The following is a 57,671-nucleotide window of genomic DNA, read 5'->3' on the forward strand; positions in this document are numbered from 1 at the left end:
GTACGGTCCGACCGAAACCACGGTAGATGCGACTGCTTATACGATTGAAGATGTAGAGTCCCTGAACGCACTGCTGGAAAAAGGGGAGCACACGGTATCCATCGGAACGCCGATCGCGAACCAATCTGTGTACATCCTGAACAGCCAGCAGCAGCTGGTGCCGATCGGTATCGCAGGTGAGCTTTATATCGGGGGTGCAGGCGTGGGACGAGGATACCTGAACCTGCCGGAGCTGACGGCAGAGAAGTTTGTCCCGAATCCGTTCGCTGATGCGGCAGCAGCCGATCAAGCGGACAGCACTCACGCACACCGGATGTACCGAACGGGCGACTTGGCACGGTGGATGCCAGACGGCAGCATTGAGTATTTGGGCCGGATCGACCACCAGGTGAAAATCCGGGGCTACCGGATCGAGCTGGGCGAGGTGGAAGCGCAGTTGCTGACCGTGGACGGCATTCAGAAAGCCGTGGTCACAGCATGGGAAAACGAAGACGGACACAAGGACCTGTGTGCCTATATCATAGCTTCAGAGTCCCTGAGTTTGCCGGAGCTGCGGAATGCGCTGCAGCCGAAGCTGCCGGATTACATGATCCCGACGTATGTGGTACAACTGGATCGGTTCCCGCTGACACCGAACGGGAAAATCGACCGCAAGGCGTTGCCAGCACCAGAAGCACGCCTCGAAGGAGGCCTGGAGTACGTTGCACCGCGGACGTCGCTGGAAGCCAAGCTAGCCCAAATCTGGCAGGATGTTTTGAAGCTGTCCAGCGTAGGAGTCACCGACTCATTCTTTGACGTGGGTGGGCACTCCCTGCGGGCAACGACGCTGGTGGCCAAAATCCATCAGGAACTGGACAGCCGAATTACGCTGCGTGAGGTGTTCCAACACTTTACGATTGAGCAGCAAGCCCAGCTCATCGCTACGCACGGCACAGACACCTACACGATGATCCCTGCGGCGGCGAAACAGGCGTACTACCCGGTTTCCTCGGCTCAAAAACGACTGTACATTTTGAGCCATCTGGAAGGTGGGGATCTCAGCTACAATATGCCGGGGGTATTAATCGTGGAGGGACCGCTTCAGGCCGATCGGCTGGAGGATGCGTTCCGTCAGTTAGTGGCCCGTCATGAAACGCTGCGGACATCCTTTGAAATGGTGGAAGGCGAGGTTGTTCAGCGGGTGTACGATCAAGTGGAATTTGCAGTAGAGCACCTGCAGGCCAGGGAATCCGAAGCCGAAGCTTATATCGAGTCCTTTGTACGCAGCTTTGACCTTCGCCAGGCACCACTGCTGCGTGTCCGCCTCATTCAAACCGGACCAGAGCGCCACCTCCTGATGTACGACATGCACCATATTATTTCAGACGGTGTATCGTCTAACAATATCGTGCAGGAGCTGGTACAACTGTACGAAGGGCAGGAATTGGAGCCGTTGCAAATTCAGTACAAGGACTACGCCGTGTGGCAGCAACAGGAGACGCAGCGTGAATCATACCAACGCCGGGAACACTTCTGGCTGGAGCATTTAGCCGGAGAATTGCCGGTACTGGATTTGCCAATTGCTTATCCTAGACCTGCTGTGCGCAGCTTCGAGGGTGCGATGTATGAATTTACAGTGGACGCGAATGTATCCGAGCAACTGCGCCGAATTGCGGCACAGACCGGAAGCACGCTGTACATGGTGCTGTTGAGCGCCTACACCGTTCTGCTGTCCAAATACAGCGGTCAGGACGATTTGATTATCGGTACGCCGGTAGCAGGCCGCTTGTTGCCTGAGCTGGAGCCACTGATCGGAATGTTCGTCAACACGCTAGCCATCCGGCATCAGCCGAGAGGCAACCAAACGTTCCACAGCTACTTGCAGGAAGCCAGAGATCGTACGCTGCAAGCCTTCGAGCATCAGGATTATCCACTGGAAGAGTTGGTGGAAAAGCTGGATGTAGCACGGGATGCAAGCCGTAACCCATTGTTTGACACTATGTTTGTACTGGAAAATACAGAGTCGCCGGAAGCACAGCTTGAAACGCTGTCCTTCAGTCCGTATGTTCAGGAGCATCGTATTTCCAAATTCGATTTGACCTTGTCCATGAGTGATGAAGATGGGGAGATCAAGGGTTCGTTTGAATATTGCACGAAGCTATTTGGGGCCGACGCTATTGAGAGATTAACCAGAGATTTGATAGCGATCCTGTCCCAGATTGGAATCAATCCAGATTTGCTGTTAAGCGATATTCAGGTGAACTCAGACGAGCAGCCGGAAGGTTTTTCACCGGATTCCATCGACTTTGTTTTTTAAAATCAGTTTCTAAATCAGTTTCTAAATCAGTTTTCTAAATGCAATGATTTCACTTTGCGTGTGCAGAGGGCGGCGGCTTGTCCGACTGCCCTTGCCTGCAAAGTATTCTTTTTCTCACACAACGCTCATGTACGTAACAACGCACCATCCAACCGGGGGAACAGGCCCCGAGAAGCAGGAGGGATGTCATTGAAAGCCTTATTTGAGAAGGAAAAAAATTACTGGAGTCATAAGCTGGAATCTGAGGATCATATCATCTGTCTTCCATATACTAACAACGTGTCCAAAAGTACAACTGTAACGAGTTTAAATTCCCATACGTACACGCTCACATTTCCATCTGAAATTTCCCAAAGAATATCATCTATAACAGGTGGCGCTCCATGGGCCGTGTTTATGGTTCTGCTTGCTGGAGTAGAGAGCTTATTGTATAAATACACAGGTGAGGAACGTGTGCTGCTGGGCATCCCGGTAGCCAAGTCTGGCAACGGTACTACAAAGCCGATCAACCATCTGCTTTTATTGAAAAATACGCTGGATTCCAGCACAACCTTCAAAGCCTTGCTGTCTCAAATCAAAACCTCTGTCGGCGAAGCAATTGAACATCAAAACATTCCTTTTTGGAACTATTCTGAATTACTTGACATTCAACGTAATGAGAATGGAAAGCCTCTTATTCACACCACAGTATCCTTGCGAAATATTCATATTTCTGATTTTTTGAATCATGTACAATCTGAACTAGATTTCCAGTTTCAATGGGAAAAAGAAGCGGTCTCCCTAAACGTAAAGTATAGTAGCGACCGTTATAGCGAGACGACGATTGAGCACTTTGTTGAGCAGCTTCTGCGGCTGTACACTATTGTTTTGCAGCAGCCAGAGTTGGCGATTTCCACAACACAAGTGCTGTCAGAGCAAGAAGTAGAGCAGCTGATTCATACCTTTAACGATACAACTGTGGATTATCCACGTCATGCGTCTATTCATGAATTGTTCGAGAAACAGGCGAAGCAGGCACCACAGCAGGTGGCGGTAGTGTGTGGGCAAGATAGCCTAACCTATGCAGAATTGAATGAAAAGGCCAACCGACTGGCTCATTCTTTGCGTAAGCAGGGAATCCGCACCGAGCAGACGGTCGGCATTGTAGCTGAACGCTCGATGGAGATGATTGTCGGTATGCTCGGAATTCTCAAAGCAGGTGGAGCGTATGTACCCATTGATTCTGATTACCCGGATGAGCGTGTACGCTATTTGCTGAAGGATTCCGGTGCGGACATACTGCTCGTGCAGCGAATGGAACATCAGCCCCCTGATTTTAAGGGAATGGTGCTTGACCTTAGCGATGCCGCAATTTATGGAACGGATGATGCTGATCGTTACGATCCCATTTTGCCGAATAATCACGGGACGAATACTGATCCGGGATACGTGGACTGCCTAGATCCGTTCTACTCTATTTCCGCCAGTCCCGAACTTGCTTCTACGACAACCATACAACCAGAAACCATGCAGCCAACAGCTACGCATTCAGAACAAGCAGAACAAATACAGCAGGCTTATGCAGCTGGAGAACAATCGAAGGAGAACACAGCTGGTCGCTTGGCCTATATCATGTATACCTCAGGGACTACAGGCCAACCCAAAGGGGTTATGGTGGAGCACCGTAATGTCGTGCGTTTGGTGAAAAACACAAACTATGCACGCTTGAATGCCGACACGCGCATTTTGCAGACCGGGTCTGTTGTCTTTGACGCGTCCACCTTCGAAATTTGGGGTGCGCTATTGAACGGTGGGCAGCTGGTGCTGGTGAGTCAGGATGTTATTTTGGACGCACCCAAGCTCAAGGAAGTTGTCCGCAATCACAGCATTACCACGATGTGGCTGACCGCACCACTCTTTAATCAGCTATCCCAGCAGGACTTGGAACTATTTGAGGGGATGCGGGAGCTATTGGTTGGTGGTGATGTGCTGTCTGTACCGCACATTAACCGGGTATTGGAGGCCCATCCGAATCTACATATCATTAACGGCTACGGTCCGACGGAAAATACGACCTTTTCCACCACACAAGCCATTACTGGCGTTCAATCGGCATCTGTGCCCATTGGCAGCCCGATCCATAACTCGACGGCATATGTCGTGGACGGTTCGATGCAGCTCCAGCCTGTTGGAGCGTGGGGGGAACTGATCGTCGGCGGTGACGGGGTGGCTCGTGGATACCGCAACCGCCCAGAACTGACGACCGAAAAGTTCATCAACAGCCCGTTCCGTGGCGGTGAACGCTGCTATCGTACAGGGGACCTGGTACGTTGGAATGTAGACGGGACGCTGGAATATAAGGGACGGATCGACGAGCAGGTGAAAATTCGAGGCTACCGGATTGAGCTGGGCGAGGTGGAAGCACAGCTGTTAAAGCTGGAGGCAGTCCGAGAAGCTGTTGTAATTGCACATGAAGATGAGCAGGGGCAAAAGCTGCTCTGCGCATATGTGGTCACCCAAACGGAAGTAGCGACAAGTGAGCTGCGTAGTGCTTTGAGCCAGGAGCTACCGGTCTACATGGTACCGTCGTATTTTGTGCAGCTGGAGCAATTGCCACTGACGCCCAATGGCAAGGTGGATCGCCGAGCGTTGCCACAGCCAGAGGGAGGTGTAAGCTCAGGCGCAGAATATGTATCTCCTCAAAATCAATTACAAGCACAACTGGCTAGTATCTGGAAAGATGTGCTGGAGCTTGAGCGCATTGGCATTAAGGATAACTTTTTTGAGGCAGGAGGACATTCCCTGCGGGCGACACATGTCATATCACTCATCTATAAGGAATTGCATAAAAATGTGCAGCTAAAGGATCTGTTCCAGCATCCGACCATTGAACAGCTGGCGCAAGTTATTGAAGCACTGGAGCAAACCACTTATGAATCCATCCCTGTTACGGAGAATAAGCCATTTTATGCGGTCTCTTCGGCTCAAAAACGGATGTATATCCTCAATCAGCTTGATGGAGCGGGAATTAGCTATAACATACCTGGTGTCCTAACTCTGACCGGTTCACTTGATCACAAGGCACTGGATAGCGCGTTCCGTCAGCTTATTGATCGCCATGAAACATTGCGCACAAGTTTTGAGACCATGAACGGTGAACCTGTCCAGCGAGTACATGACGAGGTTCCTTTTCGCATGGAATTGACTAATGCTCACGGAGCTACCCCAAAGGAAACGGATGAGCTGGTACGTAACTTTGTCCAACCATTCGATCTGGGGCAGGCTCCGTTATTCCGAGTTGGTTTGATTGAAACAGACCCAGAGCATCATATTTTGCTCATGGACATGCATCATATCATTTCGGACGGCACCTCTATAAATGTACTAATTCAGGACTTCATTCATTTATACGCAGGCGACACGCTGCCATCGCTACGCATTCAGTATAAAGACTACGCCGCTTGGCAACAGAAGCAGCAGCAAAGTGAACGCTACCGGGAACAGGAAAACTACTGGCTCAATACCTTCGCAGGAGAGCTACCTGTGCTTGATCTACCGACTGATTATCCACGGCCAGCGGTGAGAAGCTTTGAAGGAGATGTGCTGGAATTTACGCTTGACCAACGACAAAGCGAAGGCTTAAAAAGCATTGCGGTGCAGACGGAATCGACATTATATATGGTGCTGTTGGCTGCCTATTCGGCTTTGCTTAGCCATTATAGCGGGCAGGAGGATATTATTGTCGGTTCGCCAATTGCAGGTCGGCCCCATGCGGATCTTGGCAGTCTGATCGGGATGTTCGTGAATACACTGGCAATCCGTAATTATCCAGAAGGCGGGAAAACGTTCCGCGATTATGTGTTGGAGGTCAAGGAAAACGCGTTAAAGGCTTTTGAACATCAGGATTATCCGTTTGAAGAGCTGGTGGAGAAGCTGGGCGTGGATCGAGATTTAAGCCGTAATCCGTTATTTGATACCATGTTTGCACTGCAAAACTTAGAGCAAAAAGAGCAGCAGCTGGCGGGGCTGCAATTGGCATCCTATCCAAGTGAACAAACGACGGCCAAATTTGATTTGAGTCTGTTCGCAGTGGAGGATGGAGAACAAATTTCCTGTGCTCTTCAATACGGAACTCGGCTGTACAAACGGGAAACCATTGAACGACTGACTGAACATTTGCAGCAGCTTATCAATGCGGTTATTCAACAGCCGGATATCGCTCTTTCGGCTATTGAAATGGTTTCGGCCCAAGAAAAAGAGCTGCTTGTGCAGAGATTCAATGATACGGTAGCAGACTATCCGTATCCACGAGATCAAGCACTGCATGTGCTGTTCGAGGAACAGGTAGCGCAATCACCAGATCGGCTGGCCATCACCTTTGCGGACATGCAGCTTACCTACCGCGAGCTGAATGAACGTGCCGACCGTCTGGCCCGCATACTCGCTTCCCATGGGATACGACGCGGGTCCGAGCCAGAGACACAGCGAGTAGGGATTATGGCTGAACGCTCCATTGAAATGGTCGTCGGTATGCTGGCGATTTTGAAGGTCGGAGGGGCTTATGTTCCCATTGATCCCGATTATCCTGAGGAGCGTATCCGTTATTTACTGGAGGACTCCAGTGCTGGGCTGTTACTGTTGCAGCGACGTGAGCAGATGCCTTTTGAACCCGGCATTCCGGTCATCGATTTAAGTGATGAACAGCGATGGAATAGCAAATCTGAATGTGACGCTCAGACGGATGGAACCATTGCGATTACAACAGGGGAATCTTCCTCGGATCTTGCGTATGTGATCTACACCTCTGGTACGACAGGCAAGCCGAAGGGCGTGATGATTGAGCACCGTAATGTCGTGCGCCTAGTGAAAAACAAAAGCTATGCCATGCTTGATGAAAATACACGTATGCTGCAATTGGGCGCAGTTGTGTTCGATGCCTCCACATTTGAAATCTGGGGAACGCTTCTGAACGGGGGACAACTGTATGTGGTAAGTCATGAGACTATTCTGGATGCCTCCAAGCTCAAACAGGCAATTGACAAGTATCGTGTTAACACGATGTTCATGACCACGGCTTTATTCAATCAGTATTCGCAGCAAGAAATTGGAGTGTTTGCGTCCTTGAAGGAGTTGCTCGTGGGTGGTGATGTGTTGTCTGTACCACACGTCAATCGTGTGTTGAAGGAGTACCCGCAGCTTCGTCTGGCCAATATTTATGGGCCGACGGAGAACACCACCTTTTCCACCATCTATGACATTACAGAACCGCAAATCCAGGCTATTCCCATTGGACGTCCAATTGATCACTCGACCGCTTATGTAGTCAATCGTTCGTTGAAGCTGCAACCTATCGGAGCCTGGGGAGAGCTGATCGTCGGTGGTGATGGTGTTGGGCGTGGATATCTGAATCGGCCCGAGCTTACGGCGGAAAAATTTATTGAAAGTCCATTCCAGTCTGGAGAATATTGCTATCGTACAGGGGACTTAGTGCGTTGGCGTGCTGATGGTGTACTGGAGTACAAGGGAAGAATGGATGAACAGGTCAAAATTCGCGGCTACCGCATTGAACTGGGTGAAATTGAAACCCGTTTGTCCACGATTCCAGGTGTGAAGGAATCGGTTGTTACCGTGCGGCAGGATGATCACGGACAAAAACAGCTGTGTGCCTATTTTGCGACAGACAGCGAACTGAGCGCCAGCGACTTACGTAACATTTTGTCGCAGGATCTGCCTGGCTATATGGTGCCGTCCTACTTTGTGCAGCTCTCCAGACTGCCTTTGACGCTGAATGGCAAAGTAGACCGCAGGGCACTGCCCACACCTGAGCACAATCTCGATACAGGTATGGATTATGTGGCACCCGAGACGGATGTCCAACAGGCACTGGCTACAGCTTGGGGAGCCATTCTTGGTATCCCGAAAGTCGGAATACAGGATAACTTTTTCCATTTGGGTGGTGACTCCATCAAGGCCATCCAAGTATCGTCCCGCTTGTTTCAGGCTGGATACAAGCTGGAAATGAAGGACTTGTTCAAATACCCGACAATTGCGGGACTAAGCACATATATTCAGCCTGTTAACCGAATAGCCGAGCAGGGCGAGGTTACAGGAAATGTAGTGCTTACACCGATTCAGCGCTGGTTTTTTGAACAGCCAACGGGAGAACCACACTATTTTAACCAATCTGTTATGCTCTATCGGCAGAAAGGCTATGACGAACAGGCACTACGGCGGGCGCTCCATCAGATTACTTCGCACCATGATGCATTGCGTATGGTTTTTAGTTTGTCGGAGAACGGATGTACAGCATGGAACCGCAGTGTAGAGGAAGGCGAACCGTACCATCTGGAATGCTTTGACTATAATGACAGCGATGTAAACAAGCAAGATTTGGCGAAGATAATTGAAGCGAAATGCAATGAAATTCAATCTGGTATTTCCCTAAGCGAAGGTCCGCTGATGAGACTGGGGCTGTTCCGTTGCCCGGATGGGGATCATCTGCTGGTCGCGATTCATCATTTGGTGGTAGATGGAGTGTCCTGGCGCATCCTATTTGAGGATTTGGCGACAGCTTATGAGCAAGCCTCCAAGGGTGAACAGGTGATTCAGTTACCTCACAAGACGGATTCGTTCCAAACGTGGGCCGAAAAGCTGCACACCTATGCCAACAGCCCAGCTATGGAAAGTGAGCGGGTGTATTGGGAGGAGCTTGCAAAAGCGGAACTGGCTCCTTTGCCGCAGGATTACGGACATAACGAGCACGATAAGCCATTGATTGGCGATAGTGAATCGGTTACTGCTTTATGGACAAATGCAGAGACAGAGCAACTGCTCAAGCAGGCCAATCGTGCCTACCGTACAGAAATTAATGACCTGTTGCTGACTGCGGTAGGAATGGCGTTACAAGCATGGAGCGGAATTGATCGTTTCCTGATTAATCTGGAGGGACATGGACGTGAAGCCATTTTACCAGAGGTGGACATTACCCGGACGATAGGGTGGTTTACAAGCCAATATCCTGTTTTGCTCGATATGCCGGAAGAACTGGCACTTTCGCAACGGATTAAGCGTGTGAAGGAAGGACTGCGCGGCATCCCGCAAAAAGGGATTGGCTACGGTGTACTGAAATATTTAGCCGACCGTCAGACACAGGCACCGGAGGCATCTCCAGCCCTATTTACGACAGATCCCGAAATCAGCTTTAACTATTTGGGACAGTTCGATCAGGATATGAAAGGGAACGACTTGCATTCATCCTCATATGAGGGTGGGATGCCGCTAAGCCCGACCATGGCTCGGACGTATACGCTGGATTTTGGCGGCATCATTTCGGGAGGCCAACTGGGTCTGACGATTAGCTATAGCCGTACCAGCTATAGACCGGAGACGATCGAGCGATTGGCGAAATTACTGGAATCGAGCCTGCGTGAAATTTTGGCACATTGCATCCATAAAGAACACCCTGAGCTGACCCCAAGTGATATTTCCTATAAAGGAATGAGTGTGGAGGGCTTGGACAGCCTGTTATCTGAAATGGGTGCTGCGGGTGAGATCGACAATGTATATGCACTGACCCCCATGCAGAAAGGGATGCTGTTTCACAGTCAGCTAGATAGTCAAGCAGCTGCGAATGACGCGTATTTTGAGCAGGTTTCTTATGATATGCGAGGTCAGATGGACATTCGGGCTTTTGCAGAAAGCCTGAATATTCTGGTTCGGCGACATGAGGCGTTGCGTACACATTTTTATTTTGGCAGAGATACGGAACCGTTGCAGGTGGTGTATCGAAATCGGGATTGCGGCTTTCAATATGAAGATTTACACCATCTGGATGAGGATGAAATAGATACCTGGGTGAAAAATTTCAAGCTACAAGATAAAGCACGAGGCTTTGATCTGCGTCGGGATGTCCTGCTGCGTGTAGCGATTTTACGTACCCGAGAAGACAGCTATCATTTTGTATGGAGCTTCCATCATATCGTCATGGACGGCTGGTGCCTGTCCCTTATAAATAAAGAAGTGTTTGAAAGCTATGCAGCACTTCAGGAAGGCAGAGTACCAGAACTGGCACCGGCAGTGCCGTACAGCCGCTTTATTGAATGGCTGGAAGCACAGGATCGCAAGGCGGCAACCGACTACTGGAGCAGCTATTTATCCGGATATGAGCAGCAAACAGCATTACCAGCTGTAAAATCCGGTCGCAAGAGTGGAGGCAACACGGCTAGTGATTGGGTGACGGTTTTGGAACGTGAGTTGACCCTCCGGGTGGAGGAGACGGCTAAGCGATATCAAGTGACCATGAATACGTTACTACAAACCGCATGGGGGATTGTGCTGCAAAAATATAACAACCACAGTGATGTCGTATTTGGCAGTGTCGTCTCAGGCCGTCCATCGGATATTATCGGGGTAGAGGATATTATCGGCTTGTTCATTAATACCATTCCCGTTCGCATCCTTAGTGAGACAGGGGAATCTTTTGCAGAAGTTATGAAGAAAACACAGGAGCAGGCGCTGGCTTCTCATGCGTATGATACGTATCCACTGTTTGAGATTCAGGCATTGACCGATCAGAAACAGGATTTAATTAACCATATTATGGTGTTTGAAAATTATCCGGTAGATGAGCAGGTCGAAGAACTGGGAAGTGACGGGCAGGATACATTCCCGATTTCCAACGTGGTGGCTGCAGAGCAGACTAACTATGATTTGAGCCTAGTCGTTATGCCGGGAGAATGTATCAAGATTCGTTTTATGTATAATGCGTTAAGTTATGATCAAATAGGCATTGAGCGTCTGCATGGGCATTTTGTGAATCTGTTGGAGCAAGTTTTGCTTAACCCGAATGTTTGCGTAGAAGAGCTGGAACTCGTTACAGCGGCGGAAAAACAACAAATTACAGGAGAGTTTAATGACACTGCCTCTGCATATCCAAGCAATCACACGATCCAAAAACTGTTTGAGGAGCAGGCAGAGCGCACGCCGGATCATATTGCTGTAGCTTTGGGTCATCAATCATTGACCTATCGGGAACTCAATGAGACAGCCAACCGTTTAGCGCATACGCTGCGTGACGCAGGGGTGAAACCCGATGAACCTGTTGGCATTTTGACGGAGCGCTCACTGGATATGATTACGGGAACACTCGCTATTTTGAAGGCAGGAGGCGCGTATGTGCCGGTAGACCCTCAATATCCGGAGGACCGTATCCGTTATATGCTGGAGGACTCGGGAGCCAAGCTGTTGCTGGCTCAACAAGATTTGCTGGATCGTTGCTATTTTGACGGACAGATTGTCAATTTGAATGAGGATACGTCCTACAGTGCAGATGCTTCCAATCTGGGTATAGATGGAGCGGGTAATCATGCTGCTTATGTCATTTATACCTCAGGCTCAACAGGTAAGCCTAAGGGTGTCGTTGTTGAGCATCAAAGTGTCGTGCGCCTTGTCCGCAATACGGATTATGTGCCATTTGATGAATCGACCCGAATGCTGCAGACTTGCGCCTTTGTATTTGATGTATCTACGTTTGAAATTTGGGGCGCGTTGCTGAACGGCGGTCAGCTTGTTCTTGTGCATAAGGATGATCTATTAGATGCGGCCAAACTTAAAGAGACGATACGGGATCATCGCGTCACCATGATGTGGCTGACCACACCGTTATTTAATCAGCTTTCACAGCAGGATAGTAAACTTTTCGGCGCTGTGAAGTATTTGCTGGTTGGTGGTGATGTTTTGTCTGCACCCCATATTAACCGGGTCCTGCGCGATAATCCGGACATGAACATCATTAACGGCTATGGGCCAACGGAAAATACAACTTTTTCGACGACGTATCACATTACGGAAGAACAACTGGATTCGGTGCCGATCGGACGCCCTATCCGCAATTCGACGGCGTATGTTGTAGATTCGTCATTTAACCTGCAACCGGTCGGAGCTTGGGGTGAGCTGGTTGTCGGCGGAGACGGAGTTGCACGTGGTTATCTGAACCGTCCTGAGCTGACGGCTGAGAGATTTCTTGCTAACCCGTGGGTGGACGGAGATCGCCTGTACTGCACGGGAGACCTTGTTCGCTGGCGTGAAGACGGCATACTGGAATATGCTGGACGGATTGATCAACAGGTTAAAATTCGCGGTTACCGGATTGAGCTGGGCGAGGTGGAGGCACGGCTGGCAAGTGTACCGTCCGTGCGGGATAGTGTTGTTATCGCTTTGCGGGATGGAGCGGGTCAGCAGCAATTATGTGCTTACTTCACTGCCGATGAACAGCTGACCATTCGTGAGATTCGAGCTGCGATGTCGGTCAGTCTGCCGAGCTATATGATTCCATCCGCATTTGTACAGCTGGATCGGTTTCCGCTGACGACCAACGGCAAAATCGACCGCAAAGCTTTACCTGTGCCGGACAAAGGGCTGCACACGGGTATAGAATATGTCGCACCGCGAACCGATGTGGAGCAGTTGCTGGCAGCCATTTGGCAGGAAGTGCTTGAAATTCCACAAGTGGGTATCCACGATGACTTTTTCACGTTGGGCGGACATTCCTTGAAAGTATTGGAGCTTATACGCAAAGTTCACCTTGCCACAGACATTGAGCTTCCCATCCGAAGTGTTATGGACTTCCCGACTATAGAAGAGCAGGCGCTCATATTATTGAAAGCCGATCTGGAATATAAGGCCGATAGTCCAATCATTCGGTTGAATGAACACGGTCCGATCTCGATCTTCTGCTTTCCTCCTATGCTTGGATACGGGCTGTCGTTCGCGGAGCTGGCGAAACAACTGGATCAAGACGCAGTCGTGTATGGATTGGAGTTCGTGGATGATGCTGCGGATGAGCAGGCCATGCTGGCACGTTACGTTGATTTGATCGTCAGCACGCAAGCGCAAGGTCCGTATGTGCTGCTTGGTTATTCCATAGGTGGTAATCTGGCGCATAAGGTTGCTGACACACTGGAACGTCAAGGTCATGCTGTATCCGATATTTTTATGCTCGATTCGGTCAAAAGGACGGAAGCCCTGCCCTACACAGTTGAAGAAACAGAGCACGAAATTCATGACATGCTGGAACAGGTTCCCGAATCCTATCGTGAGCTGTTGAATGAAACGTACAAGCGTAAAATGATCGCTTACGCGGTGTATGGCAACCAGCTTGTGAATACAGAGAGCGTTCAAGCGAATATTCACGGCTTTGTCGCCGTTGGATCGGAAACGGTGAAGGGTACCGGAGATAATCGACTTTTATGGAAAGACGCTACACAAGGTAGCTATGAAGAGCATAGCTTGATTGGTAATCACTATGAAATGCTGGAACCCGGATTTATCGAGGAAAATGTAAGAGGCATCCGTGCCGCAATACAAAAGATAACTCGGAACACGGACAAAGACATGACACAAGATTTGGCACATCATAAATCTTGAAAATCTATGGTCGATGATGTAACGAACTGAATCACTAATTTTTAATCTGTAACACATGAATCCTGATCGACAGGTAAGAAGCCTTCTGCTTACGCGACTCGATCAGGATTCGCTTTATTATGTGCACTCCCGCGATGGGAAGTGCGATGATTCCATAGCGCCATGCTGATGGCTTCCATACGGAGTATAAATATCTGCTCGCTATGCAATCACCGCACGGTTCAAATCATTAAATCAACTTCATACGTAAGGATGGTACTTCAATATGAAGAATAAAGGCATTTGCTACCTATCCGCATTTTTAGCAGCATTGTTTCTCTGGAATCTACTCATTGCTTCGGCATGGGCAACAGACAGCATAACACCTGATTCATTGGAAAAAACAGTGGACGATATCATGGGTACAGAATTGGAAAAATTGCATATTCCGGGGGCGGCGGCTGTCGTGACCCAGGGAACCCAAATTCTTTTTAGTAAAGGGTATGGATATGCAGATCTGGAGCGGAAAGTGGTATTTGATCCAGCGAAGACCATTGTTCGTGTCGGCTCGCTAACCAAATCATTTAGTGCAAGCGCCACGATGCAGCTGGTCGAGCAAAACAAGCTTGATTTGAATGAAGACGTGAACAGCTATCTCCACAGCTATAAAACTACGCAATACCAGAATCAGCCTTTCAATTTGCATCAGCTTTTGACACATACCTCAGGATTAGATGAAGCGCTGTACGACATTAACAGCTCGACTCGGGCAGGCGTTTTGCCTACAGAGCAGTATCTCAGCACGTATTTTCAAAATCAGCCTCCCATCCGCAAACCTGGAATTCAGTATGATTACAGCAATGTCGCCTACGGTCTGATCGGTAATATCGTGGAGCAAGTAAGCGGTCAGGGACTGAATGATTACCTCCGTACACATCTGTTCCAGCCGATGAATATGCCCAGCGCGACGCTGGAATTGCCGTTAAATCATCCGGCACTGGCCCAATCGTATCAGTGGAAGGATGGAGCGTATTTGAAACAGCCTTTGTCATATATCAATCTGCCGGGAGCAGGAGCGTTGAACGTCACACCCAACGAGTTTTCCCATTACCTGATCACTCATTTAAACCAAGGCAAGTATGAGGGCAAAGTGGTGCTCCAGCCACATACGGTAAAAGTGATGCATGCGCAGCAATTTGCAGTCGATGCACGCCTGGATGGCGTGGGCTACGGATTTTTCCGTGGTCATTTGGAGACGGGAGTACCTATGCTGTGGGCTACCGGGGAAATTGATGATTTTATTTCTGAAATGGTATTGATTCCGTCGCAAAAGATCGGTATTTTTGTGATCATTAATTCAGCTGACACGGACACCCTGCTTCATGGAAAAGTCATTCATGCGATAGCCCAGATGCTGCCCTCAGAGCCGCAGGCCGTTTCGCAGTCACTAGCTCGTTCTTCCACCCAAGTGAAGATTTCGCCAGAGATTGAGGGTGTATATCAGGTGGATTCTAATCCTGTTCATGGGGGGGGAAAATGGATTCGGATACTGGGAAACATTACATACACCGTGCGAATTCAAGATGATCATACGTTAATTGTTAAAGGAAAATACCCAAATGAGAATGAAGCAACAGACAAAGTTTTTCAAGCAGCAGGCGATGGATTGTTTGTGGAAAAGGGGGGCCAGCTTAAAATTTTGCTGTATCAGGAAAACGGTACGTGGATGATGGTTGCCCCGGATAGTAAGACCATGAAGCAGACGACACTTTGGCACCGTACCTGGACTCTGCTTGTCAGCTACGCTGCCGCCTCCTTATTTTTCATTACGACCTTGCTGATTTGGATCGTAAGATATGTGATCAGAGATATCCGTAAAACGAATAATCACATTTCGTCTAACCTTGCATTCATTGCGTCACTAAATACGATTTTTCTCGGGGTGCAGGTCATCTATGGTAACAATCAGATCGTGTATGGCTATTCCGCGTGGTATATCTGGGGAATTTGTACGCTGCCACTCATTTCAGCACTCATTGCCGTGTGGGTATTAATCGTGAATGGCGCAAAGCTGATTACAGGGGAAAGAAGAACCCGGGCTGCCGGGAAAATCCTATTTGCGGTACTCACATTGCTACATACGGTGTATCTTTTTTATTGGAATTTCCTTCCTATTCATTATTCCTAAAGATTTACAAAACAATGCATATTCGAACATAAATGAATGCTAAAATTTGTAACTGATGCCCCCAGAGGGTTTTAAACCAACAAATAGGAGGAAAAGAATGGGAATCTTTCGTCGTTTTACATCCCGTAGCTTTAAATACGCAACTGCTATGGTTTTCACTTTATCGTTGTACGCTGGTGTTACGGGCAGCATACAACCTGCACGGGCAGAAGGTCCAGCGGACCCAGCCCCCTTCATTGCAGCGAAAGTGGTCAATGAGAACGCTGGTAAAAAAGTACTGTTTGATAATACCCATGGACAGACAGCTGGCGCAGCAGATTGGGTGATTGATGGTGGATTTTCAGACTTCGGCCAAGCCCTCGCGTTCAATGGCTATGATGTACACGAGCTTCGCCAATCTACGCCTATTACTTACAATGATCTAAAGAATTATGATGTATTTGTTACGGCAGAGCCGAATATTCCTTTTAAACAGAGCGAACAGGCTGCAATGGAGCAGTATGTAAAAGCAGGCAATAGTATTTTTTTCATTGGAGATCATTATAACGCGGACCGCAACAAGAATCGCTGGGACGGATCGGAGAGCATTAATGGCTACCGTCGTGGTGCATGGGAAGACCCTGCGAAAGGAATGAGTGCGGAAGAGAAAAGCTCGGCAGCGATGCAGGACGTGGTCAGCTCAGATTGGCTGGGCAGCCAGTTTGGTGTGCGCTTTCGCTACAACGCATTAGGCGATATCACGGCCAATCAGATTGTCGAGCCAGCGCAGGCGTTTGGCATTACAGCTGGAGTGAGTAATGTCGCAATGCATGCAGGATCAACACTGGCGATTATCGACCCGGCGAAAGCCAAGGGGATCGTATATCTCCCTAAAACCAATCAGGCTTGGGGCAACGCGGTAGATCAGGGCGTGTATAACGGAGGCGGCATTCCCGAAGGACCTTATGCAGCTGTATCGAAAGTAGGACTAGGCAAAGCTGCTTTTATTGGGGACTCGTCTCCTGTCGAAGATGCAACGCCAAAATATTTGCGCGAAGAGACAGGAACCAAGAAGACAACGTATGACGGCTTTAAGGAGCAGGATGACGCCGTGTTGCTGGTCAACATCGTAGACTGGTTGTCCAAGAAGGAGGAGTATACCAGCCTGACGGAAGTGAAAAGCTTACAGCTAGACCAGCCGACGGCATTACTGCCTTTTGAAGAGCCGCAGGCTTCCACGGAGCCACAAGCCGAGCCTTGGTCCGCTCCCGCAGCCGGCTACAAATGGTGGGATCAGCGAACATTCAAGTCGGGGTCCTATGGCGGATCTACAGCTAGCGCGCAGCCTGTGTACAGCATCGTTCGTCAGGAGCAGCTGCCCAATGCACAGCCTTTTCAAATTCGAGTTACTGCCGATCAACTGGCTCCCAATAGCACGATTAGTGGATTCAGCACAGGTATTTATGTAGCAGGAGGCAATCAAGTAGCCCAGATTCAAAATCCGGATGGAAGCTGGCCAACCTCCTACGGCTATAGCGGAACATTTAGTCTGGAGTCCAACGGCAAGGGGCATGCCTATAAGGACTTGACAGTGCGGATCAAGCCGGGAACGAGTGGTTCCGCTAATCTTAGATTGAGGCAAAACGGCAGCAACCTGCTGACCCAATCCGTCGTGCTGGCTGATGTTCCGGCCCAGCCGTTGCCTGAGGAAGGCAATACGGCTCCGGCTCGTATCAGTGTCGCAGAAGCACGGAGTCTCCCGGCTGGCAAAGTCGTGACCTTAGAGGGTGTTGTGACGACAGAACCAGGTGCATTCGGTGGTCAAGCCTTTTACATGCAGGATGAAAGTGGCGGTATTTATGTATATCAGAACCAAAGCGGCTTTCACCAAGGGGATCGAGTAAAGCTTACAGCAAGCTTAGCACTATATAATAGTGAGCTAGAGTTAACCGATCCAGTGGCAATTGAAAAAACGGGAGAAGGCCAACTTCCAGAAGTGGTACAAGTCAGCGAACTGAGTGATGCGAACCAAGGACAGTTGGTTGAGCTTCCTACGGCAATGATTCGTAATGTGATAGACGCGACTCCTGTAGGTTCGTTTGAATTTGATGCAGTATCTGGTGAAGTAAGTCACCATGTGCGCGTCGATGCACGTACAGGCTTAACACGGACATCTTTTCCATATCAAGAAGGACAGCAAGTGAAACTGAAAGGAATTTCGGCGATTTTCAAAGGGAATTATCAGTTAAAACCGCGTGGACTGGATGATTTTTCAGCTCAGGCAGGCGCAGCCTTGCAGGAAGTAGAGCTTTCACTGGATCAAACGACCCTCAACATTGGGGATACGGCAGCGACACATCTCAAGGGTACGCTGACAGATGGCAGCAAAGCAGATTTAAGCCGCGCTTCTGTTCAGTATGTCAGCAGTCATGAATCCGTTTCGTTGGATACGTATGGAGAACTTAAGGCCTTAAAAGAGGGGAGCGCGGAGCTTACAGCCAGCGTCACCTTGGATGGTAAAACGGTCGTATCCAATCCTGTAACCGTTAGAGTCGAAAAGACCTCTGTAGGTGAAGTGCCGGGTAAACCTGTGCTGTCGCATGATAACGGGCAGGACACCGGGCTGAAGGATGGCAACTACAACATCACCATGAATCTGTGGTGGGGTACGAATGGTGATGAACTCAAGTTGTATGAAAACGACAAGCTGATTGGCACCCAATCGTTGCAAGCCGCTTCCCCTGGAGAACAGCATGCAGTCATTCCTATTACAGGCAAGACCAATGGTACCTACACGTACACTGCAGAACTGATCAACGCTTCCGGTAAAACGACCAGCGACCCGTTAACTGTCGAAGTGACCGATGCTTCCCCTGGCATTCCAGTGCTGTCTCATGACAATTGGGACGGTGACGGCACCTACACCCTTACAATGAACATGTGGTGGGGTACGAACGCCACAAAATACAACTTATATGAAAATGGAGAACTGATCGACGCCCAGGATCTGCCGAGCCAAAGCCCGCAGGCCCAAAGTGCAGTCACTAACATACAAAATCAAAAGCCGGGTACATATGAGTATCGGGCCGAGTTAGTCAATGCTTCAGGAGAAGTTTCTAGTCAAACGATAAGTGTAGTGGTAAAGGACCATTAAGTAGAAATGATGGGCGGTTAAAAAGTAAGAGCATCTATTGACCTCGTAAGAGTCTATAGATGCTTTTTTTTTACGGAGCGGGAATTATCATTTTAGGATTGGGTGGGCGAAGCGGAAAGTCCCTCTATATCTGAGGAGCCATAGAAGAACATGGCAACTAGAATCACAATAATGACAACCTCTGCAAAATATTCTCCATCAAACTCACTCACCGCATAAGTCTCCTTTCGCCACTTGTTAATTATTTATTTTCTGTGAAAAGGCTTGTATCACCTGGTCCAGTGTCATATTGCCGTTATCATTTAAAAATTTCACCATATTATCGACATTGGATGGAGTGGATGCTAGTGTTTTGTATTTTCCTGTGAGTCCCAAAAACAATGTTGCTTGTCTGTATAAAGTCACGGAATCGACGTTTAGTTTTCCTGTTAGTAGGAGGGCTGCCACGAGGACCTCCACATTTTTTCCTTGAAGCGCGGAAAAGATAGCCGAATTACTGTTTAATCCATTTTTCTTTTGACCGTTGGGGGGGGATTTGGATTTACGATTCCCGTTCCCATTACCATTCTTTCCTAAGGAAGCCATTGAATCTTCCTCCCGCCATATACTGTTCTTGCCTGATCTTTATGAAAATTCGGGACAAGGACAGCGGCACTGCATGTGCTCATCAAATTACGTTATGATCATACGATATGCAAATAAGAGAGCATTGGTTACTATAAGAATCACCCTGGTTGAAGGTAGTTGGCTACTATTATCCAGTAATTTATTTCGCATGTTGGTCCGATTTAGAGTAAACTACAATAAAGCAAGCCAAATGAGCATTTGCACACTTCCCAAGAGCGTTTCCAATTAGCAATGTTTAGACCGAAACGGTTTAGTCCGTTTATTGTATTTTTGAGCGTTGAAATGGAATTATGCAAAATGCTGAAATAGGAGTTGTAAATAAAATATGTCGAATGAAGAAGTATTGTTGACTAAAGAGGGATTGACCAAGCTGGAGGATGAGCTTAAGGAACTGAAGACCGTAAAACGTAAGGAGCTAGCCGAACGCCTTAAGTTAGCTATCAGCTACGGCGATTTGAAAGAAAATAGTGAGTATCACTCAGCCAAGGACGACCAAGCGTTTATGGAAACCCGCATTCTCATATTGGAGAAGATGCTGACCAAAGCCCGGGTCGTGGACGAGAGTAATTTAGACCTTAGAACCGTTAGTATCGGATCGACTGTCATTCTGAATGACATCGAATTTTCGGAGAAGATGGAATATAAAATTGTAAGTCCTGCTGAGGCGGATGTTCTTGATAACAAAATTTCCTATGAGAGTCCATTAGGCAAGGCACTTTTGGGAAAAGAAGTGGGCAGTATCATTCATGTGGATGCACCCATGGCTGTAATTAAATATGAGCTGCTTGAAATTAAGCTCACATAGTTCATTCCCGATTCCCTTATATGAGGGGGCCGGGATTTTTTATTTCTCGCTGCTTACACACCGTCCCTGTGGAGCACAGTTGCACTCCACATACTGGACAGGATTTTCTTTACTCCGCTATAGCGTACTAAGTTAGTCCGTCATCAGGAAGCCTGCTTGCTCTAATGCAGCGCAGGCATCATTAATTTTATCTTCATCCGAGGCATTCAAGGTGTGCAGGTGAATGCCTCCCGTCAGCTGGGACAAATAAGTGGCCTGGGTGGAGCTGATTTTACGGATAAAATCGTCCACTTCCTTGCGAGTTCCAACCCGGATCGGAGCAGTCAGATCCCCGTATACCGCATGCTCAACAATAACATCCTGCACACTTACACCGTAGTCCACAATCAGCTTTAGTTCCTCTTCTGTCTGTTCAGGTCGATGATTACACACAATAATACGTGAGGCTAAGGGAGTTACCTGACTCGCAGGCTCCATATAAATGTATCCTTGACTCGTTGCAAGGATAGGTTCTTGGCTTGCTTTTAACAGGGAAATATCCTGTACAATTACTTGTCGGGAGACGGAGGATCTGCGCGCCAGTTCGCTCCCGGTCAGTGGTGATTCGCTCTTGAGCCATAACAGCAGCTGTTCGCGGCGATCCGTACCTGACCGTTTTAAAGATTCAGTCAAAGGGATAAGCTCCTTTCTTTTCGATGCGTCAGGTCTGTCAAAATATCTAGCAATACATTTAATTCCTCGATGGTAGTCGTTCTTCCAAAAGAAACACGGATAAATTGTAATGCTTCACGGCCGGATGCCCCAAGCGCCTGTAAGGCAGGCGAAGGATCGTGGTGTCCGGCAGCACATGCGCTTCCAGTTGATATACAGACACCTCTGCGATTACATTCCAGCATAACATATTGTCCCTCGTAACCGTGAAAAAAACATCCTACTATATGATGAAGCACTGCTTTATTTTCGCTTTCCTGTACCACCCAACGTAACGGAATGGATCTTTCCTGAATTTTTGTAATAAAGTGTCTTCTCAGGGTAGTATATCGCTCCTGATGCGACTCCATCTGTTCGGTCATCATTTCTGCGGCCGCGACAAAGGCTGCAATCCCGGGAACATTAACCGTTCCAGGACGAAATCCGTTTTCATGTAGTGTATCAGGGTACACGGGACGCCACGGGGTTCCGGGTTTGAGATATGCAGCACCGATACCTTTGGGGCCATACACTTTGTGGCTCGATACAGAGAGTGCATCTACTCCCATGGCTTCTACATCTACGAGAATATTCCCAAATGTCTGTACCGCATCACTGTGCAGCAAAATACCCCGTTCGCGTAGCAGGGGAGATAAGGCAGCAAGGTCCTGAACCAGTCCCGTTTCCGAATTAGCGTGTTGTACGGAGACAAGTCCGGTGTCTTCTCTCAGGTGAGGTAAAAGAGCTTCTCGAGTCATTCGTCCTTCCCGATCCGGTTGCACAATGGTCAGTTCATAGCCCTGACGTTCCAGCAAAGTAGCAAGGTTGTACATTGAGTGATGTTCCAAAGCGCTCATGATCCAATGCTTTTTATGCTGCGGCAACCCGTTCAGGATCGATTGCACAATCAACATATTGGATTCTGTTCCCCCTGTTGTAAAATAGATGCCTTCCTTTTGCCCGCCAATCATATTTGCTATTCGTTGCCTGCTGTAATCCAGCGTGTAGGCTGCTTGACCGCCCGCATCATGAAGGCTACTGGCATTTCCGAACATTTCCTTATTCAATACGTTATACATATTTAAAGCTTCGCCACACATAGGTGTGGAAGCGGCATAGTCCAGATAAATCACACCCAATCCCTCCTGCTTAAAATAATTCCATTCAAAAACTCTTGAGATTATTGTAGGCATGTGTAAATATAAGTGTCAAGACACTTGTAAACATATATGTACACAAAGCGGTTATCTGTTCGTGAGAGCGTGAACGATCAACCGCATCGATATGGAGGGATTCTAATGTCTATGCTTGACGTTTTACAAGGAAATCGAGGGCTTATGCCAGAGCATTATAAGACACTGACGGTTGCTGACATGGAGCAGCGAGTGGCCGAGCTGAAACAAAAATGGGGACCCAAGCTGCTCATACCGGGTCATCACTATCAGAAGGACGAGGTTATTCAGTTTGCTGATATAACAGGAGATTCTCTACAGCTTGCTCAAATGGCTGCACAAAATCAGGAAGCGGAGTTTATTGTATTTTGCGGGGTTCATTTTATGGCGGAGACAGCGGATATGCTGACTACTGATCGACAGACTGTTGTCCTGCCGGATATGCGTGCAGGTTGCTCGATGGCAGATATGGCGAATGTGGAGCAGACAGAACGAGCGTGGAAGCATTTACAGGAGTTGGTAGGAGATACGATCATTCCGTTAACGTATGTAAATTCCACAGCAGAGATCAAAGCCTTTGTAGGACGGCATGGTGGGGCTACCGTGACTTCTTCGAATGCAAAGCAAGTGCTGGAGTGGGCGCTGAAGCAAAAGGAACGTATTTTGTTTTTGCCGGATCAGCATTTAGGTCGCAATACAGCTTACGATCTTGGAATTCCGTTAAATGAAATGGCCGTGTGGAATCCAATGACCGATCAGCTTGAGACTGAACAGGACCCGGCAACTGTAAAAATTATTTTATGGAAAGGACATTGCTCTGTTCATGAAAAGTTTACAGTAGATCATATTCGCAATGTCCGCGAGCGTGATAAGAACATCCGGGTCATCGTTCACCCCGAATGCTCTTATGAGGTCGTACAGCTCGCAGATTGCGCGGGCTCCACAAAATTCATCATTGATACCATTCGCGCGGCAGAGCCGGGAACCCAATGGGCTGTTGGCACAGAAATGAATCTCGTGCAACGAATCAAGCAGCAGTACCCTGAACAGCTGATTGAATCGCTCAATCCCGATATGTGTCCCTGCCTGACCATGAACCGGATCGATCTTCCCCATTTGCTGTGGGCAATGGAGCAGTTTGATCGGGGTGAGCCAGTGGGTGTGATTCGTGTGGATGCTCAGATCAGACAGGATGCTGTACTAGCATTGAATCGTATGCTTGCTATCCGTTAACCTTTTGCTGTTCCAGCGAGAATGCTGCTTGAAATCTTTGGTCTTATTTTAAAGAAGCAGGGAGCTTAACAGCATGTAGACGGTTTCCGCTTTGAATAAATATCATTCCGCCGGATTTGAGCGTTGGACCAAAGGAACGTGAGCCTGTGTTGACAGTAAACACGGGCTTCAAGGTCATCAAATCATAACCATGAAATACGCCATCAGATTGCCCGACATAGACTCCTTTGCCAAATACGTCAGCTTGAACGATCGGATTATCTCCGCCGTAATGAATGAATTGCCCAGAAGCCAGTTTCATGGCAGTTAATCCACTTGTATTAAAATCTTGATAGAACATGCGACCTTCATGAATAGAAAATAAAGGAACAAGTTGATCATAGCCATTTTGCGCCCACTTGCGTGTAGGTTTGCTGTCTGGCTTGTAGTTCCAGAAGTCATAGGAAGCTAGTATCTTTCCCTGAAAGACATAAAGGTCTTTACCGTACAAAAAAGCAGAACCGTATATGCCTCCAGAGTAGAAAGTGCCATCTTTGTTTTCAGCCTCAGTCCATCGGTACTGACGATCTCCTTTGGATTTACCTGTCTTGAGGTCGTACTGTGCGATCGAAACTTTATGGTTTACCGGGTCATCATCAATCATAAACGTGTTGGCTACAGAGTATACGATTCCGTCTTTAACCGCCAGTGGAAAGGAAGTTCTAAAGCTGTCCCAAAGCTTTTTGCCGGTTTTAGCGTCATAGGCATTGATCTGTTCAAAGGTGAGACTGCCTTGTACGTTATAGTTGCGGATAAGCACACCGTCAGTTTCCATTATTTCGCCCAAACCACTGTATGAGTTCTTATCCTCACTGATTTTCCACTTCACCTTGCCACTGACAGCATCAATGGCAGCCGTTTGCACCGATTGCATAATATATATAGTTGGACCAATGTGCTGAATACCATATGCTTCAGTAAATCCCAGCGGAGTGGACCACACTTTCTTGCCAGCTTCTGTAACAGCATAAATAGAACCGCTTCGTGTCATTCCGTAGATGATACCTTTGTTGTACGTTAAAACAGGGGTAAGCTGATCACCATATTGCCACAATTTCCGACCCGAACTGGCCTCAAGGGCAACCAGTCTATGGTTCGAGTCAACCGCGAAAACCTTACCGTTTTCCGCTATTGCTACCGCCTGGTCTGGATATCGGTTTCTATCGATTGGGATAACGGGTAAAGACCAGGAAGGTTTGATCACAGGTGCTTGGATTGAGGTGCTATAAGCGCCGTTACTCATAGAGACCGCAGACGGCTCTGCGCTTGCCTTTTCAGCGAATCCACCGCTGATCAAGGGCAACCCAATGCTGGCTACCGCCAATCCTGTAAACAATGTGCTATGTATCGTTTTTCTCATACGCGCTGGCTCCTTTAATGGTTAATAGGGGAGTAAGGATTTCAGAAAGTCACCTTTGATTAGACTGTAAAAAAAACCAAAAGTTTCATGTTGTATTTGCATTTTGGTTGTTTTGAGCATAAATACTTAAATTCAGTTGCTTGTGTCGAACCTGTATCTCTAATTAAAGATTAGTCGCTTGTCCGGTTTTCGTGCTATAATTGTGGCAACAAACCGAAGGAGGTGAATCCCTTGTTTGAGCTTCAGGACCTACTCCCTTATTTATTTACAATCGGCTTACTGTGCACAGTGACTTATACGTATCTCGCTCATTTGCACGGCAATGTACCCGAATGCTGGGTCGAAGGCGGGCCCGTAAGGTCTCATGCTTCTCCACAGATGCCGATGTCTGCCCGTGGACAGGACATGCCTGTCCGGCTGGCCCGACATATCCGGCGTAAGGAAGCGCCGGATGAAGATGCATCCGATTGTTCTCCCTCGTTGAACGATGGCACAGCCAATCAACGAGGAGGAACATATGAAACGATTCAAGGGATTCACCTTTTGGGGTAAAAAAGAACGGATATTTGGATTAATGGTAGCGTTGGCGGTGGTCATGCTGCTGTCTGGTTGTGGTGCGAATGCTGCGGAGATAAATGCACAGACACCCGGATTTTTTAATCATTACGTGGTGTTCCCGCTTTCTTGGCTTATTCAGCAATTGGCGCAATGGTTTGGTGGAAGCTTTGGGCTGGCGATTATGACTTTGACATTCATTGTCCGGCTGGCCTTACTCCCGCTTATGATGCGTCAAACGCGTGCCCAGCAGGGGATGAAGCGTAAGATGAGCGCCATGCAGCCCGACTTGGACCGAATTAAGAAGAAGTATGAAAACAAGAAAGATACCACCAGCCAGCAGAGTATGCAGCAGGAAATGATGTCGCTTTACAAAGAGCACCAATTCAATCCGCTTAATATTGGTTGTCTGCCTATTCTCATTCAGCTCCCGATCTTGAGCGGTATGTACACTGCAATCCGCTTAACCCCGGAGCTGGCGTCTCACTCCTTCCTATGGTTCCGGCTCGGACAGCCGGACTGGATTTTGGCAATCGTCGTCGCAGTTGTATACTTGGCACAGGCCAAGCTTTCTCAGCTTCAGATGACGCCTGACCAGCGTAAGCAATTTGCGATCATGGGCTATCTTTCACCGATTATGATGGCGGTCTTTTCCTTCAATGCCCCTGCTGCCATGCCATTATATTGGACAGTAAGCGGCACCTTTTTGTTGCTTCAGTCGCTGTGGTTCCGCAGACGCTATCCAATAGAGGAAGCAGAGAGTAAGGTTAAACTTGGAGAAGTCACACCAACAACCTAATTGAAGATGATGTTTGTTTAACTTGGGAATTGCGTTTGTAGTATGCCACGTGTAATCAAAGGATGTCATTCGAGCCGTTTATAAGGCTTGAATGGCGTCCTTTTTTGATGCAGCTTTTTTCGCTGCATACCGCTTGCGATTTTGTAGTCAATATGAAAACTTCAACCACGTCCATAGAACGGTATGCAAATCAAATAAGGGAGGACGAATGCTATTGCATGAGAAGCACGCAAAAAGCATCTGACTATATGCAAAAGCTGAATCGGACAGAAAATGAATTTTCCCGAGGTTTGACTTACATACAATTAAGGAAAGATAATAAACCAGCAGGTTTCATTGAGTATGTGCTGGGTGAACAAGCATGGAGAGCCATTCATGCGGACGGATGCCTTGTGATTCATTGTATATGGATCGGTGTATTGGGTAATGAAATGATAAGGGAAAAGTGGGCAAAGTAAGACCTATTGTAAGCTAATGCTGCACTTTGTTTTATCACGCAATGAAATTATGGAGGAACTATAGAAAATGAAGCAAACATCAACAAAGCTGCCTATTTCCTTGGCTTTGCTCACATGTATAGTATGTGCATTCGGTTTTGGCTTAATCGCATTATGGGTGAGTGACCATCAAGTTCGGCATTTTGATCAGGAAATTATTTCGGTTATTGGACAACTGGATTCGCCCGTCATGACCCGTGTAATGAAATTTTTCACCATGATCGGCAGCGGAATTCCAGTTGTGATCATCATTTTAATGGCCATGTTCGTGCTCTATAGAGTATTAGGACACCGCAGAGAACTGCTTTTTTTGGCGGCTGGTGTATTGGGATCGGTAATGCTGAATACGATACTAAAATTGCTTTTTCAGCGTGCGAGACCGGAGATTAACCGTATTATTGAAGAGAATGGATACAGCTTTCCGAGCGGCCATTCCATGACAGCTTTCAGCATGTACGCGGCGCTGACATTTTTAGTGTGGAAGCATGTTCCTTCTAGGCTGGGGCGTATCCTTCTTATTGTACTCAGTAGCCTACTGATTATAGCAATCGGGACGAGCCGCATTTATTTGGGTGTACATTATCCGAGCGACGTTGTGGGTGGCTACTTTATGAGTGGCTGCTGGATGGCAGCTTGTATTTGGTTTTATCAGCGGTACGAAGAACGACGAATGCTGCCACTTCGCTCCAAATCGAAAGCATAACGGGTAGCATAAATGATGAAGCTTACAAAAAAGCAGACGCTTTAGCGTCTGCTTTTCATTTGGATAGAGGAAGTGTGTTCAGTCATCTTAGTTCTGGCCTGTTGACCAGGCTTGAGCCCCAGCTTCTGCTCCCATTTTTCATAAAATAGAATAGCCGCCTGCATGAAGATGCCAGGAAGCTTCCGGCTTCGAATGAATGTATGAATACCGACGGCACAACCTGCTCCAATAAGCGCACCTGCCAAAATATCCGAGGGATAATGCACTCCGGTCCACACGCGGGATACTGCGATGAATACAGCCAAGATAACCCAGAGACCACGAAATTTTTGATGATGAATCCATAAAATGGTAGCCAGAGCAAACGCTCCAAGTGCATGGTTACTCGGGAATGAAGCATTAGGATCATGATGAATAAGCTGAATGACTGAATGTCCGACAAAAGGCCGATCTCTGTAAAATAAATGTCCAAGGCCCCAACTAATTATAAAGCCGATACCAACCGTTATAACGGCTTCTAAAACCATCATCCGATGCGGCATTTTAAAAGTGAACCAGTAAATCAGCAAAGCCACTCCGAATAAATACGGTGCATATTGCGCCAAGAAAAGCATGGTTCCATTCAAAAAGGCGAGGGAACTAGCCAGTTCATTGATCCAGTGAAATAAAGCATAGTCTACATTAATTAACATGAATAAATTACTCCTTAACATCAAAAAATTGAATAACAAAGTTATATTATAGAGCGACTACACGGATAAAAGCTTAAAATCAAATAAAAAATGAATGTCATTTCCATTACTCATTTGTTTTTTCTATAGAAAATAGGTGGTTTTGCGATGGAAAAGTCGGTGCTGGTTATTGATGATGAAGAGAAGATATCCAGATTGCTTCAGTTGGAGTTATCCCATGAAGGATATGCAGTAGAAATCGCACAGACGGGCAGAGAAGGATTGGAAAAAGCTCTAGCCCGTACATGGGATATCATCATTTTGGATGTAATGCTGCCGGAAATAAACGGGGTCGAGGTGCTGAAGCAGATTCGAAAAGTAGACAATCATACTCCAGTAATTATGGTCACTGCACGTAACACAACTCCTGACAAGGTTTCAGGTCTGGATGAAGGTGCTAATGATTACATTACGAAGCCGTTTGAGATCGAGGAGTTATTAGCGCGGATGCGGGCCAGTATGAGGCATCAAATGGAGCTAACAGCTACCGCTTTACAAGAAGAGGACAAGCCGCCGTCTAGGCTCCAAGTAGACAGCTTGGTGTTGGAACGCAAGACACGGTTAGTGGTGCGGGAGGGCAATCGAATCGAACTGACGCCAAAAGAATATGATCTGCTTCTTTATCTGATGGAGCACAAAAATCAGGTATTGCAGCGGGATCAAATGATTCAGGACGTGTGGGGATTTGATTTTGTAGGTGATACGAATGTCGTAGATGTGTATATCCGGTATGTTCGCAAAAAAATTGATCATGGATACAAAAAGAAATTGATAAAAACCGTGCGCGGCGTTGGGTACTGCATCCGGGAGGAAGACTAGTGAAGCTTCGGACCAAAATAACCCTGCTCAGTTCTATTTTAGTAATGTCAATACTTCTGTTTGTGGATGTCACGGTTCATCTATTGTTCGTCAAAATCGCTACGCGAAATGAAAGAGAAGTGCTGCAAAATAAGTGGACTGAAATTATTGCCGAAACCGGATACACAATGATTCTGAAGAATGCATGGAGTCCCAAACTGAAAGATGAGCTTTCCGGAGACACTACTCTGAGGGTGTTTGATCAGCAATCCCGACTTCTGTATGAAGTAAGTCGTCAGTCCCGCTTTAAGCTGGGCGATATACGTTTTAACATTTCTCAAAGCTCTCAATTGATAGATGTACAGGGGCATAAAATTCTGGTAATCCATCTTCCCGTGCTTTCTCCGGAGGGCAATCAGAAGGGGACGCTGGAGATCGTGGAAAAATGGGATGCACTCGAAACCAATCTCGATATTTTAAATACGATTCTCATCACATCCACTGTCGGGGCCATGTTGCTAAGTTTGGTAGGGAGCACGATTTTGGCGAATGCCATATTGCTGCCGATTTCCAGTAGTATTCAAACGATGCAAGAAATTGAAAGAAGTTTGAAATTCAAAAAAATCCCCGCTGGCAGTCACAATCAAGATGAATTGTCCCAAATGACCGCTACTTTTAACCGAATGATGGAGAGATTAGAAGAAAGCTTTCAGAGCCAGCAGCAGTTTGTTTCAGATGCCTCACATGAGCTGAACACCACACTTATGATTATTGAGGGCTATGCCAACATGCTGCGGCGGTGGGGCACGCGTGACGAGGACATTCGTAAGGAATCCATTGAATCGATCTATGAAGAAACTCAGCGAATGCGTACGATGACACAGCAGTTGCTGACTCTTGCTTCCTCACAGCAGAAAGACCCTAAGCCGCATGAACGGATCGAAATGATCGGTTGTTGTCAACAGGTAGTAGCGCATCTTAAGCCTGTACATGATCGTCAAATTTCTATTTTAACCGAAGAGAAAGAAATTTGGCTGGATGCCAACCTGACAAAAATGAAGCAGTTGCTAGTGATCCTGCTGGATAATGCATTAAAATACAGCTCGGATGAGATCGAAATAGGGTTATCTACAGATGAAAAGGATGTCTATATCCAGGTTAAGGATTATGGGATCGGAATACCTGAGGGCGAGATCAAGCGGGTCTTTGAACGATTTTATCGGGTAGATAGCTCCAGGCATCGTAAAACCGGAGGGACCGGTCTGGGGTTGCCGATTGCCAAGGCAATTACAGATGCCCATCAGGGTACGATACGCATGGAGAGCGTAGAAGGAGAAGGAACGGTAGTCATCGTCACGTTACCCCAAAGACAACAGGAAAGGCTGTCCCTCCAGTAGAAATATCTACTCGCGGAACAGCCCTTTTATTGTTACTTGTAAGTTAAGCATTCGGTAGATGGGAATCATCTAAAATTTATGCTAAAGGACACGACGTGCTGTTGTGTAATTGCGACTCCACCATCCCGAATTTAGATCCGTAACCGTTACGCCGCCTTTACCATACGTATGCAGAATTTTGCCGTTCCCCATGTAAATGGCTACATGATGAATTGGTGCATAGAAAAAGACCAAATCGCCTTTTTTCAGCTGACTACGTGGTACGAAAGTGCCAACAGTTGATTGCTGTCTGGAAGAACGCGGAAGCTTGATGCCATTTTGTGCAAATACATATTGAGTGAATGATGAGCAGTCAAAAGAGCTTGTATTGCCAGCTGGGGCTCCATGTTGATAACGCACGCCCATATACTGGGAGCCTTTAGAAATAATCCGATCAGCTTTACTTGCCGAAGCAGCATGAGTGGTGGCTGGTCCAACGACGAAGCTCCCTGCGCTCAATGCCAAAGTCATAGTAAAGCAAATACCCATCCACAATTTTTTAGAAGTACGTTTCATATATAAATTCCTCCGTTATTCGTATTGTGTTGATGTCCTGAAATGACAATAACACAAATAAAATGACCGGAATTTACCACTCATGGTTACAAACCTGTAACCCCAACGCTTTGTCCTCATTTATTAGAAAACGATGAGAATTTTCTCCTAATTTTGGCTTGACAATTTGTCTACACTCCACTTATAGATAGGCTCGTATGACAAAAAGCGACTTGCAGACGATTGGCACAAGCAATCACGCAAAATATACATACCTATATACTACAATTTATAACCTGTACGGGAGTATGTTCTGATTCCCGTTGACATTGTAAGGATCACACCGTATTTCCGGTCAGGAAGGGGAATTCGTATGGCTTCAAAGCACAATAAAGTACTCAAAAAACGGCGTCTAACCATTGTTCAGGTCATTTCCAACTATCCCGATGCACAGCCGGTACCCTCCAACAAAGGCGGAACGGAAAAGGTCGTGCATGAATTAACTGAGGAATTGGTGAGACGAGGGCATCATGTATCTCTTTTTGCCGCCCGTGGGAGCAGGAGTAGCGCGCGGTTGATTACCTATCCCAAGGGTTTGAAGCATAGTCAGATCCCCCAATATGTCCTCCGACATATGCCTTCCAACACACATATCATTCATGATCATACTTTTCGTTCTTCTGTGGGGCGTAGGAAGCTGCCTTGTCCATCAGTATGCACCGTTCATCTTCCAGTGAAGAGACACGGTAAAAACCCGGTATACGTCAGTAAACGAGCACGTCAGCTGATGGGCAAGGGCAAAGGATTTTATATCTATAATGGTATCAACACACATGAATACGAGTTCAGCAGTGAGAAGCGTGGATACTTGCTGTTTATGGGCAGAATTATACGAGATAAAGGTGTATTGCAGGCCATTCAGGTTGCAGAACAAACAGGAAAAAAACTGTTTATTGCGGGTCCTATCAAAGCTCCAGAATTTTTCCGTAAAGAGATTCAGAAACGAATTCAGCGCAATCCGAATATACGCTATGTGGGGGCAGTTGGAGGCGATCAGAAACAGAAGTTGCTGAAACATGCAGAGTGTCTGTTGTTTCCGACATTGTGGGAAGAGCCATTCGGACTCGTTATGGTTGAGGCCATGGCTTGTGGAACACCGGTGCTGGCATTAAAAAATGGCTCCGTCCCCGAGGTACTATCGGGCTTTCCACAGTTGATTTGCAAATCGGTTAGCCAAATGGCACGAAAAGCACAGCAAAAGAACTACCCGTCACCAGCGAAGCTGCGTTTGTATGTGACTCAAAGATTTACCAACAAACAGATGACCAGTAACTACTTAAGACTATACCGTGAAATCATCCGTCGGCGAGAACAGAAGAGAGGACAACGGCAGCCTATACGGAGGTGAAGGGGATGCAGGTCAAACGATATATGCTCGGAAAGGGCTCTTGGGCAACTTCTTGTTATATAGCTACAGGGGGACAAAAAGGGCCGTGTGTGATGGTGGTGGCGGGAATACATGGTAAAGAAATAGCAAGCATACGAGCTGCTGAGAAACTGGTAAAGCTTTTGAATCAGCAAAAGCTTCAATTTAGCCAGGGTAAGCTTATAATTGTACCGATTGTAAATCAAGAGGCTTACCGCAAACGGATTAGAGGAATACCTGATCTTAATCGAACCTTTCCGCGCAAAAAAAAGCAGCTGGCAACACACCCACTTTCCGCTGCTCTATTCAAATTAACACAAAAGCATCAACCTAAATGGTATCTCGACTTGCATGAGGCCAACGGATTGTCACAAAAGGATGCCAAGGTGCTTGGTCAAACGCTAATCTCCAACAAGGCCAATCCGGTGGTTCCTGCAGTTCGTCGGGTTATTAAGCGAATGAATCGCTCCATCCAGGTGAGCGACCGACATTTCAACATTAGGCTGCATGAGCTTCCAGGTTCCTCCCGCACCGCTGCAGCCCGTATTTTAGGTGCACGCGCGGTTACCGTGGAAACGGGTTGGAGCCTGCCCAAGAAAGTACGCATACACTATCAGTTGGAGATCGTCCGGCATTTTTTAAAAGAAGCCGGAATAGTCAAAGGCAACGAGGTATTTTTATCTGTCAAAGTTAGAACTGTTACCTCAAGAAAATATGGCATCACAAAATAAAATCGCTTCTGGAGCAAGGATTTTTCACCTTGCTCAGGAGCGATTTTTTATGTGCAACCTTCGTTCAGAATCTGTAGCGTGCTGATGTTATATCTGAGGATTTTGCAAAAATCCAATAAGCGACTTCCAATGAACAATATATAGATTGAAATGGTCTAGTTCGTCTATATATTGCACTTTGGAGCGACTGGAATCAAATTTTGCAAAATCCTGATCTATGTGTTGTCAGGCCTCGGATTTATAGAAGGCGTTCACCAAGCTGTTCCCCAGACGTACCTCAATCAGCTCCAGTGGTGTATCCAGATCGGCACGGATCGTGTGATACGTATCAACCGGAATGCTAAATACAGAACCGCTTGCCGCAGCAAAACGTTCTCCGTTCAGCATGACCTCCCCCCGACCGGACACAATCGTCCATACTTTAAGTCCACTGCCGTGAATACGGCCATTCAAGCGGTGATCTGGCAGTACCGTCAGCCGTATGGCCAGTATATCGTGCAGACTCCGATGATCAAATTCGTCCAGCACCCGGTAACTGCCCCAAGAGGTTTCACCATGCATGGGGTGAAGTTGAAGTTTACCTAGCTGCTCCTTGATTACGTGGGCATGGCTCTTGGACGCAATGAGAATGCCATCGGGACTCGCAGCAGCAATAATATCTTCCACGCCAATGACATGAAGTGGATAGGGCAGCTCATTGACGATATGCGTACCATGAGTCTGCCCACTGATCTGTCCACGCCCGATCACTTGGCTGCTTAGCTGCTCTGTTAGGGTCTGCCAGTTGCCGATGTCCTGCCATTCGCCATCGTAGGGCAGGACGATGGCATGTTCGGCACGCTCTGCAATCTCTTCGTCGAAACTGCGAACCGGGAGGCTATCATACATCGCGCATAATGCTTTATCGTTCAGCGGCAAATCACTTCGCTCCATACAGGACAGCATATACCGTAACGTAAAAGCGTAAACACCACAGTTCCACAGCGCGCCCTGATGAATAAGCTGTTGTGCTCCGGCGAGATCCGGCTTTTCTGTGAAGCGAGCAACTTGCGCATAGGAAGTTTTCCCTTCCCGTATCATTTGCAGACCCGGTACGACATAGCCGTATTGGTCGGAGGGATGAGTGGGCCTTGTCCCAAGCATAGCCAGATCGGCTCCGCTCTCAAGCAATAAATCGGAGAGCGCTGCTATGCTATGGAAAAAATCCTCCCCTGCAAACATGTCCGCTGGAGCAATGCAGAGAACTTCATCCAGCCCCGTGCGTCTGGTGTGAAAATAAGCAGCTGCCAGTGCAGCAGCGGTGAAGGTTCCCCGTTTGGCAGGCTCGCCCAGAACGGGCAGACGACCTTCTGTATGGCGAAAGGCTAGATTTACCTGACTCCGATGAGCCAGAAGCAGGGCAGAGGAATCCAGCCCGGCTAAGGTAAGCTGACGGTACACCCGGCCGAGCATAGATTCCTTTCGCCCGTCAGGAGCGGACAACAACCGGAGAAACAGCTTCGACCGGATTTCGTTGGATAGTGGCCATAGCCGTTTTCCGGCACCACCGCATAACAATACGATGCGCACGGACGTTTCCTCCTTCAATGCAGATCCATTTTGGACTGCATCATTTTGCAGGATTTTAAAAACTATTTTAGCGATGATTCAATCTTTGTTTTTGGAGCAAGCTGGTACACCTTACGTTGATGAAAAGATAAGGAGCGATAGCTCTTGGCCAAGACATCCAATTGTTTTTGCGACAGGGAAGAAGCCCGACTATGAAGCGCTTTATTCATTGACTTGCGCAAAATCATCCGAGAGGGTTGATTGCTGTATAGATAGTTGGCATACGTTTCATATTCAGAAAACCCAAACTGTTTTGTCCGGTCTATACTGTGGATAATGGCGTTGTACCAAGGTTTTCCATGTCGTGCCTCGATAACTTGCTTGAGCTGGGTAAGCCGCGCTTTTTCAAAAAGCATATAGTGAGTAACAAAGGACTTTGGTGAGGGAGCTTTAACGCCCATCAGCTTGTGATAGGTGCGAAAATACTCAGGCTGACTCCAGCTACGATAGTAAAAAATCGTTTTTCCGTCTTTACGGAACGTATGTGGACGAACCAAAATCGTATCCGCGTCAATGACGAGAAAAAAAGAGGCTTTACTGATTTTGTCGCCATTCATTTTGAGCAATTGTTGATACAGCCAGCCTGAGCGGTTCCAGCGCGTTGTCCCGTAATGAATATGTTTTTTGGTGATGGGCAGCACCGTTTTTTCGTCAATAAATGTACATTTCTTGTTTGCGCACAGACGGCGAATCCCGGTGCTTTGTGGTGAAACGATATAAATAGTTCCAATTCGGTGCTGCACGTGACGGCGCAGACTGTCAATCACCAGTGGTAGTGTGGCAATATCTTTATCAATTGCGGGAATCAGAACATCGATTGTAAGGGAACCCTTCCGTGGCCCATCCGATTGCGCTGACATGTTATTCACTCCCTATATGTGCAAATATACGCTCCCAGCGTCTCCCAATATCGTATGCTTGGACAGGCGTTTTCGACCGGGCAAGGCCAAACGTCCATTTCTATGCAGGACAGGGCTAATGAAGCTTCGAATGGGGAGTTAGCGCATACGATAGATTGATCTTTTTTAACAGGAGCGTTCTACCTGAGAGTAGAGAGGAGAGGGGCAAGTGAATTCTTCACAAGCGCAGGCGTTGCGCAGCAAATGGCATAAAACCCAATTGTTGCTCCAGCATGGCAGCATCAAGCCTTATGTACCTGAAACTCGCAAATATAACAAAGCAAATTTGAAATCAATGCTTGAGAAGTACGGTATGGTCTATGTAAAACCCGAGCGAGGTACCTTTGGCAAAGGTGTAATGAGAGTAGAGCAGGAGGCCGGCCAGCGTTTCGCCTATCAATATGAGGAAACGCGTCAGGAATTCAAACATTTGGATGCACTATATATCAGCCTATCGAAACATACGGGGAAGAAAAGTTATCTCATTCAAAAGGGAATCCATTTACTACGCCATCAAATGCGTTATTTTGATATTCGGGTCATGGTGCAACGTAATGAAAAAGGGACATGGGAGTCTACCGGAATTATTGGACGTCTTGGTCATCCCCGCAAAATCGTGACCAATTATCATAGTGGTGGTAAGCCGATGGCCTTGGAGCAGTTACTAAAATCCCATTTATCGCAAAGCAAACAGGCGGAGCTGGTCAAGAAGCTAAATGAACTGGGTCTTACCATCGCCAAACAACTGCAAAAAACATATCCGAAATTCCGGCAAATTGGTGTGGACATTGGACTGGATCATCGCTTTATCCCGTGGATTATTGAGGTGAATACGAAGCCGGACCCATATATTTTTAACCAATTAACAGATAAGTCCATGTACCGTAAAGTGTTAAGCTATTGGCGACTGGCTAATGAAAAAAGGAAAGTCTCCGTCCCAAGCAAAGATACAAATAAAGATAAGAATAAAGACAAGAGTAAAGATAAAAATAAAAATGTAATTAAAGATTCAAAAAAAGAAAAAATATCTTGACTAGTGGATTGCTTCATTGCCAGCAGCTAATACAGAAAAAAGGATGAATTTTTCATAATTCATCCTTTAGGATTACATTTTTAAACTCGCCAAGTCCCCAATTGTTTGCGTATAAGTACGATTTGTCCGCTATGATATGCATCGTGCAGCGTCCACCGCGATAATTCAGCACCGAGAGTGTCGGAGCCGAGAGGCTTATCCAGATCAGCATCATTCAGAGCAGTAATGGCGACAAGCAGTTGGTTTACAAGAGCTTCCGCTTCTTTCAGCGTCTCGTGCCATCCTTCATGGTCTTCAGCATCCCCTGGCGGACCGAATGTCTCATCGTTGCTTATTCCAGTTGAACTTATAGGTCGGTCAGTTAAACGTCTCAAAATACGCTCATTGTAATAGTTAATGTGACGAACCGTTTGCCAAATCGTGTTTCCTCCACCTGGTGGTGTCCAAGTGGCATCCTGTGTATTCACACCGTGAAGTGCTGCGGCAAGAGGAACAATCCATTCTTCCTTATCCCAAGAATTTTCTCTTTGCAATACCAGCATATTTACTCGATCTCGGCTCACCTAACCCAACTCCTTTTGTAGGGATGTAACTAGCTAAACATAGGATAAATCGTTACAATTAACAATGTAGCATGACAAATCAAGATTTGCAACCAGTTAAAATGATTTTAGTGGTTACAGACTGTGGAGGAACTCTTTTGAATACACTTTGGACTGATTTTGTAAATAGCGAATGGCACGATTGGAGGGGGAGCGGACGTTCAGAAGATCGTTTGTTGAAGACCGAATGGCAAAATGAATTTCTTATGCGGTGGCAATTTACCGCTTCGGTCCCAGCCAGTGCGGAAGATATCGAAGAAATGCAAATTCTCCGGCGGGAATTACGTAGCTTCGCTGAGCACCTGACTTCTGGCGGACAAATGACAACTGATCTGGTGGATACGATTAACCGAAAGATGATGGAAGGGGGGCCGGTCACTCGCTTATTAAAGCAACAGGATGAGCATTTCAGCATTGTGCTGGAACCCGTGGCAAATGGTTGGAAAAAGGTGCTGGCAGAGGTTGTAGCCGACTTTGCCCAGGCACTTGTCAATAGCGGCGGCTCCAGAATTCGTATTTGCGATAATATCGATTGCCGATGGGTATTTTACGATGATACCCGAAATCGGTCAAAGCGGTTCTGCGACGATAAGATGTGCGGTAATTTGATGAAGGTACGCCGTTTTCGCGAGCGTAAGAAAAAGTAGATGAAACGAGAAAATTTATATGAGCAGTACATGTTGAGCCCACTCCTATATGAACAATGGAGTGGGTTATTTAAAATTGAACAACCTGTGACCCTGTGCTATGCTTACATGAAAGAGAAGCTAGATGTACTAACGATGATCTTTACTATGCGTATAAACATCTGATGATACGACGAATAGAAAGGATGTACAGCTATGAATTCTGTCATTGAACTTAATAATGTAAGCTGGAAGAGAGATAACCGCACCATACTGGACCAAATCAATTGGCAGGTAGCTGAGGGAGAGCACTGGGCTGTACTCGGCTTGAATGGGTCAGGTAAAACAACGATGCTCAATATGATTAACGGTTACATATGGCCAACCACAGGTAGTGTCAGTGTATTGGGCCATGCCTTTGGAGAGGTGGATTTGAGGGAACTGCGCAAATCTATCGGTTGGGTCAGTTCCTCTTTACAGGAAAGAATTAATGGGAGTCAGCGTACGCAGGATGTTGTCATTAGCGGCAAATTTGCCTCCATTGGACTTTATGATCAGACGACGGATATAGATTATGAACAGGCCGTTCAGCTTATGACGCAATTGGGGTGTGCTCATCTCGTGGATCGGTTGTATCAGGGTTGCTCACAGGGAGAAAAGCAAAAAGTGCTTATCGCCCGCGCATTAATGGCCTCGCCCAAGCTACTGATTTTGGACGAGGCGTGTAATGGTTTGGACTTTTTCTCCCGGGAAGCATTGCTGGATAGCATTCGTCAGTTATCGGAGTCGCAGGCTTCGCCGAATTTACTGTATGTTACACATCATATCGAAGAAATTCTACCGATGTACACGCATACGATTCTAATCCGCCGGGGCACGGTATTTGCCAAAGGTAAAACGACTGATATTCTAAGCAGTGAAACGCTTAGTGCTTTTTTTGAAACGCCTGTGCAAGTAGAATGGAGACAGAATCGCGCATGGCTCTCTATGGTGTAGAGAGTCTTTTTTCTCGCTAACCTGCTACCAACATAATCAGAATAGGCAAAATCAGGAATGAGGCAAGCGTGCTCCACAGGATGCAGGTGGAAACCAGTTTTGGCGATGCGTTAAATTTTTCCGCTAAAATGACAGCATTCACAGCAACCGGCATCGAGGCTAGAATGAAGAGAACGGAGAACAAAAGGCCTGAAATCCCCAGTATCAGCATAGCAAGACAAGCCGCAAGCGGGGAAAGCAGAAGTCGGATTGTTAGTCCGGTGTAGCTGGCTTTTTTAATAGACGACTCTAGCTTAAATATTTTAACATAAGCCATCTGGGTACCCAGGATCGCCAGCACGACCGGAGAATAGGCGGCAGCAATCATCGAGACGCCTGACTGAATCCCTGAGGGAAGATGCCAGTCCAGAAGCCGCAGTCCCATGGCGAGTAGAGCTGCATAGATCGCAGGAAGTGAAAACACCGATTTAACAGCACTTTGAACAGAAAACTCAGAGCGGGCTGCAAAGTAAACGCCAATGGTATTGACCATAATTATCTGGATGACGACATATACAGAAGCTTTATCCAGACCAAGCTGCCCAAAGGCAAGTAAAATGAGCGGCAGGCCATAATTTGCACTATTGGTCAGCGTGGAGATTAAGGTAAGTCCAGCCGTTTCCGGAGTGCTCAGTCTAAAGATTTTCCCCGCTAATTGTGCAATTCCCCACAACAGCAGCAGGTTCAGTATTGAAAAAGCGGCAGTCTGCGCCACATCATGCCAGGAAAGCTGTGCTTTGAGTAACGTGTCCAGAATCATTGCGGGGCTTAAAAAATATAAATACAAAGTCGAGAGCGGTTTCGTTTCCAGCTTCATGAATTTGCCGAGTAGAAATCCGGCAATCACCGGAATGGACAGCGGAACGATAACGGATAATAGAGTTGAAAGTACGATTTGAATCATGAATTCCACCCATCCTTTCTGTAATGACATTTTCCATTATAAGACGCTACTTTCGAGCCCGTCCAAGATGAAAATACAATCAAGGTCATAGGTATATACTATGAAGCCTTCGACACTTATTGTGAAAACAACAAAAGGGATGCCCACAGCCATGATGAACGGCTAGTAGGGCATCCCTTTTGTTATAATGAACCAATGATACTACCGATTTATGCAGTAGCCACAGTTTCCGCTTTGGTTCGGCAATCGTCAGAGCAATAGTGCTGATGCTGTTCTTCGCAATCCGGACATACGATATGCTGGAGATTGCACACCGGGCAGTTAATATAATGATCGCTCGGCGTTTCACAATGGAAGCATTTGCCGACAATGACATCCTCATCCGTATGATTGATTGGAATCGAGATTCGTTCGTCAAATACGTAGCATTTACCGTCAAACAAACGTCCTTGTACTTCCGGGTCCTTACTGTAAGTCACAATGCCGCCATCCAGCTGGCCTACATCGTTAAACCCCTCTTTGATCAGAAGACCGGACAACTTTTCGCAACGGATGCCTCCGGTGCAGTACGTCAGGATTTTCTTGTCCTTGAACTGAGTCATATTGTCGCGAATCCATTGTGGAAATTCACGGAACGATTCGACTTCGGGACGAATAGCCCCGCGGAAATGACCGATGTCATATTCATAGTCATTACGTCCATCCAGAACAACTACATCTTCATCTTGAAGCTGTTCATAAAACTCCTTTGGTGACAGACGCTTACCGCTAATTACATTAGGGTCCAGCTCATCTTCATGACGCAGCGTAACAAGCTCCTGACGATGGCGTACAAATATTTTCTTGAACGCATGACCGTCAGACTCATCTATTTTAATAACGATATCGTGGAATTTCGGGTTGGCGCGCAAATCACGCATATACTGCTCCGTTTGCTCTACTGTACCAGACAGTGTTCCGTTGATTCCTTCCGCAGCAATCAAGATTCTTCCCTTGACGCCCAGCTCCTTGCAGTAAGCCAGATGCTCTGCCGTAAAAGTGGCAGGATCTTCAATGTTGACATATTTGTAAAACAACAAAATTCGATAAGTATGTTCACACACGTAAAATCACCCTCTGATTCAAGTCAAAGTTTTTTAACAAGCAATTTTAAATGTACCACATTCTTTAAGTTAGTCAACTTAAATGTATAAAAAGTGGAAATGCAACAGATGACGAGCGACAAAAGTAAGGGTTTACATTATAATAGTAGCGTAGTGATGAGGGGACTTTTGGGAGCAGGATGAGTTCTACTAGATGAAAGGATGAATGAAATGAAACATCATTTGACAGCGCATACACCACCTATGGGGTGGAATAGCTGGGATTGCTACGGTGCAGCAGTACGGGAAGAGGAAGTACGGGGAAATGCTCAATATATGGCGGAGCACCTGAAGGAATATGGTTGGGAATATGTCGTGGTGGATATTCAGTGGTATGAGTCAGGAGCCGTATCCTCACAGTATCGCCCATTTGTCCCATTGGAAATGGATTCATTTTCACGTCTTATTCCAGCGGTGAATCGGTTTCCTTCGGCAGTAGATGGACGAGGCTTCCAAGCTCTTGCGGAATATGTACACAGTCTGGGATTGAAATTTGGTATACATATTATGAGAGGCATCTCCCGCCAGGCGGTGCATCAGGATACCCCGATTTTGGGAACCACAGCTACGGCGAGACAAATTGCGCATCCCAACTCTATTTGTCCTTGGAACACAGATATGTATGGGGTAGATGCATCCAAGGAAGGCGCACAAGAGTACTATAATTCGTTGTTTGATTTGTATGCGGAATGGGGTGTGGATTTTGTCAAAGTAGATGATATTGCTGCATCACGTCTCTATGGTATTCATTTGGCGGAAATTGAATTGATTAGGCGGGCTATCGCCCAATGCGGACGTCCGATGGTGTTGAGTCTATCACCTGGTCCTGCGCCGCTGGAGCATGCATCTGATTTAATCGCAAACGCGAATATGTGGCGTATGACTGATGACTTCTGGGATGTATGGCCTTTACTGTATGGGATGTTTGAGCGCTGCGAGAAATGGGCACAACATGTAGGTCCAGGTCACTGGCCGGATTGCGACATGCTGCCACTGGGTCATCTGGGTATTCGTTCGGTAGATTCGGTAGATTCCGGGAGCCATGACCGATGGACACGCTTTACGAAGGATGAGCAGCTGACGATGATGACCTTGTGGAGCATTTTCCGGTCTCCACTGATGTTCGGAGGCGAACTGCGGGATAATGATGCATGGACACTTTCCTTGCTAACTAATGAAGAAGTGCTAAATGCTCATCGCAACGGTTTGAATGCGCGTCAGGTATACAGAAAGGATGAACATATCGTTTGGACTTCACATAACGAGGAAGGTCATGTATATGCAGCTTTGTTTAATACTGGAGATGAAGCCTCAAAGGTGCGTGTATCCTTAAAAGACCTTGGTATTGAAGGGCAGGCAAATGCCAGAGATTTATGGAACTATGTAGATTTAGGTATTTTAGCACAAGAACTGTCCACAGATTTACCTCCTCACGGAGCAGCTCTATTTATTTTGAAATAGAGTATTTTGCAAAAATCCCATAAGCGACTTCCAATGAACAAGATATAGATCGAAATGGTCTAGTTTGTCTATATCTTGCACTTCGGAGCGACTGGAATCGAATTTTACAAAATCCTGAATAACATAATGTAAGGAAGTACAATGTGCAGTTCCAACCCGATCACCTTATCGTAAAAGTGGAAAGTACCTTTACGATAGGGTGATTTTTTTGCATGTGTAACTTTATGATATTTTAATGAATTCGACATTTTTCTTGGGAATATGACATTTGGAACATGTTAATTTTATAGAGTGCCTATTTCTGTACAAATTTAAATCATTCTAGCGAATAGACTCGAGAAAGGAGTAAAATGATGAAATTAAAAAAAATCCACCAAAATGAAAAGGACGAGCCTTGGCCCTCTAGCAAACCAATACTATGTATCGGGGGGGCCAATCTGGATCGTAAAATCATGATTAAAGGTACATTTCAGCTTCATACCTCCAACCCTAGCAGCACAAGGCTGCAATCTTGTGGTGGGGTAGCACGGAATGTAGCTGAAAATTTGGGGAGATTGAGCCAGCGGGTCAGCCTGCTGACCGCAGTCGGGGACGATGCGGAAGGTGAATTTATAATCGAACAGTCCAATCGTTACATGTACGTGGTTCCTCTGCAAGTCAAAGGTGAACCGTCAACTGGGGTTTATACTGCCTTGCTGGACGAGCGTGGTGAACTGATTGTAGCAACAGCAGAAATGGAGATTTATGATCAGATTCGTCCTTCAGTAATTTTTGAAAATACTCCTTTAATCGCCTCGTCCCGACTGGTTCTGCTGGACACTAATTTCTCTATGAACGTAATTGCAGCCACCATACATGTCTGCCATGAGCATCGGGTTCCGATTGTCGTTGCTTCGGTATCAGCCTCCAAGATGAGAAAGCTTCCCCGAAATTTGCATGGGGTGGAATGGCTGGTATGTAAACCGGTGGAGGCTGAAGCCTATTTGGGGCTAGAACTTACAGATGATCAGCATATTTTGGATGCCGCCCGAATTTTTCACAAACTTGGGGTTCAAAATGTCATATTTATCTGCGGTGCTGATCGTGTTTTGTTCGCCTCTCAGGATGGAACTCATGGTCAAATTCCCATTCATCCCATTCAAGAGGTCATTGATGTCACAGGCGCAGATGATGCTTTTATTGCTGGGATGATTTATGGGATTACCCAAGGTTATCCTATGGAGCAAGTGTGCCAATTCGGAATTAGCTGTGTCGACTTGACTCTGCAAACGGATCGGACAGTCTCAGAGACTCTTTCTATGAATAAACTCCATTCTAGGTTTCAGGAGCTGTATGGCACACATTCGCAAAATTTTGTGTTTTTCAAGGGTGTGTATTTTAAAAAGAAAGATACATAAGTAATCAAGAGAACTCTAACCTACAACAGCGCGTATTTGGAGCTTCACGTACGTAATGGCCTCAATTATTGAATTTGTAAAAGGAGCATGTTGTCTGATGGACAGTGTGAATACGTAATTGTTTTTCTGCCACTGTTCCTCCTTTATTTGCTTTTAAAGGGAGGTTCTTTGGTAGCCATGCGGGACAGGATGACGATAGACGATTATCTCCTTGACTAGAAATTACATTTCGTGTAAAGTGATGAAAATTGTAATATATAGGAATAGTGTAGACCAAGGATCAAAGGTTCAATACCCGCTGTACAGAGAAGAAACTCATGGGCTGAAAGGTTTCTCGTCGCGAATGAACGTTTCCCTGCCTTGCGAGCTGTAGCGGTTTGTAAGATGAACCGTTACCGGCTAGACGCCGTTATCTGATGAAGGACCGTTCCGTGTATGGTTACGGTCAAATTAAGGGTGGTACCACGACACATTCGTCCCTGACGGATGTGTCTTTTTGCGTACATTTTATCGTCCATACAAGGAGGTAGCTACACATGCGCCAAAGCCAATTATTACTGACAACCTTGCGTGAAGCACCCGCAGAGGCCGAAGTGATCAGTCATCAGCTTATGCTGCGGGGAGGATTTATCCGCCAACTGGCGGCTGGAATGTACACCTACATGCCACTGGGCAGACGGGTGCTCAGAAAAGTAGAGCAAATTGTACGGGATGAAATGGATCGTGTAGGGGCTGGGGAACTGCTGATGCCTGTATTGCAGCCAACGGAGCTGTGGCAAGAATCAGGGAGATACGATGTTTACGGTCCTGAGTTGATGCGTTTGCAAGATCGGCATGATCGGGAGTTTGCTTTGGGGCCTACACATGAAGAGGTCATTACGTCTTTAATACGAAGTGAAGTGAATTCTTATCGCAAATTGCCTGTAACGCTGTATCAAATTCAAACCAAATTTCGGGATGAACGACGTCCTCGATTTGGCCTGCTTCGCAGCAGAGAATTTTTGATGAAGGATGCCTATTCGTTTGATGCACATTGGGAAGGACTAGATCATACCTATTGGACCATGTTCCAGGCATATCATCGCATTTTCACCCGCTGTGGTCTGAATTTTCGTGCTGTAGAAGCAGATGCGGGTGCCATTGGTGGCGAAGGTGAAACCCATGAATTTATGGCTCTAGCTGATATTGGAGAGGACACAATTGTAGCATGTACCTGCTGTGAATATGCAGCTAATCTTGAAAAAGCCGTGGCGCGGTCGACGGGGAAAATAGAAATAGCTCCAGTCTCAGATGAAAATGAACATGTCATCCATCCTTCTTTCGATACAGCTAAAATGGAAAAATTCCATACTCCAGGCCTGCGAACAATAGATCAACTGGTTGAATCGCTTCACATAGAACCTGAAGAAATCATCAAAACACTGATTTATATGGCTGACGATCAACCTGTTGCTGTAGTTGTAAGGGGTGATCATGAGGTCAACGAAGTGAAAGTTAAACATATTTTAGGTAGTGAAAAATTCGAAATAGCAAGTACAGACACCGTGTCAAAGGCGACTGGAACCCCTTCGGGGTTCATAGGCCCATGCGGATTGACAATCCCTGTGTGGGTAGACTACGCTGTTGTCCAAATGTCCAGCGGTATCGCGGGCGCGAACGAGATGGATTATCATTATCGACATGTGAATCCAAGGCGCGATATAGATCTTCGGCATGTGGCTGACTTGCGGAATGTCATAGAAGGGGATAGATGTCCTCGATGTGACGAAGGGGAATTGAAACTTCATCGTGGGATTGAGATCGGACACGTATTTAAACTAGGCACCAAATATAGTGAGAAGCTGGGTGCGACCTTTCTGGATGCGTTTGGAATTGAGCAAGCGATGATTATGGGCTGCTATGGCATTGGCGTATCCCGGATTCTTTCTGCCATTGTAGAGCAAAATCACGATCAGAACGGAATGATATGGCCTTATGCGCTGGCCCCGTTTCAAGTTCATATTATTCCGATTTCTGTGAAAGACAGGCTTCAGATGCAAATAGCCGAGAAATTTTACAACCAGCTGCAGGATCGCGGTTTGGAGGTGCTGCTGGATGATCGGGAGGAACGGCCTGGGGTTAAATTCAAAGACTCCGATTTAGTAGGTATTCCCGTGCGCATCGTCGTTGGTAAAGATGCCGAACACGGGAAAGTAGAGTTAGTGGAACGAAAAAACTGCAACAAAGAGACGATTCATATCGAAGATGTAGAGAGACGAATATTGGAACTACACTAAGCATCTGTATCCCGTAGAATATGACCTTCTCCAAGTGTAATCTCATGAAAATCCGCCATCTGACGTGCCTGAAACCGAATTGGCTTGTCCCGACCAATCATAATGATATTTTGAATGTCGGCAACGCCTTCCGAGGGGAGCGAGAAAGTTGTGACATAGGCGAATTCTTCACGCAACGTTGTGTGAATGGCATTGATCAGATGGTCGTGTTCACTTTTCCCCATTAAATTCATTATGAGGGAGCCTTCGGAATCCAGCTTTTCTTTGGCCATCTTGAAAAATTCCCAGGATACTAAATGGAAGGGTGTACCCTGCTCTGTGAAGGCGTCCAAAATAATATAGTCATAAGCATCCAGCGCTTCCTTCTCCAGAATGCGTCGTCCATCGCCAACAGTTACATTATCCTGATCGTATCCAAAGAATGTTCGGCTGAACTCTACGACTTGTGCATCCAGCTCGGCAATCTTAAAGCGTTTATCTGTAAAATGACCCGCTATTGTACCTATACCGTGCCCAATAACAAATACATCTTCAAATGATGGATCGTTCAGCTCCATGAGATGGATGATTGCTCTCGGATATTCGAACAAAATACGTTGCGGATGATTCAAGTCCACCGCGCCTTGGACGGCTGTATTTGAAAACTGCATCACCCGAAATAATCCCTTTTCACCATACAGCTCGGTGGTTTCGTATACTGTGATTTCATGATTATGGCTCAACTTCTTGTACAAGACATCCAATTAAATGATCTCCTTCAAGTCAGACTTCCTCCTCATCTTAGACATGGATAGGGGGATTGTCCATAGATGAGGAGGATTGAAAGTTCACATTTCCAAGCATCCCTAATTAGGTAGAATTGTTTATTTTTCCATAACGGAGTTGTTTGAACTTGTTCGTATGTCCTTTAGGAGATATAATATACAAGGATATAATAAAGTTCGTTGTGTATATTCATACAGGAAGAGAGCGGGATATTATGGGACGTAAGTGGAATAACATTAAAGAAAAGAAGGCATCCAAGGATGCTAATACGAGTCGTATATATGCTAAATTTGGCGTGGAAATTTATGTGGCAGCCAAACAGGGCGAACCGGATCCTGAATCCAATCGGGTATTAAGAGTCGTTTTAGAACGTGCAAAAACGTACAATGTACCCAAAGCAATCATTGACCGTGCTATTGAAAAAGCAAAAGGTGCTGGTGATGAAAACTACGTAGAGCTTCGTTATGAAGGTTTCGGTCCGAACGGTTCCATGGTCATTGTAGATGCGCTGACCAATAACGTTAACCGTACCGCATCGGATGTGCGTTCTGCTTTTACTAAAAATGGCGGTAGCCTGGGTGTGAGCGGATCTGTAGCCTACATGTTTGATTCAACAGCAGTTATTGGTCTAGTGGGTAAAACCGCAGATGAAGTGCTGGAACTGCTGATGGAGGCAGATGTAGAGGTACGTGACATCATTGAAGAAGATGAAGCCGTCATCGTATATGCAGAGCCTGATCAATTCCATGCTGTGCAGGAAGCTTTCAAACAAGCAGGAGTGACTGAGTTTACCGTTGCTGAGCTCACCATGCTTGCCCAAAATGATATTTCACTTCCAGAAGATGCACAGGTTCAATTCGATAAATTGATTGATGCATTAGAAGATTTGGAGGATGTTCAGCAGGTTTACCACAATGTAGACTCTGAGGAATAATCGGATTGCATCATTTACATCTGAGCGTTTTGATAAAATAGATATCCCTAAACCATCGTATTTCGGTACGATGGTTTTTTTGTGAATCAACATCTACATAAGATCAGTTTAATTTTATTGACTGATCAGTCTGTAAAAATCATAATCATAGGCAGGGAGGTGAAAATGAGGTTTGGGGAGAGCTAAAGAATTCGAGTCTGAAAGTTAAGGATGCGATAGCGATAATTTTTAATGAATCTGTCAGGGTTTTGACGGATAAGAGACTGTCCAAGGAATGCTTTATTATGAACAGTGCTATTGAACAGGTTCCGCATCATCATGAAATCAAAGCTTTTATTTCTGAGAACACTGAAAAGCTTGAGCTTGCTTTTTATAACGCCCTAGTCCGCGCCCAAAAAGAGGGGGAGATTCATTCTACGGAATCTGAGCTATTGTCAATCGCCAGATTTCTAAGTCATGCCCGACTATCGTTGACATTTACCGCTAAGAAAGGCGCAAGCACTGAGGTGCTTAGAGATAACGTGCGTACGACACTATCGATTTTGGATTGATCTTTATGAACGCTTAAGGCGTCTCAAACAGATCCTGATGGCCTGGTTGCGACGCCCTTGTCAGTTGGAGACAGACACTTACATAATGCTTGATGTTACATTCCAGTTATTGAAATCATAGGTCCGTCTCTCTCTATCATGAACCAAATCGAGTTTATTTCCATTATAATCCTGATGCATCCACGGATCATCCAGCAGAGGCCAATTAGCATAATTGACTTCTGCACCCTGAATTTTACGTGAGGTGGCATATACGATTTCCATCTCTTTACCTGTTAATCCTTTGTAATAGACCCGGGGATTGGTATCGTTAACACCGCTGAAATCCACTACGGTTTTCGTCAGTACAGCCTCAGCAAAGCAGTCAAGCTCTCTAATACAAGTACCTCCTGCATAGTCCATAAGAGGTGCTGTTTCAACGATGACTGCATTTTTTGCCCCGTCACTCCGTAACGATCTCTGATAACCTCCATATTTCCACGATTCCGTGTCATAAGGCCAAACGTAAGGTTGTGCCGTCCTGACAGCCATCAGCATTTTACCTGTGTGAAAGAATACCCAGCCGTTCCTGTTGAATGGGTCCTGTTCGATCGTTGCTTTAATTCCGTTATATGAAACAGGGCCGTCGATCCATGTATTTGAATTTGTGATATTGTATACTGCAATGAGTGCACCATCGTCCTGAAGCACTTCCTCCATATTCGTTCCGCCAATCCAATATTCCGAGTTGGACGGATTCAAGTTAATCGGCTCACTAAAGTGTTGCTTCATGAAGAACGTATTTGGTTCGTCACTGTATGTATCCCCCACCCATTTGATGCCCCAACGATGAAGCTGGTTTTGTGCGAGCCGATTGTCCTTTTGACTGAATACGGCATAATTCGGGGTGATGTAGCTTGTCTTATACGGTTTGTTACTGTTTCTAGACATCCGTTCCTTATGTGTGTAAGTTATAGAACGGGCTGTTGCTATACGCTTGAAAATGTCTGGTAGCTCGTAGCCCGCAACCGCAAATGGAATCGTGGTAAATTTCAGATTGGTTTCATTGCCGAGATATATCGGCTTACGACTGTCTCCAAACAACATCCACAGCAGTACTACACTCTCATCAAGTGTATATCCCGGCTCTTGCTGCGCATTATATGTTCTGGCCTGACTGGTCACCCAGTACCCATGCAGCCACTCTCCTACAATACTAGAAAAATACCACTCCAACGTCAGTTTGGCCATATTCCGCAATGTCGCATCTTTCAAGTGTTCGGTAATGAACAATAGCGGTCCCACATGATGGATAAAATATGTCGGAGAGTCGTATTCAAAGTACCCCTGTTTTGTAATTGTGGGAAGTTCGGACAGCAGATAGCTTCTGGCGATGGTAGCATAATTCACCGGATATTCTGGCCATTCTTCCGCTCCGACAACCCCAACCGCTGCGTACATGAGCCGTTGATTTTCTGTATTTCCCGACAGAGCCGTCCCATCGGCATTCAAAATGTTAAAACTGAGCATTTTTGCTTTTACTTTATTCTTTAACTCAGATGTGTAATACTCTTTAAACTTCATATAAGCTTCCATTACGTTAATTCCCCAGAACATGTCTTTGTTCCGATCCAAATGAATGTTGACGTAGGCAAGTCCAGTGCTGATATCTCCTTTTGAAAATTGGGCCATAGCCGCATAACCACCGACCTTTCGCCCCTGATCGTACTCATTGTAAGGATAGCCCAATGCTGCTACATCATCGATTACGATCTGTTTGCGCTCCTGTAGTGAGCTTGTTAAAATCTCATTTTTAAACATAATTACAGCCACATCCCTAATCATAGAATAATAACGCGAAAATAGTATGAATAATTGTTAGAAGAGATTGTTTTTTGTAATTATAAGGCATTTGTCTATTAATTTCAGTAATTTACTATATTATATTATGAAAATATTGTATTAGATGGCGAAGCGTATCCATCCACATGTAGTGTGGATGGATGTTCAAATGCCAGAAGGGGAGGGATAGAGTCTGCCCCAGTTATAATGCTACAAAAGATATAGGCTACTGGCTAAAGTGGGATGCCTATATCTTTGTATACAAATCCAATCCTTAAGGCCGGAACTATCCGCTAAAAAATTACCTAAAGCAGTAAGAAATGCGCATGAGATTATGTTTTTTTAATGAGAGCACGGACAAGACACACGTTCAGCGGATTCTTCAGAGCCCATCTTTTGGGTAAAAAGAATAACCAGGATACTTGACGACGGGCCATTTTACCTTTCGTAAATTAGAGATTACATCAACACCTACATGCAAATTACTCTGAATCAGTTCAGTAGGCGTAAGAGCCATCCATTGATTCAGGGAAACATCCGCAAAACGGTCACTTTTAAACATTTCAAGAAACCATAGTGAGCTAGAGCCAGTATTTTGAATGTAATGACCGTAAGCGAAAGGCACATATCCGACATCTCCCGCTCTAAAATCAAATGTGCGGGCCGCGCCATTGCCACCAAAGACAGTCATCCGTCCTTGCCCTGTAAGATAGTATTGCCATTCGTCATTATTGGGGTGCCAATGCATTTCCCGCATGGCACCGGGTTCAATCTCAACAAGAGCAGCTGCGATGGTTTTGGATATCGGAAAATTGGAGGAGTCGACGATTCGTACGCTTCCACCTGGCGTTTTAATCGGGGGCTGAGCGAGTAATTCATGCTTAAAGGACTGAGGTATCGTACCATAGGGAGAGGAAACCGCTTGGCTTTGAATTGAACCAGGAATGGAATCCTGATAGATGTATACTTGGTCTTGAGGAATTGCTGCAAAATCAGCTTCTGGTACACCAAAATTTGCAGAAAGTACGTCTTTGGGAGTATGTGCGAACCAATCCGAGATGGATAGGGTGTTCAGATCGGAGAAACTGCCATCATCAAAAACCAGCAAAAATTCGCACCCATCCTCAAGCCCCTGTATAGAGTGCGGAATGCCAGGAGGAAAATACCAGAGATCCCCGGGACCCACATCAGCAATAAAATTACGTCCATTTTGGTCAACTGCCGTAATGCGGGCACTTCCCAACAGCATATATGACCATTCCGCCTGCTGATGCCAGTGAAGCTCACGTACACCACCCGGTGTCAAACTCATATTCACCCCGGCAAGGGTTGTAGCAATAGGTAATTCCCTTACCGTTACTTCTCTTGACCACCCACCATGATTAAGCTGCATATGAGCATCCGAAAAAGAAAATCTCATATTCGGAATGAGACCATTGTCCGTTATGGGGGGAACCAGCATATCGGGATTTTGTAAATCCCTCATCACATCACGGGGGCCCTTGTCGATACCCCCAGCGCCATCACTTCTGATGGGTTGGGGGATTCTTGCATTTTTCGGGCAATCATTATGCATCATTAGATCTTCCTCTCCAGGTTGAAGCTTGATGAAGCATGGGATAAGAGAAAATACGCATAAAGATTTTATGATCATGTGGTGAGTTTTATGCTGTATGCGTCAGATCTGTAAACTGTGCCTGAATGATTTGAGCTAAATCGTGTGGACTCAACTCCAGTTGGGTCCCAATTTTCCCACCGCTCACAACGATGGCTTTCAGTTCCCATGCAGGCTGATCGATAAAAGTGGGGTAGAGCTTTTTCATTCCTATAGGGGAGCAGCCACCGCGAATATATCCCGTATACTTTTGCAAATCCTTAACTGGGAGCATTTCAATTTTTTTCTCTCCCGCGGATTTGGCTGCTTTTTTGAGATCAAGCTCTTTATGTACAGGGATTACAAAAACAAACAGATTTTGTTTGCTATGTGCAACCAAAGTTTTGTAAACCATTTCCGGGGCTCTCTCGATTTTCTCAGCCACATTCATACCGTCTATTTTTCCATCTTGATGATCATAGCTCAAAATATTGTATTGTATATGTTGCCCGTCCAATATGCGCATGGCGTTTGTTTTGCTGGCACTCATTTTATTTCTTCCTTTCGTTAGAGTTTTTCCAAGTGATCCACATAATCCTTTGCATCCTTAAGGGAAAGATCCTTAGCGGTTCTCAGCTCTTTTATGGCTTGAATCTTTTTTCCTTCCCTAATTAGCAGGAGCAACCTTTCATTAATATCTTCTGAAGCTTCTGCATCAAAAATATATGGAGGAGCGGCAGCGATGGTACCTGACAGTGATGTGCCCTGTATTCCTGAACGATTTTCAAGACGCTCCACGTCGGATTTCAATTCATTAAGCCTAGATTGAAGGCTGTAGACCTTGATTAAAAGTATGGCCGAGAGGAGCAACGCGATTATTGCTATATACTCAATAGCTGACAACAGAATCCCTCCAATTTCAATTAAGTTTCACCGCAAAGATGTCGCACTAAGATTTTGTCTCTTACTCATAGTATAGCATGATGATCGAAGAGAAAAAGAAGAGGAAGACGTGTACAAATTGACTTTTTGCAAACAGAGCGTTATATTACAACTTATTATAAACCTTTTAATAAATACTGGAAAAGGAGTGTATTCAAATACAACCAGTCTCCAATAATACCATTCGGGTCAAACAAATTAATATAGAGTTAGTTAAAAACACATTGAAATCCAAGGAATATGCAACCAAGTCATCCATAGCCAGCATCACCGGTCTTAGTGTGGCTACCTGCGGAAATATTCTGAATGAGCTTCTTCAAACCGGAGAAGTATTAGAGACGGAATTGGAAGAATCGAACGGCGGACGCCCAGCTAGACGGTACAAATATAACGCTGATTATTCTTATATTATCTGTTTAAATGTGAAAACGGAAGGTGGTATACATTCTCTTACTTATGCTGTTGCCAATTTGCTTGGCGATATCATCATCGAGAATACTTCCATAGTGCCTTATATTGATTATGAGGTCATAGAGACCCAAATTGGAAAGCTGATTGATAACTATGGAAACGTCAAAGCCATTGGGATTGGCATCCCTGGTGTTGTTCATCAAGGGATTATCGATGTTTGTGATCTCGACCTGCTCATAGGAGTCCCTGTAGGTCCACGGCTTCAAGATAAATACGGATTAGAAGTTACCATTGAAAATGATATGCATTTGACAGTCTACGGATTTTATAACATGCAGAATTATGATGAGGATAAAACCTTTGCTATTGTTACGTTTCCCAAAGACAATTTCCCCGGAGCGGGTTTTATTGTCGACGGACATTTGCTAAAAGGAAATACCAAATTTGCGGGGGAGGTTTCCTTTTTACCCTTTGATTTAACAAGAGAGGAACAGCTTATACAGTTAAATAGCACAGAGGGATTTGTCCCTCTGGCGATCCAAACGATAACTTCCATTATTGCGATTATAGACCCTGTATCTATCGCTTTGACTGGAGAGTTATCCAAGCCGACTCTGTTGGACGATATTTATAACGGCTGTCTAAAAGATGTACCCAAAGAACATATGCCCGAGATTTTTGTGAAAAACGATACACATGATGAATACATGTATGGCTTGATTTCGGTGACCCTTGAAAGTCTGACGTACAATTTGCAATTGGTGGAGAAAAGGAAATAGGGCATCGTTCAAATAAAGCATGAGAGGATGAGATTAATGACTCAAAAATCAATTGCATGGACTACAGGAACATGGACTAATCACCCTGTAACATCCATAGAAGAAGACCAGTTCCTTAAAGTTGAAACTAGAGAAGGAAGCGACTACTGGGAAAAAACGTTGTATGGATTTGAACGCAGTAGCGGACATTCCCTGCTTACAGACTGGGAAGAAGGCTCTGCCATCGAAGTCACGTTTGAATTAGGCTCATTCACGGAGCTCTACGATCAGGCCGGTATAATGCTGTATCAAGGACAGCAAAGGTGGATTAAAGCCGGGATTGAATTAAATGACGGAATTCCTCAACTGGCTGTCGTAGTCACAGATGGATATTCCGATTGGTCATTAGCTCCTGTACCTGATTGGGTAGGAAAAAATGTGACGATTCGTGCTTCACAGCTACAGGATGCGGTTATCATTAGAGCCCGAACTGAAAATCAAAGCTGGCGCACCGTACGTGTAGCACGTTTTCCTTATGAAACGGGACAACAGGCGGGTCCTTTTGCCTGCGCGCCGACTCGAGCCGGCTTTCAGGTTATCTTTACACGCTGGGTAAGCACTGAACCGGATAGAGATATTCATGTAGATCCGCCAATTGAAGAATAGTCATTTTACTCAATAATAGAAGAGTTATAAATAGGGGAGTAATTATTGGAGATAATACAATTATAAGATCTGGAAATTTTTAAAATAATACTTGACATGAAACGCGTTACAAACCTTAAGATTCAATTAGAAGTACTTTATAAACATTAGCATAGAGGTAACGTATTTCTATCCTAGTTAATGAAAAACATCAGCAAAGGCGGAGAAAATATGAGTACACAGTTTCCAAAAGATTTCCTGTGGGGCGGAGCAGTTGCTGCTAATCAGCTCGAAGGCGCTTATCAAGAAGATGGAAAAGGCTGGTCCATTCAGGATGTAACTCCTCGTGGTGGTTGGGGGCCTGTTACGGATGTACCAACAGAAGATAATATGAAATTGATCGGTATTGATTTTTATCATCATTATAAAGAAGATATCAAACTTTTTGCGGAAATGGGCTTTAAAGTATTCCGTACTTCTATCGCATGGTCACGTATCTTCCCTAAAGGTGACGAACTGGAGCCTAACGAAAAAGGCTTGCAATTTTATGATGATTTGTTTGATGAACTTCACAAATATGGAATTGAGCCACTCGTTACATTATCACACTATGAAACACCTTTACATTTGTCCAGAGAATACGATGGTTGGGTAAACCGTAAGCTTGTTGATTTTTATGAGCGCTATGCTACAACTGTATTTAATCGCTACAAAGATAAAGTTAAATACTGGTTGACTTTCAATGAAATCAACTCCATTCTTGAAGCACCATTCATGAGTGGCGGAATTAGTACACCAAAAGATCAACTTAGTGAGCAAGATCTTTATCAAGCTATTCACCATGAGCTTGTAGCGAGTGCAAGAGCGGTAAAAATCGGTCATCAGATCAACCCTGATTTCAAAATTGGCTGTATGGTGCTGAGTATGCCTACTTATCCGCTGACACCTAATCCAGACGATGTGATTGCTGCCATGGAATTTGATCATAGAAACATGGCATTTGCCGATATTCACGCAAGAGGTCAATACCCAGGTTACATGAAACGTTTCTTTAAAGAAAACGGAATTTCTATTCACTTTGAACCAGGTGATGCCGAAGATTTGAAGCATACCGTTGATTTTATCTCGTTCAGCTATTATATGAGTACTTGTGAGACAGCTGACGAAGCTAAAAAAGTCAAAGGTGAAGGCAACATCCTTGGTGGTGTCAGCAATCCGCATCTCGAGGCAAGTGAGTGGGGCTGGCAAATTGATCCGCAAGGTCTGCGCTATGTCCTGAATACGTTCTATGATCGCTTCCAAAAACCACTGTTCATCGTTGAAAATGGTCTGGGCGCCGTTGATGAACTGATCACGAATGAAAAAGGCGAAAAAACGGTTGAAGATGACTACCGGATCAACTACCTGAATGATCATTTGGTTCAAGTTGGAGAAGCTATTGAGGACGGAGTAGAGGTTTTGGGCTATACGTCTTGGGGATGTATTGACCTTGTCAGCGCATCGACCGCTCAGCTTAAAAAACGTTATGGATATATTTATGTAGACCGTCATGATGATGGCAGCGGTACACTTGAAAGATATCCGAAGAAATCGTTCCATTGGTACAAAGAAGTTATTGCTACGAACGGTGAAAGCTTGAAACGTTAATATATAAATAAACCAGTGAATAAGTATTAAATATACAATGAAGGCTTATAGATAGCGACCGCTTTTTCTCTTTTAGGAAGCGGTCGCTAATTTTTTTAGGGGTAATAGCAACCGAATTACAAGCTGAGGACAAAAGAGCTTTCATGAATGATTCGTAAGCGTTATTTACTGATAATTGATGATAAATAGATTGGACAAAAATTAATTATTGAGATATATTGAGACTTATTAAAACATTAATAATAACTATACTAAAAAATGGAGTCCAGTATAAATTAATGGTTTTTTAATGATGAAGGCTTCAGAAGGAGGGAAATAATGAAGATTGAGCATGTAGCGATCTGGGTGAAAGACTTAGAGAAGATGAAGAGCTTTTACGAGCAATATTTTGATGGAAAATCTAACGATAAATATTATAACGCTACAAAGGGATTTGAGTCCTATTTTATCACCTTTGAGGATGGAGCAAGGTTAGAGGTTATGCGTAAAACGGGAGTAGATCATTCACCACAGATAAATATTACGGGCTGGGTTCATGTGGCATTTTCCGTTGGAAGTAAAGCACTGGTGAATGAAAAGACAGAGCAGCTCATGCATGCAGGATATGAAGTAGTGGGTCAGCCAAGATTGACAGGTGACGGCTATTATGAAAGCGTAATTAAAGATCCAGAAGGTAATTTGGTGGAAATTTCAATGTGAGTAGCTTTCCAGTTCTGAAGAGTGAGCATGTGGAATCCTACAATGAAGCTTTAAAAGAAATCTGAATTCTGTATCTAAATAAGCAAAGCGAGAATGGCTATGACAGAAAAAGAAAAATCACAACTAGGACTTCTATACAATGCTAATTATGATGAAGAGTTGATTGAAGAACGTTTATACGCCAAAGGTCTCTGCCACGAATATAATCAGCTTCATCCTAGAAATATCGAAGAACGAGAAACACTCATCAAAACTTTACTTGGGAAAACAACAGACAGATTCTTGATTGAGCAGCCTTTTGTGTGTGACTATGGCTATAACATTGAAATCGGTGAAAATTTCTATAGTAACCATAATACAATTATGCTTGATGGGGCAAAAATCGTTTTCGGTGATCATGTGTTTGTTGCTCCTAACTGTGGATTTTATACTGCGGGTCATCCTCTTGATGTGGAACAACGTAATGAGGGATTAGAGATTGTACTTCCAATTACAGTTGGCAATAATGTGTGGATCGGTGGTAATGTCAGCGTTCTGCCTGGTGTTACTATAGGCGATAACTCCATTATCGGTGCAGGAAGTGTCGTTACCAAAGATATCCCTTCTGGTGTGATCGCTGCTGGAAACCCTTGCAAGGTAATCCGTCAAATCACCGAAGATGATAAGACCAAGTACAGAAGGAACTAACAATAAACTACAGCTCCGAATGAGCTGTAGTTTATTGTCTTAAAAGAGTATTACCAAACAAAAGAATATTTTTGCACAGATTTATTCAGGGAATAATGTAATAATGCGCTTATGTGGAATATTTTCTAGTCTATTCAG

General features: G+C 45.7%; 43 protein-coding genes. 27 read left to right on the top strand and 16 right to left on the bottom strand.

Annotation, left to right across the window (positions count from 1 at the left end; all coding sequences use genetic code 11):
* The 4 genes from AC5ELV_RS22645 to AC5ELV_RS22660 all read left to right on the top strand — a co-directional run.
* On the top strand, positions 1-2,296 hold a 2,296-nt coding region (locus AC5ELV_RS22645), incomplete at its 5' end, for a condensation domain-containing protein (protein ID WP_493431974.1).
* A 189-nt stretch (positions 2,297-2,485) separates the two neighbouring features.
* Positions 2,486-13,699: an amino acid adenylation domain-containing protein gene (locus tag AC5ELV_RS22650; RefSeq protein WP_493431975.1), complete on the top strand. Its 11,214-nt coding sequence runs from the start codon at positions 2,486-2,488 to the stop codon at positions 13,697-13,699.
* Between the two features lie 265 nt (positions 13,700-13,964).
* Entirely contained in the window at positions 13,965-15,866 is a 1,902-nt protein-coding gene (locus tag AC5ELV_RS22655; RefSeq protein WP_493431976.1) for a serine hydrolase domain-containing protein, read from the top strand.
* A gap of 97 nt (positions 15,867-15,963) precedes the next feature.
* Positions 15,964-18,999 (top strand): endonuclease, encoded by a 3,036-nt coding sequence (locus tag AC5ELV_RS22660; RefSeq protein WP_493431977.1) that lies wholly within the window; start codon positions 15,964-15,966, stop codon positions 18,997-18,999.
* Positions 19,000-19,236: 237 nt separating this feature from the next.
* On the opposite strand, the gene AC5ELV_RS22665 is transcribed toward AC5ELV_RS22660, so the two are convergent.
* Positions 19,237-19,584 carry a hypothetical protein gene (locus AC5ELV_RS22665; protein WP_493431978.1) on the bottom strand — a complete coding sequence of 116 codons (348 nt, stop codon included), beginning with the start codon at positions 19,582-19,584 and terminating at the stop codon, positions 19,237-19,239.
* 367 nt (positions 19,585-19,951) lie between these two features.
* On the opposite strand from AC5ELV_RS22665, the gene greA reads away from it, so the two are divergent.
* Positions 19,952-20,431 carry a transcription elongation factor GreA gene (gene greA / locus AC5ELV_RS22670; RefSeq protein ID WP_493431979.1) on the top strand — a complete coding sequence of 160 codons (480 nt, stop codon included), beginning with the start codon at positions 19,952-19,954 and terminating at the stop codon, positions 20,429-20,431.
* Positions 20,432-20,563: 132 nt separating this feature from the next.
* On the opposite strand, the gene AC5ELV_RS22675 is transcribed toward greA, so the two are convergent.
* Together AC5ELV_RS22675 and AC5ELV_RS22680 are read right to left on the bottom strand one after the other, a co-directional pair.
* Entirely contained in the window at positions 20,564-21,103 is a 540-nt protein-coding gene (locus AC5ELV_RS22675) for a transcription repressor NadR (RefSeq protein WP_493431980.1), read from the bottom strand.
* Positions 21,100-22,254, bottom strand: a complete 1,155-nt coding sequence (locus tag AC5ELV_RS22680; protein WP_493431981.1) for an IscS subfamily cysteine desulfurase — start codon at positions 22,252-22,254, stop codon at positions 21,100-21,102. The genes AC5ELV_RS22675 and AC5ELV_RS22680 overlap by 4 nt, the downstream gene beginning before the upstream one ends.
* 165 nt (positions 22,255-22,419) lie before the next feature.
* Here AC5ELV_RS22680 and nadA point away from each other — a divergent pair, with 165 nt between their 5' ends.
* A complete protein-coding gene (gene nadA, locus AC5ELV_RS22685) occupies positions 22,420-23,526 on the top strand; it encodes a quinolinate synthase NadA (RefSeq protein ID WP_493431982.1) in 1,107 nt (368 codons plus the stop codon).
* Between the two features lie 43 nt (positions 23,527-23,569).
* Here nadA and AC5ELV_RS22690 read toward each other — a convergent pair whose 3' ends face one another.
* Positions 23,570-24,925: an outer membrane protein assembly factor BamB family protein gene (locus AC5ELV_RS22690; RefSeq protein ID WP_493431983.1), complete on the bottom strand. Its 1,356-nt coding sequence runs from the start codon at positions 24,923-24,925 to the stop codon at positions 23,570-23,572.
* A 222-nt stretch (positions 24,926-25,147) separates the two neighbouring features.
* Here AC5ELV_RS22690 and AC5ELV_RS22695 point away from each other — a divergent pair, with 222 nt between their 5' ends.
* The 4 genes from AC5ELV_RS22695 (at position 25,148) to AC5ELV_RS22710 (ending at position 27,479) form a co-directional block, all read left to right on the top strand.
* Positions 25,148-25,477: a hypothetical protein gene (locus tag AC5ELV_RS22695; protein WP_223830783.1), complete on the top strand. Its 330-nt coding sequence runs from the start codon at positions 25,148-25,150 to the stop codon at positions 25,475-25,477.
* A complete protein-coding gene (yidC, locus tag AC5ELV_RS22700; RefSeq protein WP_493431984.1) occupies positions 25,443-26,279 on the top strand; it encodes a membrane protein insertase YidC in 837 nt (278 codons plus the stop codon). The genes AC5ELV_RS22695 and yidC overlap by 35 nt, the downstream gene beginning before the upstream one ends.
* Positions 26,280-26,497: 218 nt before the next feature.
* The gene (locus tag AC5ELV_RS22705) at positions 26,498-26,737 is read left to right on the top strand and encodes a hypothetical protein (protein WP_493431985.1); all 240 of its coding nucleotides are present in this window, start codon (positions 26,498-26,500) and stop codon (positions 26,735-26,737) included.
* A 67-nt stretch (positions 26,738-26,804) separates the two neighbouring features.
* Positions 26,805-27,479 carry a phosphatase PAP2 family protein gene (locus AC5ELV_RS22710; protein WP_493431986.1) on the top strand — a complete coding sequence of 225 codons (675 nt, stop codon included), beginning with the start codon at positions 26,805-26,807 and terminating at the stop codon, positions 27,477-27,479.
* 41 nt (positions 27,480-27,520) lie between these two features.
* On the opposite strand, the gene AC5ELV_RS22715 is transcribed toward AC5ELV_RS22710, so the two are convergent.
* Positions 27,521-28,171 (bottom strand): undecaprenyl-diphosphatase, encoded by a 651-nt coding sequence (locus tag AC5ELV_RS22715; protein ID WP_493431987.1) that lies wholly within the window; start codon positions 28,169-28,171, stop codon positions 27,521-27,523.
* Between the two features lie 147 nt (positions 28,172-28,318).
* Between AC5ELV_RS22715 and AC5ELV_RS22720 the strand changes: the two genes are divergently transcribed.
* Together AC5ELV_RS22720 and AC5ELV_RS22725 are read left to right on the top strand one after the other, a co-directional pair.
* Positions 28,319-29,029, top strand: coding sequence for a response regulator transcription factor (locus tag AC5ELV_RS22720; protein WP_493431988.1), 711 nt, complete (start codon positions 28,319-28,321; stop codon positions 29,027-29,029).
* The gene (locus AC5ELV_RS22725) at positions 29,029-30,405 is read left to right on the top strand and encodes a sensor histidine kinase (protein WP_493431989.1); all 1,377 of its coding nucleotides are present in this window, start codon (positions 29,029-29,031) and stop codon (positions 30,403-30,405) included. Before AC5ELV_RS22720 ends, AC5ELV_RS22725 begins: the two co-directional genes overlap by 1 nt.
* An 81-nt stretch (positions 30,406-30,486) precedes the next feature.
* Here the strand turns inward: AC5ELV_RS22725 and AC5ELV_RS22730 are convergent, their stop codons facing one another.
* Positions 30,487-30,960 carry a C40 family peptidase gene (locus tag AC5ELV_RS22730; protein WP_493431990.1) on the bottom strand — a complete coding sequence of 158 codons (474 nt, stop codon included), beginning with the start codon at positions 30,958-30,960 and terminating at the stop codon, positions 30,487-30,489.
* A gap of 352 nt (positions 30,961-31,312) precedes the next feature.
* On the opposite strand from AC5ELV_RS22730, the gene AC5ELV_RS22735 reads away from it, so the two are divergent.
* On the top strand, positions 31,313-32,347 hold the full coding sequence (locus AC5ELV_RS22735) for a glycosyltransferase family 4 protein (RefSeq protein WP_493431991.1): 1,035 nt from the start codon (positions 31,313-31,315) through the stop codon (positions 32,345-32,347).
* A 5-nt stretch (positions 32,348-32,352) separates the two neighbouring features.
* Positions 32,353-33,096, top strand: coding sequence for a succinylglutamate desuccinylase/aspartoacylase family protein (locus tag AC5ELV_RS22740; RefSeq protein WP_493431992.1), 744 nt, complete (start codon positions 32,353-32,355; stop codon positions 33,094-33,096).
* A gap of 225 nt (positions 33,097-33,321) precedes the next feature.
* On the opposite strand, the gene AC5ELV_RS22745 is transcribed toward AC5ELV_RS22740, so the two are convergent.
* Positions 33,322-34,665: a sugar phosphate nucleotidyltransferase gene (locus AC5ELV_RS22745; RefSeq protein WP_493431993.1), complete on the bottom strand. Its 1,344-nt coding sequence runs from the start codon at positions 34,663-34,665 to the stop codon at positions 33,322-33,324.
* A 62-nt stretch (positions 34,666-34,727) separates the two neighbouring features.
* Positions 34,728-35,564, bottom strand: a complete 837-nt coding sequence (locus tag AC5ELV_RS22750; RefSeq protein WP_493431994.1) for a DUF6492 family protein — start codon at positions 35,562-35,564, stop codon at positions 34,728-34,730.
* A gap of 208 nt (positions 35,565-35,772) precedes the next feature.
* Between AC5ELV_RS22750 and AC5ELV_RS22755 the strand changes: the two genes are divergently transcribed.
* On the top strand, positions 35,773-36,636 hold the full coding sequence (locus tag AC5ELV_RS22755) for a YheC/YheD family protein (protein WP_493431995.1): 864 nt from the start codon (positions 35,773-35,775) through the stop codon (positions 36,634-36,636).
* A gap of 80 nt (positions 36,637-36,716) precedes the next feature.
* Here AC5ELV_RS22755 and AC5ELV_RS22760 read toward each other — a convergent pair whose 3' ends face one another.
* Positions 36,717-37,199, bottom strand: coding sequence for a DinB family protein (locus AC5ELV_RS22760; protein ID WP_493431996.1), 483 nt, complete (start codon positions 37,197-37,199; stop codon positions 36,717-36,719).
* Positions 37,200-37,336: 137 nt separating this feature from the next.
* Between AC5ELV_RS22760 and AC5ELV_RS22765 the strand changes: the two genes are divergently transcribed.
* Both AC5ELV_RS22765 and AC5ELV_RS22770 read left to right on the top strand, forming a co-directional pair.
* Positions 37,337-37,885 carry a CGNR zinc finger domain-containing protein gene (locus AC5ELV_RS22765; protein WP_493431997.1) on the top strand — a complete coding sequence of 183 codons (549 nt, stop codon included), beginning with the start codon at positions 37,337-37,339 and terminating at the stop codon, positions 37,883-37,885.
* 195 nt (positions 37,886-38,080) lie between these two features.
* Positions 38,081-38,860 (top strand): ABC transporter ATP-binding protein, encoded by a 780-nt coding sequence (locus AC5ELV_RS22770; RefSeq protein ID WP_493431998.1) that lies wholly within the window; start codon positions 38,081-38,083, stop codon positions 38,858-38,860.
* Positions 38,861-38,876: 16 nt separating this feature from the next.
* Here AC5ELV_RS22770 and AC5ELV_RS22775 read toward each other — a convergent pair whose 3' ends face one another.
* Positions 38,877-39,803 carry an AEC family transporter gene (locus AC5ELV_RS22775; RefSeq protein WP_493431999.1) on the bottom strand — a complete coding sequence of 309 codons (927 nt, stop codon included), beginning with the start codon at positions 39,801-39,803 and terminating at the stop codon, positions 38,877-38,879.
* 209 nt (positions 39,804-40,012) lie between these two features.
* A complete protein-coding gene (gene trhO / locus AC5ELV_RS22780) occupies positions 40,013-40,906 on the bottom strand; it encodes an oxygen-dependent tRNA uridine(34) hydroxylase TrhO (protein WP_493432000.1) in 894 nt (297 codons plus the stop codon).
* A gap of 210 nt (positions 40,907-41,116) precedes the next feature.
* Between trhO and AC5ELV_RS22785 the strand changes: the two genes are divergently transcribed.
* The 3 genes from AC5ELV_RS22785 to AC5ELV_RS22795 all read left to right on the top strand — a co-directional run bounded on the left by AC5ELV_RS22785 (position 41,117) and on the right by AC5ELV_RS22795 (position 46,079).
* Positions 41,117-42,406: a glycoside hydrolase family 27 protein gene (locus AC5ELV_RS22785; RefSeq protein WP_493432001.1), complete on the top strand. Its 1,290-nt coding sequence runs from the start codon at positions 41,117-41,119 to the stop codon at positions 42,404-42,406.
* Between the two features lie 353 nt (positions 42,407-42,759).
* The gene (locus AC5ELV_RS22790; protein ID WP_493432002.1) at positions 42,760-43,803 is read left to right on the top strand and encodes a carbohydrate kinase family protein; all 1,044 of its coding nucleotides are present in this window, start codon (positions 42,760-42,762) and stop codon (positions 43,801-43,803) included.
* Positions 43,804-44,339: 536 nt separating this feature from the next.
* On the top strand, positions 44,340-46,079 hold the full coding sequence (locus AC5ELV_RS22795; protein WP_493432003.1) for a proline--tRNA ligase: 1,740 nt from the start codon (positions 44,340-44,342) through the stop codon (positions 46,077-46,079).
* On the opposite strand, the gene AC5ELV_RS22800 is transcribed toward AC5ELV_RS22795, so the two are convergent.
* Entirely contained in the window at positions 46,076-46,822 is a 747-nt protein-coding gene (locus AC5ELV_RS22800; protein ID WP_493432004.1) for a spermidine synthase, read from the bottom strand. The two genes, AC5ELV_RS22795 and AC5ELV_RS22800, sit on opposite strands and share 4 nt — an antisense overlap.
* Before the next feature lie 236 nt (positions 46,823-47,058).
* Here AC5ELV_RS22800 and AC5ELV_RS22805 point away from each other — a divergent pair, with 236 nt between their 5' ends.
* Both AC5ELV_RS22805 and AC5ELV_RS22810 read left to right on the top strand, forming a co-directional pair.
* Positions 47,059-47,778, top strand: coding sequence for a YebC/PmpR family DNA-binding transcriptional regulator (locus AC5ELV_RS22805; RefSeq protein ID WP_013310214.1), 720 nt, complete (start codon positions 47,059-47,061; stop codon positions 47,776-47,778).
* 284 nt (positions 47,779-48,062) lie between these two features.
* A complete protein-coding gene (locus AC5ELV_RS22810) occupies positions 48,063-48,329 on the top strand; it encodes a hypothetical protein (protein WP_493432005.1) in 267 nt (88 codons plus the stop codon).
* Between the two features lie 78 nt (positions 48,330-48,407).
* Here the strand turns inward: AC5ELV_RS22810 and AC5ELV_RS22815 are convergent, their stop codons facing one another.
* From AC5ELV_RS22815 to AC5ELV_RS22830, 4 genes are all read right to left on the bottom strand, one after another.
* On the bottom strand, positions 48,408-50,129 hold the full coding sequence (locus AC5ELV_RS22815; protein WP_493432006.1) for a hypothetical protein: 1,722 nt from the start codon (positions 50,127-50,129) through the stop codon (positions 48,408-48,410).
* A 403-nt stretch (positions 50,130-50,532) separates the two neighbouring features.
* Positions 50,533-51,726, bottom strand: a complete 1,194-nt coding sequence (locus tag AC5ELV_RS22820; RefSeq protein WP_493432072.1) for an oxalate decarboxylase family bicupin — start codon at positions 51,724-51,726, stop codon at positions 50,533-50,535.
* Between the two features lie 88 nt (positions 51,727-51,814).
* Complete coding sequence (gene ybaK, locus AC5ELV_RS22825; protein WP_493432007.1) at positions 51,815-52,294, bottom strand: Cys-tRNA(Pro) deacylase; 480 nt, start codon at positions 52,292-52,294, stop codon at positions 51,815-51,817.
* Positions 52,295-52,311: 17 nt separating this feature from the next.
* On the bottom strand, positions 52,312-52,647 hold the full coding sequence (locus AC5ELV_RS22830; protein ID WP_493432008.1) for a ribosomal protein L7/L12: 336 nt from the start codon (positions 52,645-52,647) through the stop codon (positions 52,312-52,314).
* A 320-nt stretch (positions 52,648-52,967) separates the two neighbouring features.
* On the opposite strand from AC5ELV_RS22830, the gene AC5ELV_RS22835 reads away from it, so the two are divergent.
* From AC5ELV_RS22835 to AC5ELV_RS22855, 5 genes are all read left to right on the top strand, one after another.
* On the top strand, positions 52,968-53,876 hold the full coding sequence (locus AC5ELV_RS22835; RefSeq protein WP_493432073.1) for an ROK family protein: 909 nt from the start codon (positions 52,968-52,970) through the stop codon (positions 53,874-53,876).
* Between the two features lie 36 nt (positions 53,877-53,912).
* Entirely contained in the window at positions 53,913-54,521 is a 609-nt protein-coding gene (locus tag AC5ELV_RS22840; RefSeq protein ID WP_493432009.1) for a DUF1349 domain-containing protein, read from the top strand.
* A gap of 210 nt (positions 54,522-54,731) precedes the next feature.
* The gene (locus tag AC5ELV_RS22845; protein WP_025721091.1) at positions 54,732-56,147 is read left to right on the top strand and encodes a glycoside hydrolase family 1 protein; all 1,416 of its coding nucleotides are present in this window, start codon (positions 54,732-54,734) and stop codon (positions 56,145-56,147) included.
* Positions 56,148-56,465: 318 nt separating this feature from the next.
* A complete protein-coding gene (locus tag AC5ELV_RS22850; RefSeq protein WP_493432010.1) occupies positions 56,466-56,846 on the top strand; it encodes a VOC family protein in 381 nt (126 codons plus the stop codon).
* A 99-nt stretch (positions 56,847-56,945) separates the two neighbouring features.
* Positions 56,946-57,533 carry a sugar O-acetyltransferase gene (locus AC5ELV_RS22855; RefSeq protein ID WP_493432011.1) on the top strand — a complete coding sequence of 196 codons (588 nt, stop codon included), beginning with the start codon at positions 56,946-56,948 and terminating at the stop codon, positions 57,531-57,533.
* Positions 57,534-57,671 lie beyond the last annotated feature (138 nt).

The organism is Paenibacillus sp. NMA1017 (assembly GCF_058895805.1).

Coding starts and splice junctions, on each gene's coding strand:
- AC5ELV_RS22655 (WP_493431976.1), top strand. CDS start 13,965: ATGAAGAATAAAGGCATTTGCTACCTATCCGCATTTTTAGCAGCATTG.
- AC5ELV_RS22660 (WP_493431977.1), top strand. CDS start 15,964: ATGGGAATCTTTCGTCGTTTTACATCCCGTAGCTTTAAATACGCAACT.
- AC5ELV_RS22665 (WP_493431978.1), bottom strand. CDS start 19,584: ATGGCTTCCTTAGGAAAGAATGGTAATGGGAACGGGAATCGTAAATCC.
- greA (WP_493431979.1), top strand. CDS start 19,952: ATGTCGAATGAAGAAGTATTGTTGACTAAAGAGGGATTGACCAAGCTG.
- nadA (WP_493431982.1), top strand. CDS start 22,420: ATGTCTATGCTTGACGTTTTACAAGGAAATCGAGGGCTTATGCCAGAG.
- AC5ELV_RS22690 (WP_493431983.1), bottom strand. CDS start 24,925: ATGAGAAAAACGATACATAGCACATTGTTTACAGGATTGGCGGTAGCC.
- yidC (WP_493431984.1), top strand. CDS start 25,443: ATGAAACGATTCAAGGGATTCACCTTTTGGGGTAAAAAAGAACGGATA.
- AC5ELV_RS22705 (WP_493431985.1), top strand. CDS start 26,498: ATGAGAAGCACGCAAAAAGCATCTGACTATATGCAAAAGCTGAATCGG.
- AC5ELV_RS22710 (WP_493431986.1), top strand. CDS start 26,805: ATGAAGCAAACATCAACAAAGCTGCCTATTTCCTTGGCTTTGCTCACA.
- AC5ELV_RS22715 (WP_493431987.1), bottom strand. CDS start 28,171: ATGTTAATTAATGTAGACTATGCTTTATTTCACTGGATCAATGAACTG.
- AC5ELV_RS22720 (WP_493431988.1), top strand. CDS start 28,319: ATGGAAAAGTCGGTGCTGGTTATTGATGATGAAGAGAAGATATCCAGA.
- AC5ELV_RS22730 (WP_493431990.1), bottom strand. CDS start 30,960: ATGAAACGTACTTCTAAAAAATTGTGGATGGGTATTTGCTTTACTATG.
- AC5ELV_RS22735 (WP_493431991.1), top strand. CDS start 31,313: ATGGCTTCAAAGCACAATAAAGTACTCAAAAAACGGCGTCTAACCATT.
- AC5ELV_RS22740 (WP_493431992.1), top strand. CDS start 32,353: ATGCAGGTCAAACGATATATGCTCGGAAAGGGCTCTTGGGCAACTTCT.
- AC5ELV_RS22750 (WP_493431994.1), bottom strand. CDS start 35,564: ATGTCAGCGCAATCGGATGGGCCACGGAAGGGTTCCCTTACAATCGAT.
- AC5ELV_RS22770 (WP_493431998.1), top strand. CDS start 38,081: ATGAATTCTGTCATTGAACTTAATAATGTAAGCTGGAAGAGAGATAAC.
- AC5ELV_RS22775 (WP_493431999.1), bottom strand. CDS start 39,803: ATGATTCAAATCGTACTTTCAACTCTATTATCCGTTATCGTTCCGCTG.
- AC5ELV_RS22785 (WP_493432001.1), top strand. CDS start 41,117: ATGAAACATCATTTGACAGCGCATACACCACCTATGGGGTGGAATAGC.
- AC5ELV_RS22790 (WP_493432002.1), top strand. CDS start 42,760: ATGAAATTAAAAAAAATCCACCAAAATGAAAAGGACGAGCCTTGGCCC.
- AC5ELV_RS22795 (WP_493432003.1), top strand. CDS start 44,340: ATGCGCCAAAGCCAATTATTACTGACAACCTTGCGTGAAGCACCCGCA.
- AC5ELV_RS22805 (WP_013310214.1), top strand. CDS start 47,059: ATGGGACGTAAGTGGAATAACATTAAAGAAAAGAAGGCATCCAAGGAT.
- AC5ELV_RS22810 (WP_493432005.1), top strand. CDS start 48,063: ATGAACAGTGCTATTGAACAGGTTCCGCATCATCATGAAATCAAAGCT.
- AC5ELV_RS22815 (WP_493432006.1), bottom strand. CDS start 50,129: ATGTTTAAAAATGAGATTTTAACAAGCTCACTACAGGAGCGCAAACAG.
- AC5ELV_RS22820 (WP_493432072.1), bottom strand. CDS start 51,726: ATGCATAATGATTGCCCGAAAAATGCAAGAATCCCCCAACCCATCAGA.
- ybaK (WP_493432007.1), bottom strand. CDS start 52,294: ATGAGTGCCAGCAAAACAAACGCCATGCGCATATTGGACGGGCAACAT.
- AC5ELV_RS22840 (WP_493432009.1), top strand. CDS start 53,913: ATGACTCAAAAATCAATTGCATGGACTACAGGAACATGGACTAATCAC.
- AC5ELV_RS22845 (WP_025721091.1), top strand. CDS start 54,732: ATGAGTACACAGTTTCCAAAAGATTTCCTGTGGGGCGGAGCAGTTGCT.
- AC5ELV_RS22850 (WP_493432010.1), top strand. CDS start 56,466: ATGAAGATTGAGCATGTAGCGATCTGGGTGAAAGACTTAGAGAAGATG.
- AC5ELV_RS22855 (WP_493432011.1), top strand. CDS start 56,946: ATGACAGAAAAAGAAAAATCACAACTAGGACTTCTATACAATGCTAAT.